The 57,671-nt window shown below is 40.8% G+C and carries 54 protein-coding genes, 4 pseudogenes and 1 riboswitch (2 of these 59 cut by a window edge); of the genes and pseudogenes, 45 read left to right on the plus strand and 13 right to left on the minus strand.

Translation table 11 applies throughout. The features are described 5' to 3' along the window. From paaD to ACW2QC_RS06685, 19 genes and pseudogenes are all read left to right on the plus strand, one after another. Nucleotides 1-146 carry the final stretch of a 1,2-phenylacetyl-CoA epoxidase subunit PaaD gene (gene paaD / locus ACW2QC_RS06595; RefSeq protein WP_457543187.1) on the plus strand. Its footprint begins 358 nt before the window's first position, so only the last 146 of its 504 coding nucleotides appear in the window; its start codon lies off the left edge, out of view; its stop codon occupies nucleotides 144-146. A 106-nt stretch (nucleotides 147-252) separates the two neighbouring features. Then, nucleotides 253-558 carry an EthD family reductase gene (locus ACW2QC_RS06600; RefSeq protein ID WP_457543188.1) on the plus strand — a complete coding sequence of 102 codons (306 nt, stop codon included), beginning with the start codon at nucleotides 253-255 and terminating at the stop codon, nucleotides 556-558. Then, entirely contained in the window at nucleotides 551-1,327 is a 777-nt protein-coding gene (locus ACW2QC_RS06605; RefSeq protein WP_457543189.1) for an enoyl-CoA hydratase/isomerase family protein, read from the plus strand. Before ACW2QC_RS06600 ends, ACW2QC_RS06605 begins: the two co-directional genes overlap by 8 nt. A gap of 4 nt (nucleotides 1,328-1,331) precedes the next feature. Further along, on the plus strand, nucleotides 1,332-2,117 hold the full coding sequence (locus tag ACW2QC_RS06610; protein WP_457543190.1) for an enoyl-CoA hydratase/isomerase family protein: 786 nt from the start codon (nucleotides 1,332-1,334) through the stop codon (nucleotides 2,115-2,117). Nucleotides 2,118-2,297: 180 nt separating this feature from the next. After that, nucleotides 2,298-3,821 carry an aldehyde dehydrogenase family protein gene (locus ACW2QC_RS06615; protein WP_457543191.1) on the plus strand — a complete coding sequence of 508 codons (1,524 nt, stop codon included), beginning with the start codon at nucleotides 2,298-2,300 and terminating at the stop codon, nucleotides 3,819-3,821. A gap of 149 nt (nucleotides 3,822-3,970) precedes the next feature. Further along, entirely contained in the window at nucleotides 3,971-4,846 is an 876-nt protein-coding gene (locus ACW2QC_RS06620) for a 3-hydroxyacyl-CoA dehydrogenase (protein ID WP_457543192.1), read from the plus strand. Further along, a complete protein-coding gene (locus ACW2QC_RS06625; RefSeq protein ID WP_457543193.1) occupies nucleotides 4,843-6,048 on the plus strand; it encodes an acetyl-CoA C-acyltransferase in 1,206 nt (401 codons plus the stop codon). Before ACW2QC_RS06620 ends, ACW2QC_RS06625 begins: the two co-directional genes overlap by 4 nt. Before the next feature lie 143 nt (nucleotides 6,049-6,191). Beyond that, nucleotides 6,192-6,968, plus strand: coding sequence for an enoyl-CoA hydratase-related protein (locus tag ACW2QC_RS06630; RefSeq protein WP_457543194.1), 777 nt, complete (start codon nucleotides 6,192-6,194; stop codon nucleotides 6,966-6,968). 138 nt (nucleotides 6,969-7,106) lie between these two features. Continuing rightward, nucleotides 7,107-8,075: an NAD(P)H-dependent flavin oxidoreductase gene (locus tag ACW2QC_RS06635; protein ID WP_457543195.1), complete on the plus strand. Its 969-nt coding sequence runs from the start codon at nucleotides 7,107-7,109 to the stop codon at nucleotides 8,073-8,075. A 266-nt stretch (nucleotides 8,076-8,341) separates the two neighbouring features. Continuing rightward, nucleotides 8,342-9,484 (plus strand): Glu/Leu/Phe/Val family dehydrogenase, encoded by a 1,143-nt coding sequence (locus tag ACW2QC_RS06640; protein ID WP_457543196.1) that lies wholly within the window; start codon nucleotides 8,342-8,344, stop codon nucleotides 9,482-9,484. A gap of 15 nt (nucleotides 9,485-9,499) precedes the next feature. Continuing rightward, entirely contained in the window at nucleotides 9,500-10,555 is a 1,056-nt protein-coding gene (pdhA, locus tag ACW2QC_RS06645; RefSeq protein ID WP_457543197.1) for a pyruvate dehydrogenase (acetyl-transferring) E1 component subunit alpha, read from the plus strand. Nucleotides 10,556-10,591: 36 nt separating this feature from the next. Next, complete coding sequence (locus ACW2QC_RS06650; protein ID WP_457543239.1) at nucleotides 10,592-11,605, plus strand: alpha-ketoacid dehydrogenase subunit beta; 1,014 nt, start codon at nucleotides 10,592-10,594, stop codon at nucleotides 11,603-11,605. A gap of 292 nt (nucleotides 11,606-11,897) precedes the next feature. Then, entirely contained in the window at nucleotides 11,898-12,935 is a 1,038-nt protein-coding gene (locus ACW2QC_RS06655; protein ID WP_457543198.1) for an ABC transporter substrate binding protein, read from the plus strand. A gap of 145 nt (nucleotides 12,936-13,080) precedes the next feature. After that, nucleotides 13,081-14,067 carry an ABC transporter permease gene (locus tag ACW2QC_RS06660; protein WP_457543199.1) on the plus strand — a complete coding sequence of 329 codons (987 nt, stop codon included), beginning with the start codon at nucleotides 13,081-13,083 and terminating at the stop codon, nucleotides 14,065-14,067. 12 nt (nucleotides 14,068-14,079) lie between these two features. Continuing rightward, complete coding sequence (locus ACW2QC_RS06665; protein WP_457543240.1) at nucleotides 14,080-14,865, plus strand: ABC transporter ATP-binding protein; 786 nt, start codon at nucleotides 14,080-14,082, stop codon at nucleotides 14,863-14,865. 185 nt (nucleotides 14,866-15,050) lie between these two features. Continuing rightward, a riboswitch (Lysine riboswitch) is annotated at nucleotides 15,051-15,229 on the plus strand. A gap of 115 nt (nucleotides 15,230-15,344) precedes the next feature. Continuing rightward, nucleotides 15,345-16,208, plus strand: coding sequence for a 4-hydroxy-tetrahydrodipicolinate synthase (gene dapA, locus ACW2QC_RS06670; protein ID WP_457543200.1), 864 nt, complete (start codon nucleotides 15,345-15,347; stop codon nucleotides 16,206-16,208). 148 nt (nucleotides 16,209-16,356) lie between these two features. Next, nucleotides 16,357-16,653, plus strand: coding sequence for a hypothetical protein (locus ACW2QC_RS06675; protein WP_457543201.1), 297 nt, complete (start codon nucleotides 16,357-16,359; stop codon nucleotides 16,651-16,653). After that, nucleotides 16,647-17,075: a hypothetical protein gene (locus ACW2QC_RS06680; protein WP_457543202.1), complete on the plus strand. Its 429-nt coding sequence runs from the start codon at nucleotides 16,647-16,649 to the stop codon at nucleotides 17,073-17,075. The genes ACW2QC_RS06675 and ACW2QC_RS06680 overlap by 7 nt, the downstream gene beginning before the upstream one ends. 161 nt (nucleotides 17,076-17,236) lie before the next feature. Next, nucleotides 17,237-17,657, plus strand: a pseudogene (locus ACW2QC_RS06685) (PTS sugar transporter subunit IIA). Between the two features lie 54 nt (nucleotides 17,658-17,711). Here ACW2QC_RS06685 and ACW2QC_RS06690 read toward each other — a convergent pair. Continuing rightward, nucleotides 17,712-18,251, minus strand: a complete 540-nt coding sequence (locus tag ACW2QC_RS06690) for a GNAT family N-acetyltransferase (RefSeq protein WP_457543203.1) — start codon at nucleotides 18,249-18,251, stop codon at nucleotides 17,712-17,714. 203 nt (nucleotides 18,252-18,454) lie between these two features. On the opposite strand from ACW2QC_RS06690, the gene manA reads away from it, so the two are divergent. The 9 genes from manA to ACW2QC_RS06735 all read left to right on the plus strand — a co-directional run bounded on the left by manA (nucleotide 18,455) and on the right by ACW2QC_RS06735 (nucleotide 29,742). Continuing rightward, nucleotides 18,455-19,411: a mannose-6-phosphate isomerase, class I gene (gene manA, locus ACW2QC_RS06695; RefSeq protein WP_457543204.1), complete on the plus strand. Its 957-nt coding sequence runs from the start codon at nucleotides 18,455-18,457 to the stop codon at nucleotides 19,409-19,411. 352 nt (nucleotides 19,412-19,763) lie between these two features. Then, entirely contained in the window at nucleotides 19,764-20,072 is a 309-nt protein-coding gene (locus tag ACW2QC_RS06700) for a lactose/cellobiose PTS transporter subunit IIB (protein ID WP_457543205.1), read from the plus strand. A 21-nt stretch (nucleotides 20,073-20,093) separates the two neighbouring features. Next, nucleotides 20,094-21,377 carry a PTS cellobiose transporter subunit IIC gene (celB, locus tag ACW2QC_RS06705; protein WP_457543206.1) on the plus strand — a complete coding sequence of 428 codons (1,284 nt, stop codon included), beginning with the start codon at nucleotides 20,094-20,096 and terminating at the stop codon, nucleotides 21,375-21,377. 89 nt (nucleotides 21,378-21,466) lie between these two features. Next, a complete protein-coding gene (locus tag ACW2QC_RS06710) occupies nucleotides 21,467-21,763 on the plus strand; it encodes a PTS lactose/cellobiose transporter subunit IIA (RefSeq protein ID WP_457543241.1) in 297 nt (98 codons plus the stop codon). 33 nt (nucleotides 21,764-21,796) lie between these two features. After that, on the plus strand, nucleotides 21,797-23,185 hold the full coding sequence (locus tag ACW2QC_RS06715) for a glycoside hydrolase family 1 protein (protein ID WP_457543207.1): 1,389 nt from the start codon (nucleotides 21,797-21,799) through the stop codon (nucleotides 23,183-23,185). Between the two features lie 42 nt (nucleotides 23,186-23,227). Further along, nucleotides 23,228-24,547: a 6-phospho-beta-glucosidase gene (locus ACW2QC_RS06720; protein WP_457543208.1), complete on the plus strand. Its 1,320-nt coding sequence runs from the start codon at nucleotides 23,228-23,230 to the stop codon at nucleotides 24,545-24,547. A 230-nt stretch (nucleotides 24,548-24,777) separates the two neighbouring features. Next, nucleotides 24,778-26,712 (plus strand): BglG family transcription antiterminator, encoded by a 1,935-nt coding sequence (locus ACW2QC_RS06725; protein WP_457543209.1) that lies wholly within the window; start codon nucleotides 24,778-24,780, stop codon nucleotides 26,710-26,712. 149 nt (nucleotides 26,713-26,861) lie between these two features. Continuing rightward, nucleotides 26,862-27,716, plus strand: coding sequence for an ROK family protein (locus tag ACW2QC_RS06730; RefSeq protein ID WP_457543242.1), 855 nt, complete (start codon nucleotides 26,862-26,864; stop codon nucleotides 27,714-27,716). A 235-nt stretch (nucleotides 27,717-27,951) separates the two neighbouring features. Then, nucleotides 27,952-29,742, plus strand: coding sequence for a cation:proton antiporter (locus ACW2QC_RS06735; protein ID WP_457543210.1), 1,791 nt, complete (start codon nucleotides 27,952-27,954; stop codon nucleotides 29,740-29,742). 68 nt (nucleotides 29,743-29,810) lie between these two features. Here ACW2QC_RS06735 and ACW2QC_RS06740 read toward each other — a convergent pair whose 3' ends face one another. Together ACW2QC_RS06740 and ACW2QC_RS06745 are read right to left on the minus strand one after the other, a co-directional pair. Then, complete coding sequence (locus tag ACW2QC_RS06740; protein WP_457543211.1) at nucleotides 29,811-30,164, minus strand: hypothetical protein; 354 nt, start codon at nucleotides 30,162-30,164, stop codon at nucleotides 29,811-29,813. A gap of 35 nt (nucleotides 30,165-30,199) precedes the next feature. Then, nucleotides 30,200-30,673 (minus strand): hypothetical protein, encoded by a 474-nt coding sequence (locus tag ACW2QC_RS06745; RefSeq protein ID WP_457543212.1) that lies wholly within the window; start codon nucleotides 30,671-30,673, stop codon nucleotides 30,200-30,202. Nucleotides 30,674-30,889: 216 nt separating this feature from the next. On the opposite strand from ACW2QC_RS06745, the gene cax reads away from it, so the two are divergent. Further along, nucleotides 30,890-31,948 carry a calcium/proton exchanger gene (cax, locus tag ACW2QC_RS06750; RefSeq protein WP_457543213.1) on the plus strand — a complete coding sequence of 353 codons (1,059 nt, stop codon included), beginning with the start codon at nucleotides 30,890-30,892 and terminating at the stop codon, nucleotides 31,946-31,948. Between the two features lie 160 nt (nucleotides 31,949-32,108). Here the strand turns inward: cax and ACW2QC_RS06755 are convergent, their stop codons facing one another. From ACW2QC_RS06755 to ACW2QC_RS06780, 6 genes are all read right to left on the minus strand, one after another. Beyond that, entirely contained in the window at nucleotides 32,109-33,581 is a 1,473-nt protein-coding gene (locus ACW2QC_RS06755) for a PH domain-containing protein (protein ID WP_457543214.1), read from the minus strand. Then, a complete protein-coding gene (locus ACW2QC_RS06760) occupies nucleotides 33,581-34,078 on the minus strand; it encodes a PH domain-containing protein (RefSeq protein WP_457543215.1) in 498 nt (165 codons plus the stop codon). The genes ACW2QC_RS06755 and ACW2QC_RS06760 overlap by 1 nt, the downstream gene beginning before the upstream one ends. A gap of 260 nt (nucleotides 34,079-34,338) precedes the next feature. Beyond that, nucleotides 34,339-35,673 carry a short-chain fatty acid transporter gene (locus ACW2QC_RS06765; protein WP_457543216.1) on the minus strand — a complete coding sequence of 445 codons (1,335 nt, stop codon included), beginning with the start codon at nucleotides 35,671-35,673 and terminating at the stop codon, nucleotides 34,339-34,341. A gap of 240 nt (nucleotides 35,674-35,913) precedes the next feature. After that, the gene (locus ACW2QC_RS06770) at nucleotides 35,914-36,171 is read right to left on the minus strand and encodes a hypothetical protein (RefSeq protein WP_457543217.1); all 258 of its coding nucleotides are present in this window, start codon (nucleotides 36,169-36,171) and stop codon (nucleotides 35,914-35,916) included. Then, nucleotides 36,159-36,674, minus strand: coding sequence for a hypothetical protein (locus ACW2QC_RS06775; RefSeq protein ID WP_457543218.1), 516 nt, complete (start codon nucleotides 36,672-36,674; stop codon nucleotides 36,159-36,161). The genes ACW2QC_RS06770 and ACW2QC_RS06775 overlap by 13 nt, the downstream gene beginning before the upstream one ends. Nucleotides 36,675-37,024: 350 nt before the next feature. Continuing rightward, nucleotides 37,025-38,188, minus strand: a complete 1,164-nt coding sequence (locus tag ACW2QC_RS06780) for a YecA family protein (protein ID WP_457543219.1) — start codon at nucleotides 38,186-38,188, stop codon at nucleotides 37,025-37,027. 130 nt (nucleotides 38,189-38,318) lie between these two features. On the opposite strand from ACW2QC_RS06780, the gene ACW2QC_RS06785 reads away from it, so the two are divergent. The 6 genes and pseudogenes from ACW2QC_RS06785 (at nucleotide 38,319) to ACW2QC_RS06810 (ending at nucleotide 42,499) form a co-directional block, all read left to right on the plus strand. Beyond that, the gene (locus tag ACW2QC_RS06785) at nucleotides 38,319-38,510 is read left to right on the plus strand and encodes a carbon storage regulator (RefSeq protein WP_457543220.1); all 192 of its coding nucleotides are present in this window, start codon (nucleotides 38,319-38,321) and stop codon (nucleotides 38,508-38,510) included. Nucleotides 38,511-38,582: 72 nt separating this feature from the next. Then, nucleotides 38,583-38,789: pseudogene (locus ACW2QC_RS06790) on the plus strand (flagellin N-terminal helical domain-containing protein); the annotation flags it as partial. Nucleotides 38,790-39,072: 283 nt separating this feature from the next. Next, a complete protein-coding gene (locus ACW2QC_RS06795; RefSeq protein ID WP_457543243.1) occupies nucleotides 39,073-40,401 on the plus strand; it encodes a flagellin N-terminal helical domain-containing protein in 1,329 nt (442 codons plus the stop codon). A gap of 341 nt (nucleotides 40,402-40,742) precedes the next feature. Continuing rightward, a pseudogene (locus ACW2QC_RS06800) lies at nucleotides 40,743-40,859 on the plus strand (flagellin); the annotation flags it as partial. A 450-nt stretch (nucleotides 40,860-41,309) separates the two neighbouring features. Further along, nucleotides 41,310-42,020, plus strand: coding sequence for a hypothetical protein (locus ACW2QC_RS06805; protein WP_457543221.1), 711 nt, complete (start codon nucleotides 41,310-41,312; stop codon nucleotides 42,018-42,020). Between the two features lie 239 nt (nucleotides 42,021-42,259). Continuing rightward, nucleotides 42,260-42,499: a hypothetical protein gene (locus ACW2QC_RS06810; protein ID WP_457543222.1), complete on the plus strand. Its 240-nt coding sequence runs from the start codon at nucleotides 42,260-42,262 to the stop codon at nucleotides 42,497-42,499. 45 nt (nucleotides 42,500-42,544) lie between these two features. Here the strand turns inward: ACW2QC_RS06810 and ACW2QC_RS06815 are convergent, their stop codons facing one another. The 4 genes and pseudogenes from ACW2QC_RS06815 to ACW2QC_RS06830 all read right to left on the minus strand — a co-directional run bounded on the left by ACW2QC_RS06815 (nucleotide 42,545) and on the right by ACW2QC_RS06830 (nucleotide 44,483). After that, nucleotides 42,545-42,955: a transposase gene (locus ACW2QC_RS06815; RefSeq protein WP_457543244.1), complete on the minus strand. Its 411-nt coding sequence runs from the start codon at nucleotides 42,953-42,955 to the stop codon at nucleotides 42,545-42,547. Between the two features lie 202 nt (nucleotides 42,956-43,157). After that, complete coding sequence (locus ACW2QC_RS06820; RefSeq protein WP_457543245.1) at nucleotides 43,158-43,580, minus strand: group II intron maturase-specific domain-containing protein; 423 nt, start codon at nucleotides 43,578-43,580, stop codon at nucleotides 43,158-43,160. A 12-nt stretch (nucleotides 43,581-43,592) separates the two neighbouring features. Continuing rightward, nucleotides 43,593-44,201, minus strand: a pseudogene (locus ACW2QC_RS06825) (reverse transcriptase domain-containing protein); the annotation flags it as partial. A gap of 60 nt (nucleotides 44,202-44,261) precedes the next feature. Next, nucleotides 44,262-44,483, minus strand: coding sequence for a transposase (locus tag ACW2QC_RS06830; RefSeq protein WP_457543223.1), 222 nt, complete (start codon nucleotides 44,481-44,483; stop codon nucleotides 44,262-44,264). A 503-nt stretch (nucleotides 44,484-44,986) separates the two neighbouring features. Between ACW2QC_RS06830 and ACW2QC_RS06835 the strand changes: the two genes are divergently transcribed. The 10 genes from ACW2QC_RS06835 to ACW2QC_RS06880 all read left to right on the plus strand — a co-directional run. After that, nucleotides 44,987-46,585, plus strand: coding sequence for a hypothetical protein (locus ACW2QC_RS06835; RefSeq protein WP_457543224.1), 1,599 nt, complete (start codon nucleotides 44,987-44,989; stop codon nucleotides 46,583-46,585). 52 nt (nucleotides 46,586-46,637) lie between these two features. Continuing rightward, entirely contained in the window at nucleotides 46,638-46,904 is a 267-nt protein-coding gene (locus ACW2QC_RS06840) for a hypothetical protein (RefSeq protein ID WP_457543225.1), read from the plus strand. A 216-nt stretch (nucleotides 46,905-47,120) separates the two neighbouring features. After that, the gene (locus ACW2QC_RS06845) at nucleotides 47,121-47,747 is read left to right on the plus strand and encodes a hypothetical protein (protein WP_457543226.1); all 627 of its coding nucleotides are present in this window, start codon (nucleotides 47,121-47,123) and stop codon (nucleotides 47,745-47,747) included. An 18-nt stretch (nucleotides 47,748-47,765) separates the two neighbouring features. Next, nucleotides 47,766-48,383, plus strand: coding sequence for a transposase (locus ACW2QC_RS06850; protein ID WP_457543246.1), 618 nt, complete (start codon nucleotides 47,766-47,768; stop codon nucleotides 48,381-48,383). A 261-nt stretch (nucleotides 48,384-48,644) separates the two neighbouring features. Next, the gene (locus tag ACW2QC_RS06855) at nucleotides 48,645-49,607 is read left to right on the plus strand and encodes an Abi family protein (protein ID WP_457543227.1); all 963 of its coding nucleotides are present in this window, start codon (nucleotides 48,645-48,647) and stop codon (nucleotides 49,605-49,607) included. Between the two features lie 623 nt (nucleotides 49,608-50,230). Then, nucleotides 50,231-50,719 carry an RNA polymerase sigma factor gene (locus ACW2QC_RS06860; RefSeq protein ID WP_457543228.1) on the plus strand — a complete coding sequence of 163 codons (489 nt, stop codon included), beginning with the start codon at nucleotides 50,231-50,233 and terminating at the stop codon, nucleotides 50,717-50,719. A gap of 30 nt (nucleotides 50,720-50,749) precedes the next feature. Then, nucleotides 50,750-51,637 carry a DUF3298 domain-containing protein gene (locus ACW2QC_RS06865; protein WP_457543229.1) on the plus strand — a complete coding sequence of 296 codons (888 nt, stop codon included), beginning with the start codon at nucleotides 50,750-50,752 and terminating at the stop codon, nucleotides 51,635-51,637. A 127-nt stretch (nucleotides 51,638-51,764) separates the two neighbouring features. After that, complete coding sequence (locus ACW2QC_RS06870) at nucleotides 51,765-52,679, plus strand: polysaccharide deacetylase family protein (protein ID WP_457543230.1); 915 nt, start codon at nucleotides 51,765-51,767, stop codon at nucleotides 52,677-52,679. A 299-nt stretch (nucleotides 52,680-52,978) separates the two neighbouring features. Further along, nucleotides 52,979-56,935 (plus strand): S8 family serine peptidase, encoded by a 3,957-nt coding sequence (locus ACW2QC_RS06875; protein WP_457543231.1) that lies wholly within the window; start codon nucleotides 52,979-52,981, stop codon nucleotides 56,933-56,935. A gap of 90 nt (nucleotides 56,936-57,025) precedes the next feature. After that, a protein-coding gene (locus tag ACW2QC_RS06880; protein WP_457543232.1) for a SipW-dependent-type signal peptide-containing protein crosses the window boundary here: on the plus strand, nucleotides 57,026-57,671 show its 5' portion. 56 nt of this gene lie beyond the right edge of the window; 646 of the gene's 702 nt are visible here — the first part of the coding sequence; it begins with the start codon at nucleotides 57,026-57,028; the stop codon falls past the right edge of the window.

Consider the following 57,671-nt stretch of genomic DNA (forward strand, 5'->3'; position numbering starts at 1 on the left):
TGAATTGCCCGTATTGTGCTTCAGCATACACATCAATGGAAAATGTGTTTGGCCCAACCGCCTGCCGCAGCATTTTATATTGCATGGCATGTAGGAATCCATTTGAGGCAATGAAGCCAGTTGTTAAGCATTCGACTATATCATAAGGGACGTTTTTATTTTAAATTGAAACCGCATTCATTAAAGGAGAATCCAGTGTTTAGTTCAGCTAGATTAGTTGAATATCGAAAATAAAAGGAGAGGATTTTTACAATGGCTAAATTAATAGCTTTATACAAACAACCGGAGGATCAGGCGAAATTTGATGAACATTACTACAATGTGCACACACCAATTACAAAAGAAATACCAGGATTAAGGGAAATGAACGTCACGAAAATCGTTGGATCGCCAATGGGGAAAAGTGAGTATTATTTGCTTTGCGAAATGATTTACGATGACCAAGAGTCACTGCAAAAAGCGATGAAGACAGATGAAGGAAAGGCCTCGGGAAAAGATGTTATGCAATTCGCCGGTGATATTGTCACATTGATGATTGGTGAGGAAGTCGATGGCTGATCGTTCCTATATTAAGGTTTTTGTTGAGGATGGTGTAGGGGTGATTCAGCTTGATCGTCCTCAAGTGGCCAATGCGTTGAACCGGGAAATGGTTGACGAAATTGTCGAGGAAACAGAAGCACTTGACCGGGATGAATCTGTTCGGGTCATTGTGATAAAAGGCAATGACAAGGCATTTGCTGCTGGGGCGGATATTGAGGAAATGCTGGAAGATACCCCATTATCCATGGAGTTGTTAGATCCGTTCGCAGTGTGGGATCGGCTGACGAGGATCAAAAAACCACTCATTGCTGCGGTAAATGGATTTGCGTTGGGTGGCGGATTTGAGTTGGCACTTCATTGTGACTTGATTATTGCCGGTGAAACAGCCCAGTTTGGTTTTCCCGAAGTAAAGCTAGGTGTCATGCCTGGTGCTGGCGGAACACAGCTTTTAACAAAGGCAATGGGAAAGCGAAAAGCATTGGAATGGATCTGGTTTGGAGCATCCATGGCTGCAAAGGAAGCCATGAATAACGGTGTCATCAATCGTGTTGTCGCGCCGGAAATACTTGAGGAAGAGACGATGAACATGGCGAAACAGTTGGCAAACCAAGCACCGATTTCCGTTCGTCTTATAAAGGAAGCAGCCGGTAAAGCTGAGGAATTATCATTGCTCGATGGAATGAAACTGGAGCGGAAAAATTTTTACTTAACGTTTGACTCACAAGATCAAACAGAAGGCATGCAAGCGTTTATGGAAAAACGATCCCCTTCTTTCAAAGGAGTGTGAGCAAATGGGAGCGCGTAATTTTCAAACCATTATGTATCAGCAAGAAGATGGTATCGCAACCATCATGCTAAATCGTCCGTCAGCCTTTAATGCTTTTACAGCTGAAATGAACAAGGAAATTATCCAGGCTTTGAAAATAGCTAGCAAGGATGATGCTGTTAGGTGCATTGTTTTTACTGGAAAAGGCAAGGCATTCTGTGCGGGGGAGGACCTTGGTGGCGTGGATGAACACACGAATCATGCCACTTTTCTTAGGGAACGTTACCATCCGATGATGAAGGCAATTAAAAATGTGCCAAAGCCTATTGTAGCAGCGGTTAATGGTACTGCTGCAGGTGCAGGGATGAGTTTAGCATTAGCAGCTGACTTCCGACTTGTTCAACCGAGGACCAAATTTGTCAGTGCGTTTATGAATATCGGCCTGTTACCTGATTCAGGGTTTATGTATGTTTTGCCCCGTTTAATCGGGTATGCAAAAGCACTTGAAATAGCTGTATTAGGAAAACCAATTACAGGGGAAGAAGCGGCTGAACTTGGGCTGGCAACAGAAGTGATTGATGTGGATGATTGGGAAGAAAAAGTTCATGCATTCGCAACGACAATGGCTGGATTGCCGACAAAAGCCTTTTCACTAATCAAGCGTTACATGATGGATGGCGTGCACCTTTCATTTGAAGAAGCGCTAGAGCAAGAAGCACAGGCACAGCGCATTGCGGGAATGTGCCATGATCATCAGGAGGGATTAAAGGCGTTTAAAGAAAAGCGCAGGCCAAATTTTACCGGGAAATAAGTGAGTATTTTGTAAAGGCTGTTTTCCAAAAAGGTTATAACTTTTGAAGAAAAAATGTATGTAGAATCCTTTTCAAGCAGACCGCAGTAATCGAAATGTAACAGGCTGCTGGGCAAATAGCAACAATCCATACGAAAAGTAGCTTTGCAAAAAATAAACCAATACAAGGAGGAATCGGTAATGACACAAACAATCAATAAGGAAACAATTACAGAAGTAGGCGAAATGAAACGTGATCATTATGCAATGATTATTAATGGCGAGCGTGTGGAAAGTAGTTCGGGTGATACGCTTCAAACATTTAACCCAGCAAAAGGGGAAATATTGGCGAGCGTAGCCAAGGCGAACGAAGAAGACGCGGAAAAGGCAGTACAAGCGGCAAGAAATGCTTTTGATCATGGGAAGTGGCGTAAATACCCTGTCGGAAAACGTTCTCGGGTGTTAAATAAAATCGCTCAAATCATGCGGGATCGTTTTAAAGAAATAGTGGAAATGGAAGTGCTGAATAGCGGAAAATCGATCAATGCTGCTCAGACACAGGTCGGCCAAGCGATCGAGGATTTTGAATTTTATGCGGGGGCAATCGTTGGGCACCGTGGAACAGTGAACAATATGCCATATGGCTTTTTTAACTACACACATAAAGAACCTGTTGGGGTGTGTGCGCAAATTATTCCATGGAACTATCCGATGATGATGGCAGCATGGAAAATAGCACCGGCGATTGCTGCAGGTTGTTCGGTTGTTATTAAACCAGCAAGTCTTACACCGGTTACAGCAATTCTATTGAACGAAATCTGTCATGAAGCGGGTGTACCAGCGGGAGTTGTCAACACAATCCCAGGATCTGGCCGAGTTGTTGGTGATTTTCTAGTTAAACATGAAGACATCAATAAAGTTGCGTTTACCGGTTCCACACCAGTGGGTAAAGATATTATGGGAAAAGCTTCGGAAACATTGAAGCGAATCACACTTGAGCTTGGCGGGAAGTCCCCGAACATCGTTTTTGATGATGCAGATATCGATGCTGCTGTTGCAGGCTCATTATTTGGTATTTATTTTAATACCGGCCAATCCTGTGAAGCGCGGTCACGCATGTTCGTGCATGAATCGATCTATGACGAGTTTATGGAACAATTTATTGCCAAAACGGAAAAACTACAGTCTGGAGATCCGTTTGATAAAGGAACACACTTAGGCTCGATCATTAGTCAAGAGCAAGTGGAAGTGATTGATGGTTATGTCCAATCTGCCAAAGCGGATGGGGCTACAATTGCTACAGGTGGAAACGTGATGCAACCAGAAGGCTTTGAAAATGGGCATTGGTATGCACCGACCGTTATTACGGATGTTACGCCTGACATGAAAGCAGTTAAAGAAGAGATTTTCGGCCCAGTTGTTGTTGTGGAAAAGTTTACTGATGAAAAAGATGTCGTCAAGCGTGCCAATGATACAAAATATGGATTGGGATCGGCAATCTGGACAACAAACCAGGCGAAAGCAACCCGTGTCGCCCATCAAATTCAAGCAGGGATTGTCATGGTAAATAGCCCATTCTCCGCATTCCCAGGAACACCATTTGGCGGCTATAAAGAATCCGGTTTTGGTAGAGAGCTAGCAGTAGAATCACTTGATCTTTATATGGAAGATAAAAGTGTACTTTCTTATTATGGAGCAAAACCGTTGAATCCATTTGGCGTGTAAGCGCTGGCGGTGGGACATGGGGACAGGTTCCTTGTCCCAGCTCAAGCGAAGTCTCGAGGAGTGTCCGTGACGGGCACTTAGGCGGATTGAGGAGGTGGGACGCGGGACCTGTCCCCACGTCCCATATTTAATAGAAAGGGTGGTAAGCTGTGACAATTCGGAATGTTACTGTTGTGGGTGCCGGCGTAATGGGGCGCGGGATTGCGTATGTTTCCGCGCTAGCCGGTTTTTCTACGATGTTAGTAGATGTAGCGGAAGACAAGTTGCATGAAGCATATGAGTCTATTAAACAGACAGCGAAAAAAGGAATGGACCGTGGCAAGGTGACAAGTGAACAAGCAGATAATCTAGTGGCAAACTTAAACACGACAATATCACTTGAAGCGGCCGTTATACATACAGATCTCGTAATCGAAGCAGTACCGGAGAAACTAGCTTTGAAGAAACATATTATGGAAATAGCTGAGGCACACGCCCCTAGTCATACAATTTTTACCTCCAACACATCGACAATCAGTCCAACTGAGCTTGCATCATATACCAAACGACCCGAGCAATTTGCGGTGATGCACTTCTTTAATCCAGTTCACCGGATGCACCTTGTGGAAATGGTCAGAGGATTAGATACGACAGATGAAACGATTGCTGTCATACGTAGTGCTGCAGAGCAAATGGGCAAGGAAACCGTGGAAGTGAATGAGTTTCCGGGGTTTGTAACAAGCCGCATCAGTGCACTAGTTGGTAATGAAGCATTTCATATGTTGCAAGAAGGTGTTGCAACAGCTGCGGATATTGATAAAGCGATTCGTTTAGGGTTGAATTATCCAATGGGCCCGCTAGAACTTTGTGATCTTGTCGGGTTGGATGCACGGCTAAATAATTTAAACTATTTACATAAAACCCTTGGGGAAAAATATCGCCCTGCACCACTTTTAGAACAATATGTGAAGGCAGGACGGCTCGGTCGAAAAACGGGCAAAGGGATTTACGACTATACAAATACGAGTGAGTTGATGAAAAAATGAAGGAAGTCGTGATTGTTGATGCTGTTCGTACACCAATTGGCAGATATAGAGGAGTATTAAAGGATATCCGCCCTGATGACCTTGGCGCGGTTGTTATTAAAGCATTACTTGACAGAAATCCGAACCTTCCAGCTGAAGCGATTGAAGACGTGGTACTTGGCAATGCCAATCAAGCCGGAGAGGATAACCGTAATGTTGCGCGCATGTCTGGGTTGCTAGCCGGATTGCCTGTACAAGTTGGGGGAACGACGATTAATCGGCTTTGTGGATCCGGGCTTGATGCAGTGATGTATGCAGCCCGAGCAATTGCTGTTGGGGAAGGCGATATTTTTATTGCTGGTGGTACGGAAAGCATGACGCGTGCACCATTGGTCATGGCAAAAGCTGACAAAGCGTTTCCGCGTGGCAATAATCAGCTTTATGATACAACGATTGGCTGGCGTTTCACGAATCCACAGCTTGAAAATGAATATGGCGCAGATTCCATGCCACAAACGGCGGAGAATGTTGCGGTTGATTATGACATTTCTCGGGAAGCACAGGATAATTTTGCGTATGAAAGTCAAATGAAGGCAAAAAAAGCGATGGAAGCGAATCGTTTTGCCGAAGAAATCGTTCCCGTCATTTATCATGACCGAAAAGGCAATCAAATCACCGTTGCAACCGATGAACATCCGCGTCCAGAAACATCATTGGCAAAACTCGGTAAACTGAAATCAATTTTTGACGCTGGAACGATTACGGCCGGAAATGCATCGGGCGTCAACGATGGTGCGTCTGCATTATTGGTTATGAGTGCTGACAAAGCTAAAGAATTGAACCTAAAGCCATTGGTGAAATATAAAGCTGGTGCTACAGCTGGATTAGAACCACGAGTAATGGGGCTTGGACCAATTGAAGCAACACGAAAAGCGCTTGAGCGAACAAATATGAGTGTTGCTGAATTGGATCTTGTGGAGTTGAACGAGGCATTTGCTTCTCAATCAATCGAATGCATTCGTCAACTAGAGCTTGAGCCAACAAAAGTCAATGTCAACGGTGGAGCCATTGCTTTCGGTCATCCACTAGGCGCAAGTGGAGCACGTATTTTAACAACACTAATCCATGAACTAAAAAAACAGCACAAACAATTTGGCCTAGCAACAATGTGCGTTGGAGTCGGCCAAGGAATCGCAGCAATTATTGAGAATATCGAAGCATGATGTGGGAGGGGGGACATGGGGACAGGTCCCTTGTCCCGGTCCGGGCGATGGCGGGCGCAGTATCCATGCCGCACTCTCAGGCCAATTGGTGAAGTGGGACGCGGGACCTGTCCCCATGTCCCAGCCAAAAAGGAGCGTGTGATATGTCGAGTGTTTTGCTAGAGAAGGATAACGGTATTGCGTATGTAACGATTAATCGGCCGGAGGTTTTGAATTGTTTTGATTATCAAACGCTTTGCCGGCTTCAGGAGGTGACGGATGAAGTTCATCTAGATCCTAACGTGAAAGTTGTTATTTTTACCGGTGCAGGGGATAAAGCCTTTAGCGCAGGAGCGGATTTGAAGGAAAGAAAAACATTGGGTGAAACAGAAGTCCGAAGAAATGTAAAAGCAATTCGGGATGCTTTCCATCGGATCTCATCATTGCCACAGCCAACAATTGCTGCAGTCAACGGGTATGCTTTTGGAGGAGGATTCGAGTTAATGCTCGCGTGTGATTTTTCCATTGCTGCTCGTGGCGTGAAAATGGGGCTTACCGAAACAAGTTGGGCCATTATTCCAGGTGCTGGTGGTACACAGCGTCTAGCCCGGTTAATTGGTGAAATGAAAGCAAAGGAACTTATTTTCACGGCAAAAAAATGTACCGCTGAAGAGGCGCTCGATTTAGGAATTGTTACACGAGTTGTGGATAAAGCTGAACTTCTCGCTTCCTGTCAACAATTTGCCGCGGACATTATGAAGAATGGACCCGTCGCAATTAAACAGGCTAAATATGCGATAACACAAGGGATGAACACCGATATCCAAACAGGTCTAGAAATCGAAGCAAAAGCATATGAATTAACGATTCCAACCGAAGATCGCCTAGAAGCATTACAAGCATTCAATGAAAAACGAACCCCGAATTTCACAGGAAAATAGACTGGGACATGGGGACAGGTCCCTTGTCCCAGTCCAGGCGATGGTGGGTGCGGCAGCTATAACGCGCTCTTAAGCCAATCAACACGGTGGGACGCGGGACCTGTCCCCATGTCCCACATCATTCAAAGGAGGAAAAAAATGAATCCTATTTGTGGGTTGCTAAACATTACATATCCGATTATTCAGGGTGGCATGGGAAATATCAGCAATGCCCCGCTAGCAGCTGCTGTTTCTGAGGCTGGTGGGCTGGGAACGATTGGCTGCGGTACAATGCCACCTAACGAAGTTGAAGAAATTATTCTTGAAACAAAAACACTTACGAACAAGCCGTTTGCACTTAATATTGCGATTAATGTAACGCCATTTATCAATCAATTAATTGAATTGGTGTTGAAACATCAGATCCCTGTTGTAACATTGTCCGCCGGCAATCCTGCAACCTACATACCGATTTTCCATGAGCATGATGTGACAGTGCTGACGGTAGTAGCGTCTGTTAAACATGCGAAAAAAGCAGAAGCAGCTGGTGCAGATGCTATTGTCGCAGAAGGGTTTGAAGCGGCCGGTATTAATTCAAACTACGAATTAACCACGTTTACATTGATTCCTCAAATTTCCCAGCATGTTACAATTCCAGTCCTTGCTGCTGGAGGTATTGGGGATGGAAAAGGTCTGGCAGCAGCTCTTATGCTCGGGGCAAGTGGTGTACAGCTTGGAACCCGTCTGATTGCAACGAAAGAATCTCCTTTTCACGATGTTTATAAGCAACAGTTAATTGAATCAGAAGGAACGCAAACAGCCATTATTGGGCGTTCACTTGGCCAAATGCGCCGTGTATTGAACACGACCTACGCCAAAAAAATACATGACCTTGAGAAAAGTGGGATAACATTGGAGGAATATCGTACCTTAACATCGGAAACCCATCATCGAAAAGGGGCACTCAGTGGTGACTTGGTGGATGGTTTTCTGAATGCGGGTCAAGTGACAGGATTAATTACGAATGTTGCCAGTGTTAAAGATCTCCTTGATGGAATGATCCACGATGCGAACGAGCAAATACAACGTTCAGCAGGGTTATTAGGGGCACAATCCAGCCCCACCTAAGTTGATAAATCCTATATTTACAATAAGTAAACTTTTCAAAAAATATTGACCATGTTATAACAAAGTGATATAATAACGTATAAATAACGTCATGTCACAAATTGGAATGCAAATACTTTAGGGACGTGGGGATAGGGACGTGGGGACAGGTTAAGTGTCCCAATAGCTTTCTCAACGGGGGCATAGGATGGTGCGTGGGACACTTAACCTGTCCCCATGTCCCAGCAAATGAAAGCGCTTTATTTTATTTTTGCAGGAGGATGGTTATGGGGTTCGTTCAGGAATCAACAATTACAGAGGATTTTGCGTTGCTTGAAAAGATGGTAGATCATGAACAAGTTGTATTTTGCAATGATCCAACTAGTGGCTTACGAGCAATTATTGCAATACATAATACAACACTCGGACCTGCACTTGGTGGGTGCCGGATGCGACCTTATGCGAATCTTGATGAAGCACTAGATGATGTGTTACGTCTAGCAAAAGGCATGACATACAAATGTGCCGCAGCGGATGTTGATTTTGGCGGTGGGAAGGCGGTTATCATTGGCGATCCACATACAGACAAGACACCAGAACTTTTCCGTGCTTTTGGTCAATTTGTTGATTCGCTTGGAGGTCGTTTTTACACGGGAACAGACATGGGAACAACGATGGATGATTTTGTCTATGCCAAAAAAGAAACAAATAATGTCGTTGGCATACCGGAAGCATATGGCGGTGGGGGCGATTCCTCCATTCCAACGGCCAAAGGTGTTTTATACGGCATCAGGGCCACGAATAAGATGCTGTTTGGAAAAGAAGAGCTAGGCAATGCAACTTATGCTGTCCAAGGACTCGGCAAAGTGGGATTCAAAGTTGCGGAAGGTCTACTCCAAGCAGGAGCTAATATTTATGTAACGGATATTGATGAGGATAACGTTGCCGGAATTTTAGAAAAGGCAAAAACAACAATGGGGTCAGCCCAATTCGTGCCAAGTGAGGAAATTTATATACAGGATGTTGATGTCTTCGTACCGTGTGCGTTTGGTGGGGTAATTAATGATGATACACTGCAAAAACTAAACGTGAGAGCAATAGCGGGGTCAGCAAACAACCAATTACTGACAAATCAACATGGGATAGAATTGGCAGAAAAAGGGGTCCTTTATGCTCCAGATTATATTATTAACGCTGGTGGGCTGATTCAGGTTGCTGATGAATTGTATGGTGCGAATAAAGAGCGGGTACTGCTGAAAACGAAAGAAATTTACAATGTGCTTCTCAATGTGTATCAGCAAGCAACAAAGCAAAACCAATCAACAATGGAAGCTGCCAATCATATTTGTGAAAAAGTGCTCGCAATTCGTGAAAAACGCAACAGCTTTTATACATCTTCCACCAAACCGAATTGGGATATACAAAAATAAAAGGGAGGGGAGCAGATGGAAGTAAATTATCCAATTAAACAAATCATGGACGACAAGGGAAATTTCATTGATGATTCGTACAATGTGCAAATCGATGCCCGACTTGTGGAAACGATGTATTACCATATGTACCGGATCCAGACTTTTGATCAAAAAGCGATCAGTTTACAACGTCAGGGGCGGATTGGAACGTATCCACCATTTGCCGGTCAAGAGGCAGCCCAGGTTGGCAGTGCCTTAGCGCTTGGAGAGGGGGATTGGATTTTTCCAACGTATCGTGATCATGGTGCAACCTTAACATATGGTACCGACATGACGCGGATGTTTCTTTACTGGAATGGTCAGTTGGAAGGATGTATCCCGCCGAAAGGAAAGAATATTTTTCCTGCTGCGGTACCAATTGCCTCACAAATTCCGCACGCGGTTGGTGCATCATGGGCTGAAAAAAGGAAAGGAACTGATCGGATCGCCCTTGCTTACTTTGGAGATGGCGCAACGTCGGAAGGTGATTTTCATGAAGGCCTCAATTTTGCAAGTGTCTTTAAAACACCAACTGTATTTTTTAATCAAAATAATGGTTATGCGATTTCTGTTCCAACCGAAAAGCAAATGAACTCAAAAACAGTGGCACAAAAGGCCTTAGCTTATGACATGCGAAGTGTTCGGGTTGATGGCAATGATTGCTTTAGCGTTTATTTTGCAACGAAAAAGGCGATTGATTTGGCCCGTGCTGGCGAAGGACCAACATTGATTGAAGCTGTCACATGGCGGGCAGGAGCACACACGACAGCGGATGATCCAGATAAATATCGCTCAGCTGAAAAAGGCAAGGACATTGTGGAGCCACTTATACGCTTAGAACAATTCATGAAAACAAATGGCTTTTGGCAGGAAGCGAAAATTTCTGAAATGCAAGCCACTGTGAAGGCGGAAGTTGACACAGCAGTGGAAGCAATGGAAAATCACCCGGGAGCAAAGGTGGAAGATTTGTTTGATCATGTATTTGCGGAACTTCCGGAGCAGCTTGTGACGCAGAAGGAATCTTATTTAGCACTTTTGAAGGATGGGTGATACAAGGCTTTCAAAGGAGGGATGATGAACGTGGCAATGGAAATGAAACAAAAAGAAAAAAAGAATGTGAAGACAAAAACGTTAACAATGATCCAGGCCATTAATGATGGCATAAAAACCATGCTGGAAACGGATGATACGACAATCGTTTTAGGAGAAGATGTTGGGAAAAACGGTGGTGTATTCCGAGCAACAGAAGGGCTGCAGGAACAATTTGGCGAAGAACGGGTTGTTGATACGCCACTTTCAGAATCTGGTATTATTGGTACCTCAGTTGGTCTTGCGGTTAATGGATTTAAACCAATTGCTGAGATTCAATTTATGGGCTTTATTTACCCAGCTTACAACCAGATTATGACACATGTATCTAGGTTGCGCATGAAAACAATGGGACACTTTTCGGTACCGATGGTGATTCGTGCTCCATATGGTGCAGGAATTCGAGCACCAGAAGTGCATTCGGACAGTACAGAGGCAATTTTTACGCATATGCCTGGGTTAAAAGTAGTCTGTCCATCTTCACCTTCTCAAGCAAAAGGATTGCTTATTTCCGCTATTAAGGACCCTGATCCGGTACTATTCTTAGAACCAATGCACAATTATCGTGCTGGTCGTGAGGAAGTTCCGACTGGAAAATATACAGTCGAGATCGGCAAGGGAAGAAGGCTACATGAGGGCACAGATGTAAGTATCATCGCCTGGGGTGCAATGATTCCGGTTGCGGAGAGGGCGAGGGAACAAGCTGAGAAAAAGGGTATTTCTTGTGACCTTATTGATTTGCAAACATTATATCCACTTGATCGCACTTTAATTGCTGAATCGGTACAAAAAACAGGAAGAGCAGTCATTGTTCATGAAGCACAAGCGACAGGTGGGCTTGGTAATGACATTGTTTCAACAATCAATGATACAGCTTTTTTATATTTACGTGCTCCGATCGAACGGGTGACTGGTTTTGATGTTCCTGTGCCGTTCTTTGGCTTGGAAGATCACTATCTCCCCACAGCTAAACGTGTTTTGAAGAGTGTTGAGAAGGTTGTTAATTTTTAAGATTCCTACTTATCCAATGTAATCAGAACCATCAAGCTGATTCTAACCAGACAAAACTAGGAATAATTGAACCAATCTCATTTGTACGTCCACATCCAGATAAAAACTCTATTCTAAGGCATGACAAAAGGCTATCACAAGCACGTTCATCACGTATTCACATAAAAGCACAATTGCAACTGAAAAGTTTAGAATATAAATTATTTGGCTAATAATCCGTTTTATATACAAATAGTCAAAAAGTTGTGTTATAATTTTTCAAACTTTTAAAATAATAAGAGGGGGAATACGTATGAAAAGATGGTTGTTCATAATGGTTGCAATACTGGGTATAGTCGTACTAGCTGCTTGCGGTTCAGATGAATCTTCTGATGCTAAGGGTTCCAGTGATGATGGCGAGCAAACGGAGGGTACAGAAGAAAATACGGATGAGTCAGAAGATAAGACCTATCACATTGGGGCTACCCAGATTTTGGAGCATCCATCACTTGATGCTGCTTATGAAGGCTTTAAGACAGCGCTGGATGATGCGGGATTAAATGTAGAATATGATTTCCAAAGTGCACAAAATGATCAAAATAATGTCAGCACAATTAGCAATAAATTTGTTTCTGATGGTGTCGATTTGATTTTTGCCAATTCTACACCTAGTGCACTTGGGGCTTTGCAGGCAACAAGCGATATTCCAATCTTGTTTACATCTGTAACAGATCCAGTTGAAGCAGGGTTGGTGGAATCGATGGATAAGCCAGGGGAAAATATTACTGGGGTAACAGACCTTCATCCAGACGCGATTAAGAACACAGTCGAGTTTATCGATAAGTATTTTGAAGGTGCTTCCGTCGGGTTGATTTATAATGCGGGGGAACAAAATTCTGTATCGCAAATTGAATCGGTTAAAGAAGCTGCAGATGGGACGAGTTTGAGTTTCGTTGAACGAACGGTTGCTAATTCTGCCGAGGTTCAGCAAGCAGCAAGCACAATTGTTAGTGAAGCGGATGTCATCTACATTGTAACAGATAATACAGTTGTATCCGCATTGGAAACCGTTGTCGGTGTTACCAATGAACAAGATATTCCATTGATTGTTGGGGAGCCAGATTCATTGGCAAAAGGTGGATTTGCCACATATGGAATCGACTACAACACAATCGGTTATCGAACAGGGGAAATGGCTGCGGAAATTTTAACAGGGGAAAAAACGACCGCGGATATTCCGGTTGAGTATCCACCAGAAATTCAATTATTCATTAATAAACAAGCAGCGGAAGAGCAAGGTATCGAATGGAATAGTGACTGGGACGAGGCAAAATTTGTAGAGCAAGAATAGTAAAGGATCAGGGGGTTTTTAAAAAAATAAAGGCTGTTTCATCAAGGTCTGAATTCCTTATGAGGCAGCCGTTTGTTTCTTTTTTTAGCGTGGTAGAATAAGTGGAAGTATTTGTCTTTTAAAGCTGCGAGAAGGAGGGAAAAACATGCTTTTATCTTTATTTAATGCAATCGAACTAGGTGTAATCTATGCACTAATGGCATTAGGAGTCTACTTATCTTTTCGCGTCTTGGATTTCCCCGATTTAACTGTTGATGGAAGTTTTGTAACAGGCGCGGCAGTTGCTGCGATTTCGATTATGAATGGTGTGCCACCGATTATTGCAAGTCTTTTGGCAGCCTTAGCTGGGTTTTTAGCAGGCTGTGTTACAGGGGTGCTACATACGAAAGGGAAAATTAACGCGCTATTGTCAGGGATTCTGATGATGATTGCCCTTTATTCTATTAATCTCAGAATCATGGGACAGCCGACATTGTCCCTTTTAAATGGAACAACTATTTTCAAACAGCTTGAATCGGTTTGGGCAGCAACTGGGTTGGATCAGTTATTAAATGGTGTGTTAACGTTCTTCGGTGCGGATCGTGTACCACCAACTTGGAGTATTGTCATTGTAATGATTTTCATAACACTCGGTTTCAAGTTATTGACGGACTACTATTTGAAAACAGAGGTTGGCCTGGCATTAAGGGCTACTGGAGATAACCAGGTGATGATTCGAAGCCTTTCCGCAAATACGGACTGGTTAATCATTGTTGGTATTGGTTTTTCTAACGGACTTGTTGCGTTATCAGGTGGTTTGATTGCACAACATGGAGGATTCGCTGATGTAAACATGGGGATCGGCATGATTATTATTGGCTTAGCTTCCGTTATTATTGGAGAGGCACTATTTGGTACCAAGACAATTGCTAGGGCAACATTAGCTGTTGTTGGTGGTGCAATTATTTACCGAATTGTCGTTGCGATGGCACTGCGGGTTGAATTTTTGGAAACAGGCGATATGAAATTGATCACTGCATTGCTCGTAATCGCCGCATTGGTGACACCAAAAGTTTTAGCGGCAAGGAAAGAGAAAAAGCGCCGTTTGGAAAAGCGTGCCAGCCTTAGCCAGGAAAAAGTAAGGGAGGTGTAAATTTTGCTTCAAATGAAAAATATCTCAATTACATTTAATGAAGGAACACCAGATGAAAAGAAAGCATTACAGGGCGTAGATTTGGAACTAAAGGAAGGCGAATTCGTTACCGTAATTGGCAGTAATGGGGCAGGTAAGTCGACACTAATGAATGTTGTCTCTGGAAATTTAATCCCGGATGTTGGCGATGTGCTTATCAATGACAAGCAGGTTGTTCATTTACCGGAGTACAAACGCTCGGCCTATATTGGTCGTGTTTTCCAGGATCCAATGGCCGGCACAGCACCATCCATGACCATTGAGGAAAATCTAGCGATGGCATATGCGCGTAATAAGAAAAGGAAATTGAAACCAGGTGTTACGAAAAAACGGAAGGAAATGTTTAGGAAAACTTTGGCATCGTTAAATCTGAACTTGGAAGATCGGTTAAACGCCAAAGTCGGCTTTCTTTCCGGTGGGGAACGGCAGGCGCTATCATTATTGATGGCTACTTTTACTGAACCAAACATTTTGCTGCTTGATGAGCACACAGCAGCATTGGATCCTTCCCGTGCAGAATTAATCACCAAACTAACCGATGATGTCATCAGCAAATTTAACTTAACAACATTAATGGTTACCCACAACATGCAGCAAGCACTCGATTTAGGCAATCGGCTGATTATGATGGATAAAGGCCAAATTATCCTAGATGTAAACGGAGAAGAAAAACAAAAATTAACCATTGAAGACCTACTAAAAGAATTCCAACGCATACGAGGCACCAAATTCGAAAGCGACCGCGCAGTATTAGGCTGAACGGGATATGGTTGGCCGCGCGGCGGGACATGGGGACAGGTTAGTTGTCCCAGTCCGATTTGCAGGCGTGGTGCGGGATAGAGGGTGGGACAACTAACCTGTCCCCACGTCCCAGCTCTTGAAATCATGAGGTTTGTGTGTTACGTTAAAGTTTAATTAAATATTTCTTGTTTCAATATGTTTGAAGTGAGGATAGAGGCGCAAGGGCCATCAGTACACAATGTGAGGAAAATGGGTTCCAATGACGATTGTGGAAAGGGGTGATTTGCCGAAGCGGAGAGAATCTCATGTTCTTGAAGCTGGGACTGTGTTGAATAAATACAGGACTGTCATATAGGTGACTATATGAAGGGCTATCTTACGCAGGAAGCGATCGTTTCTACTGCAACAGCGAAGCCCTCGTTGTTGCTTTTTTTGCGTTTGCTTTGCGATACCCTTACTACCTTACTTACTAAAAAATATGTAAAGGGTGTGTCGTCATGGATTTTGGTAAAGTTTTAACTGCAATGGTTACCCCATTTGATCAAAATGGAGAGATTGATTTTGACGCTACAAGTAAATTAGTGAATCATTTAATTACAAATGGTTCTGATGGACTAGTGATTGCCGGAACAACTGGGGAAAGTCCTACACTAACAACCGATGAAAAAGCGGAATTGTTCACCTATGTTGTTAAGGTTGTCAACGGTAGAATACCTGTTGTCGCTGGGACCGGATCGAATAGCACGAAAGCTTCTATCGATTTAACAAAAAAGGCGGAAGAAGCGGGCGTCGACGGTGTAATGCTTGTCGCACCTTATTACAACAAACCATCACAAGAAGGATTGTTTCAACATTTTAAAGCTATCGCAACGTCCACATCACTACCAGTTATGCTTTATAATGTACCTGGCCGAAGCGTTGTTGCGATAGCGGTAGGGACAGTTGTTCGATTAGCAGAGATTGAAAATATCGTGGCTATAAAGGATGCGAGCGGTAATTTGGATGCAATGGCGAAAGTGATTAGCCAAACCCCTAATGATTTTACACTATACAGTGGAGATGATAGTTTGACATTACCAGTTATGTCCATCGGTGGAGCAGGCGTTGTCTCTGTTGCTGCCCATGTCGTGGGGAATGAAATGCAGGAAATGATCAGCCATTTTAACAATGGTGATACACAAGCGGCGGCTTTGATGCATCGAACGCTTCTCCCAGTGATGAAGGCATTATTTGCCCAACCAAGCCCATCACCTACTAAAGAAGCACTAAACCAAAAAGGCATCCGCGTTGGAAATGTTCGATTGCCAATGGTACCTTTAACAGAAGAAGAAAAAAGGGGATTACAAGCGATTCTGAGATAGATTGGGACAACGGGCTGTTGGCAGGTGGGACATGGGGACAGGTTCCTTGTCCCACCCTCTAACCCGCGCCACTCCGCCAAATCAGACTGGGACAACAAACCTGTCCCCACGTCCCCCAAAAGTCTGGCTGTAAAGTAGGTGTTGTTAGATGAATGGTAGGCAAAAGGATTTGTTGCGTGTTTTGTTAATGAATTCTGAGATTTTTTTACATATTGATAGTCTTGCTGAGGATCTTCATTGTTTGGAAAAAACGGTGAGGAATGATCTTAATCTGATTGAAACATTTTTGCGAACCTATCCAAGTGCAAATCTTGTGCGTAAACCTAGAGTGGGATTGAACTTGGAAATAGATGAGGATGAACGGGCTCAAATATTTCAAAGCCTCTTTCAGACAAATTCTAAATCAGAGGAAGAACGTATCATTAAAATCGCCTATCGTTGTTGATTCGTGATAAACCGATTACGCCCAAATGGTTGGCAGAACAGCATTTTACAATTAAGGCAACGATCAAGAAGGATTTGCAGAAAATTTCCGAGTGGATGCAGGAGTTTGAACTTTCGCTTGTTTCCAAACAGAGGATTGGTAGTATTGTAACAGGTTCCGAACTTAAAAAGCGAAATGCCTTGGCACATTTATCGGAGCTCATGTCTTCTGTCACCGAGAGGAATTATGTGCTTGATTTATTTCCACCCTATGAAATCACAACGGTGAGAAAGGTTCTAAAGGATTTACAGACTCAATACGGGGTGATTTTTATCGCTGGTGGATTTGAAAGCATGCTCATTCATACCTTCATTATGATCAGAAGGACAAGACAGCAATCAAGGGTAGTCATCGGCATTGGGCGTTCTTGGTTAATCTATTGAAAAAGGATATTCATGTAGACGATATTCAAACTGTTGACCTTGAGGAAGATGATGAGGATGCAAAGGCTGAACAAGGGGTTACGGAATATGGTGCATCCGAAGCATCTGAAGCGGTGAATGTTGAAATAAACAAACCAACTGATATCATGAATATGGATTTAATGGAGACTAAATTATCCGGAATAACGCAGGAAGCTGTTATCAATGAACTCATTCAGAAATTGGAAGCTGCGGACAGAATAAGCTCAAGCGAAACATTTAAGCAGGCTATTTTAGCACGGGAACAGGAAAGTACAACAGGTCTAGGTATGAATATTGCCATTCCACATGGTAAATCTTCCGCTGTCAAACGCCCATCTGTTGTATTTGGAATTAACCGTGATGGAGTCGACTGGAAAAGCATGGATGGTAGATGCGCGATTAATCTTCATGATTGCTGTGCCAGAAGAGAGTGCTAAGGATGCCCATCTGAAAATCTTACAAATGCTTTCCCGCAAATTGATGGACGAGACATTCAGGGAAAAGCTGTTGAACGTAACGACTAAGGAAGAAGCATACGAACTGTTGGGTATGATTCAGTAAGGTTGGTTGTGTAATGGACTGAAATTTGGCCGGGGATGTGGAAAAAGAGAGCAGTTACGCTCTCTTTTTCAATATCTCGAAAACATGATCCCAAGTAGCCTGCTCCGCTTCTGTGTTGTAAACGGGCTTGAAGCCAAATTGACAGTAAATGTGGATGGCGGCTTGACTAGATGCTTGTGTTTTTAAGTAAGCTTTTTGATGATACTTGGAAAGGAATTTCATTGCTTCGGCTATTAATGGTCTCCCGAGTTTTTTACCTTGAAATTCAGGTATGATTTCAATCCAATGTAATCGGCCGATCGTCTCTTTGTTCCATTCACCAAACCAAGCAGTCGCTGTTCCGATTGTTTGTCCATCGATTGTTTCAAGGAAGATGATGCGTCTTTTCACGTCGGCCGGGTAGGTACTGAATTCATGATTGAAACGTTGTAAAGCATTATGTTTGCTTGAAAATTCATTCGTTGCAGTTGCAATTTTTGCCCATGTTTCATGATCATCTTCCCGATTATACAGGCGGAATTGAAAGCCACCTGGAAGCGGATAGTTTGGTATGTCGTTCAAATCGTGTAACATATATAAAGCAGTCTCCGTCATAATTTAGCCTCACTTTGTTTAGGGGTTGTGATGGTTTCATTATATCATGCCTATGTCGGGAATGTGGGACATGGGGACAGGTCCCTTGTCCCACCTCCAATCCCGCGTCACTCCGGCAAATTGGACTGGGACAATAAACCTGTCCCCACGTCCCAAACTTGATAGACTAGATCGAAAAAGATTTTTATTGGAGGGAAAGAGAGATGTATCAGGAGCCTATTTTTTTAGAGTCAACTTTTCATGAACGTATTTGGGGTGGACAGAAACTCCATACGTTATATGGGTACAATATTCCTTATGATAAAACGGGTGAGGCTTGGGTTATATCTGCACATCCGAACGGTCCAAGCACGATTACGAATGGTCCTTTAGCAGGGAAAACATTAGCGGATGCCTGGAAGGAACATGGAGAATTATTTAATAAACAGGATGATCATAACGAGGCGTATCCATTGCTGATAAAAATTTTGGATGCAAATGATGATTTATCTGTACAGGTACATCCGGACGATACGTTTGCTCAAGAAGTGGAAGGACAACCGTATGGAAAAACGGAATGTTGGTATGTGCTTAGCGCTGAGCCGGGTGCCGAAATTGTGTTGGGACACCACGCCAACACAAAGGAAGAGTTGGAACGGATGATGGATAACGAAGAATGGGACAAGCTGTTGAAGCATGTCAGCGTTAAGGCTGGTGACTTCATTTATGTTCCAAGCGGTACGATCCACGCTATTGGTAAGGGCATTGTCATTTTAGAAACACAGCAAAGTTCTGATATCACCTATCGTGTGTATGATTATGATCGAGTTGGCGCGACTGGTCAGAAGCGGGAATTGCACTTGGAACAGGCAAAAGAAGTAACAACTGTCCCACATCAACAAACGGCTGTTGATCAACGCGAAGAACATGTTAATGAGTTAACCATCAAGCAGCTGGTGGAAGCGCAGTATTTCAGTGTGTACCGTTGGGAGTTAAATGGGACAGCTGTTCGAAAGCTGGATCAAGACTTTTTACAAGTTAGTGTGATTGATGGAAACGCAACTATCGTCATTGACGGAAAAACCTTTGATGTCGGAAAAGGGGATCATTTTATTTTACCTTCCACAATTGAGGAATATGAGCTTCACGGGCACGCAACAATAGTTGTTTCCCATACGTGATTGACATAACAGAGTAATAAAAAAGGGATCTATTAGCGACGTTTTTCAACCGTTAATAGATCCTTTTTTAGCGGGACATGGGGACAGGTCCCTCGTCCCACCCTCGATCCCGCACCACTCCAGGAAAAATCAATGGGACAACAAACCTGTCCCCGCGTCCCACTCTCAATCCCGCGCCACTCCGCGAAACTAGACTGGGACAACAAACCTGTCCCCATGTCCCTACCTAAAATGTAAGCGTTTAACTATTTCCTTTATGAACCGGAAAAACAATGTGTGTAGATGAAAACGCTTTTAATTTATACTAATAGTACAGTAAAAGTTATCAATTCAACCTCAGGAGGAATTATAAATGAAAAATATTTTATTAGCATGTTCATCAGGAATGTCAACTAGTTTATTAGTTTCCAAAATGAAGGAAGCTGCTGAAGAAAAGGGGATTGAAGTAACCGTTTGGGCGGTTGCGCAGGACAAGGCCGCGAAGGAAATGGAGAAGGCAGATGTGCTTTTAATTGGCCCGCAAATGCGGTTTATGAAAAAGAAATTGTCGAAAAATGCGGAGGAAGCGGGTATTCCTTTGGATGTCATTGACCCAGTAGCGTATGGCAGAGTAGACGGAAAATCCGTGTTAGAAAAAGCCTTGGAGTTAATAGGCGAATAATCAGGAACAGGGGGAGAAGATATGAATAAGTTCATGGAATTCCTGGAAAATATCTTGTTGCCAATAGCCGATAAATTAAACAATAATCGCTATTTAACGGCACTTCGGGATGGATTTATGGTTGCCTTGCCGTTGATTATATTTGGTTCTATCTTTGTTGTTATTGCTAATTTTCCTTTCCTTGATGAGTTTATCGGGGAAGAGGCTTTCGCAACGTATCAGGATGCATTAGGGCCTGCATCGGCAGCGACATTAAGCATTATGGGGATCTTTGTTATTGTTGGTATTGGGTATAAATTAACTGAACATTATGGGCTCGAAGCTATTTATGGTGGTGTTGTCGCATTAGCAGCATTCCTTATTTTAACACCACAAGTACTGGAAGATGTGTCTGGTGTTATTCCAACATCAAGCTTAGGTGCGGAAGGAATGTTCTTGGGGATATTCACTGCTTTCGTTTCTGCAGAACTATACCGATTCTTTGTGCAAAAGGATTGGACGATTAAAATGCCATCTGGTGTTCCGGGGGCAGTTTCGAAATCATTTAGTTCCTTAATTCCAATCACGTTAACACTTGCTGTATTTTTAATCGTTCGAATTATCTTTAGTTATACACCATTTGATACGGTACAAAACTTCATTTATACCGTCATTCAAGAACCACTGACAGTTTTGGGTAGTGGATTACCTGCAACAATCGTAGCCGTATTATTGATTCAGATTTTCTGGTTCTTTGGTTTGCACGGCCAAATTATTGTGAACTCGGTATTTGACCCAATTTGGTATTCATTAAATGATCAGAACTTAGAAGCTTTCCAGGCAGGTTCGGAACTGCCAAATATTATTACCAAGCAATTTGTTGACTCTTTCCTAGTTGGCATGGGTGGATCAGGGATGACGTTAGCTGTTGTTATTCTGATTTTCTTAATCGGTCGAAGCAGGCAACTGAAAGAATTAGGTAAATTAGGTGGACCTGCTGGTATCTTTAATGTAAACGAACCAATCATTTTTGGATTGCCAATTATTATGAATCCATTGGTAATCATTCCATGGTTGCTAGCACCAGTTATTATAACCATCATCACCTATGTTGCGATGGCGACTGGACTGGTTCCGCCACCAGCAGGAATTATTGTTCCGTGGACAACGCCACCAATTTTGAATGGGTTCCTGGCAACGGGTAATGCATGGCAAGGCGGTGTGTTACAAGCCTTTAACCTCGTTATCGTTATATTGATCTGGTGGCCATTCTTGAAATTATTGGACAAAAACTATTATGAATCCGAAAAAAAAGCTGAAAAATAGATTCCTAGACTTGTGGATATAGTTCCGATGATTCGGAGCTGTATCCGCTTAAATTAGAAAACATCAGGAGTGAGTAAATCGTGGAAAATATGACGGAAATCGCTTTTCAAATTATTTTATTTGCCGGGAATGGTAAATCCAATGCAATGGAAGCAATTCAGGAGGCAAAAGAAGGCAATTTCGATCAAGCGGATCATCTAATTGAAGAAGCTGGAATAGAGTTAGGAAAGGCACATGACTATCAGACAAAACTTCTGCACCGGGAAGCAAATGGCGAGGAAAATTCGGTTAATGTGCTGCTTGTTCATTCACAGGACCATTTGATGACGTCAATGACAGTACGGGATTTGGCTGTTGAAATTGTGGAACTTTATCGTAATAAATAATCGTAACAATTTTTTAAAAAAGGAGGGGCTTTCATGACAATTAACTACAAGTTTCCAGAGGGTTTCTGGTGGGGAAGTGCAACATCCGCGACACAAATAGAAGGAGCCGCAAATGAAGGCGGAAAGGGTAAAAACATTTGGGATCACTGGTACGAAACAGAGCCAAATCGCTTCTTTGAAAATGTCGGACCGGAAACAACGTCTGACTTCTACCATAAATACAAAGAGGATATCCAATTAATGAAAGAAATTGGCCACAATACATTTCGGTTATCCATTTCTTGGGCAAGGTTGATTCCTGGTGGCAGGGGTGAAGTAAACCAAGAAGCGGTAACCTTTTACAACAATGTCATCAACGAATTAATTGCCAATGATATTGAACCATTTGTGAACCTGTTCCATTTCGATATGCCATTGGAACTGCAAAATGAAGGTGGCTGGGAAAATAGAGAAGTGGTAGAAGCATATGTTGACTATGCAAAAGCATGTTTCCGCTTATTTGGTGATCGCGTGGCAAAGTGGTTTACTTTTAATGAACCAATCGTACCTGTCGAAGGTGGCTATTTATACGACTTTCATTATCCAAATGTTGTGGATGGTAGTCGAGCAGCACAAGTAGCTTACCATACGATGATTGCCCATGCCAAAGCAGTAGAAGCATTCCGCACGTTTACGATTAACGATGGAAAAATTGGGATTATCCTGAATCTGACTCCATCCTATCCACGTAGTCAGAATCCAGCAGACTTAAGAGCATCAAGGATTGCCGATTTATTTTTCAATCGCAGCTTTTTAGATCCAGCTGTACTTGGCGAGTATCCACAAGAATTGATCGACATTTTGGCAGAACATGGTCAACTGCCGGTTTCCCAAGCAGGGGATCGTGACTTGTTAAAGGCAAATACTGCAGACATACTCGGGGTTAACTATTACCAACCACGTCGGGTAAAAGCGAAAGAACATTTGCCAAACCCATATGGACCATTTATGCCTGATTGGTTCTTTGATAATTACGAAATGCCTGGTCGGAAAATGAATAAATATCGTGGCTGGGAAATCTATGAAAAAGGCATCTATGACATTATGATTAATTTAAAGGAAAACTACGGAAACATTGAATCATTTATTTCTGAAAATGGAATGGGTGTCCAGGATGAGGAGCGATTTATCGAAGACGGTGAGATTCAAGATGATTACCGGATTGAATTCATTGCCGAGCATTTGAAATGGCTGCATCAAGCAATTCAAGAAGGGTGCAATGCTAAGGGGTACCATTTGTGGTCATTCATGGATAACTGGTCATGGATGAATGCGTATAAAAATCGTTATGGTTTCTTTTCTGTTGATATTGAGACGAAACAACGGACACCGAAGAAAAGTGCACATTGGATTAAAAAAGTTTCAGAGAATAATGGATTTTAGAGGTTGTTCAAAAAGTCACCAAATGATTACGGGGTGAGCGAAATGGAAGGTTTAAAGATTGTAACGATTGGTGGGGGATCAAGTTATACGCCAGAGTTGATTGAGGGATTCATTAATCGGTATGATGAATTGCCAATTCGTGAATTATGGCTTGTCGATATCCCTGAAGGAAAGGAAAAATTAGAAACGATTGGTGCGCTGGCAAAACGAATGGTCGAAAAAGCCGGCGTTCCGATTGATATTCATCTAACTTTGGATCGCAAAGAGGCATTACCTGGTGCTGATTTTGTAACAACTCAGATTCGCGTGGGCCAATTAGCTGCGCGTGCCAAAGATGAAGCAATACCATTAAAATATGGTGTGATTGGACAAGAAACCAATGGGCCAGGTGGATTGTTTAAAGGACTGCGAACTATTCCCGTTATATTGGATATTTGTAAAGATATTGAGCAGCTTTGCCCAAATGCATGGCTCATTAATTTTTCGAATCCAGCAGGCATGGTAACGGAAGCAGTATTGCGCTATAGTAACATTACGAGAACGGTAGGTTTGTGTAATGTACCGATCGGGATGCGGATGGGTGTCACAGAAATGCTTGATATTGATTCAAGTCGGGTACAAATCGATTTTGCCGGGTTGAATCATATGGTTTATGGTTTGGAAGTATACGTGGATGGAAAAATTGTAACAAAAAAAGTCCTAGAGATGCTTTGTAATGGTGCTGGAATGACGATGAAAAATATCGTTGATTTGGGCTGGGAACCAGATTTCATTAAGGGATTAGGAGTGTTGCCATGTCCGTATCATCGTTATTATTATCAAACTAGTAAAATGCTTGAAGAGGAACAAAAAGACGATGCAGAAAAAGGGACGCGTGCTCAAGTAGTGCAACAATTGGAAAAGGATTTATTTCAATTGTATCGCGATCCGAACCTGGCAATTAAACCACCACAATTGGAAGAAAGAGGTGGAGCATATTACAGTGATGCTGCCTGCAGTCTAATTAATTCCATTTATAATGATAAACATGATATTCAACCGGTTAATACGAGAAACAATGGTGCAATTGCTAGTATACCGAACGATTCTGCAGTGGAAATTAGCTGTGTGATTACAAAAGAAGGGCCAAAACCAATTAGTGTTGGGGATCTGCCGGTTCCAGTCAGAGGGCTTGTGCAGCAAATTAAATCATTTGAACGCGTTAGTACCGAAGCAGCGGTGACTGGTGATTATCATAAGGCATTACTTGCTATGACGATTAACCCTTTAGTTCCATCTGATACGATTGCGAAGAAGCTGTTGGATGAAATGCTAGAAGCGCATCAAGATTATTTGCCGCAATTTTTTACCCATGCGAGATAATACGATCATGAAGGAAGTTCTGATTTTTCGATCAGGACTTTTTTACACGTAAATGAAAACTTATGAGATGAATGCTGGGTTTTTTATTGTTTATTTAAACCGCAGCCGAAAATTGCTGCTCAGTGCTTCTGAAATGTTTTCCATCTAAGCTCAAAAGCAACAAACTTTGAAAACAAGTATTACGCAAAAAGAGCAAAAATTTCAAGCTGTTTATAAGGAGAAAAATCGATATGTTAAACTCCAGATTACGAATCATTCTACAAGAATTAATGGCCGCGAAAATCCCCATAACAGGAGGATATTTAGCAAACTTGAACCAGGTCACACCCAGGACGACAAGAGCGGATGTGAAACAACTGGATTCATTTCTATCCAACAATGGTGCCTTGATTGATTCAGTGCGCGGAAAGGGATATAAATTGGAAATAACGGATGAAACATTATTTCGTGCGTACCTCCAGACTATCTCAACGGACGAAATGACGGATCATTCATTTGTTCCCGAATCTCAGGAAGCACGTACAGCATTTTTAATTAAACGTCTATTATTAAGTGGGGATTATGTGAAATTGGATGATTTAGCAGATGAACTGTATGTCAGCAAATCAACAATTCAAAATTATTTAAAACAGGTGAAAGCGATTTTTGCTGAATATGGTATACATCTTGAATCTCGGCCGAATTATGGTTTGAAAGCAATTGGAAATGAATTGAAGCTACGTTTTTGTTTGGCAGAATATTTGTTTGATCACCGCTGTAGACGGGATAAACAAGTATTTGGTTCTCATTTATCATCGTTTGCCCCAGAAGATTTGACTCGTATTTCCGATATTATTATGGAGGAAATCCAACATCATCAGATCATTTTATCCGATATTGCCATGAATAACTTGCTTATTCATATAGCTATCGCTTATAAACGTATTAAAAGCGGCTATCACGTCACATTGCATGACACTGATTTAAAAGATATTTTACAACAAAAGGAATATCTGGTTGCAACAGAAATTGTTCAAAAGGTGGAGCATACGTTTAATGTTGCGTTCCCACAGTCTGAGGTTGCCTATATTGCCATCCATTTATTAGGAACCAAACTACTAACGAAAACAAATACGGGGGACAAGCTTGTTAAACAAGTAATGGATGAGGAAATTGTCCATTTGGTGAATTTGGCGCTTGATAAAATAGAAGCGGAATTAAACTTGGGAATAAAAGACGATAAAGAATTAAAGATCGGCTTAAGTTTGCACCTAAAACCTGCTATCAATCGGTATAAATATGGCATGAATGTACGTAACCCGATGCTTGCTGATATTAAAACGAACTATCCATTGGCATTTGAGGCAGGTATTTTAGCAGGACTAGCCATCAAGGATGAAACTGGGATTGAAATAAATGAAAATGAAGTAGGATATCTTGCACTTCATATTGGTGCAGCGATAGAAAGGAGGAAAATGGATTCTGGTCCAAAACGATGCCTGATTGTTTGCGCCTCTGGTTTAGGAACGGCACAATTGATCTTTTATAAATTAAAAAACTACTTCGGCAAAAGTCTTGATGTAGTAGGAACAACTGAATATTATCAGCTCATAAATTACCAGTTGCAGGATGTCGATTTTATTGTCAGTTCCATCCCTATTGAACACGAGCTTTCTGTACCAGTTGTGGAAGTAAATGCGATTTTGGGTGAACATGATTTGGAAAAAATCGAAAGGGTCGTAGTCGATCAGAATCAAGGTTCACCTAGCTATTTTCAAAAAGAGCTGATGTTTTTACGGAGACAATTTGATTCAAAGGAAGCGGTTTTACAGTTTTTTCAAACAGAGTTATTGGATAAAGGCTTGGTAGATTCCACGTTGCTTGAAGCGGTTTATGAAAGGGAAAAAGTCGCCCCAACATCTTTTGGCAATTTAGTTGCTGTTCCACATCCAATTACGCCTAAATCTAACCAAACTTTTCTAGCAGTTTGTACATTGGAAAAGGCAATCATGTGGAATAATAAACCAGTCCAATTCATTTGTTTGCTGTGTGTCAAAAAAGATAGCATGGAGGATTTGCAGTCCATGTATGATATGCTTGGAAATATAATTGATCAGCCTGAGATTGTACAACATTTAGTGAAAGCAAAAACATATGAAGAATTTATACACATTTTAGCGGATTGACGTGGGTGGGACGCGGGAAGGTGGGACGTGGGGACAGGTCCCTTGTCCCACCCATAATCCCGCGCCACTCCGGGAAAAATCAGTGGGACAAGAAACCTGACCCCGTGTCCCACACCTCGTCCCGCGGAAGATAAAAAGGGGGAAACATGATGCTCATAGGCGGAATAGAAGCTGGTGGAACGAAATTTGTCTGTGCTGTTGGCGAAGAGTCGGGAGAGATCGTTGCAAAAACAAGTTTTCCGACTGAAGAACCAGCGGAAACATTCCAGGAAGTTAAGCGATTTTTTCATGCGCATAAAGTGGAAGCAATTGGAATAGGCTGCTTTGGACCAGTTGATTTGGATAAAAAGAGTGCTACATATGGGACGATTTTAAATACACCTAAAACAAAATGGAAACAGTATGATGTACTTACGAAATTAAAATCGGATTTGAAGGTGCCCGTTTATATTGATACAGATGTGAATGCAGCGGCACTTGCTGAGTACAAATATGGTGCTGGAAAAGATGTGAACAGCTGCATGTATATCACCGTCGGGACGGGTATCGGTGCGGGATATGTTCAAGACGGGGAAACATACGTCGGAAAAAGTCATCCAGAAATGGGACACATCCTAATACCGCAGCACAAGGATGATTCATTTTCGGGATGCTGTCCATATCATGGGAATTGCTTGGAAGGACTTGCCTCAGGTCCAGCGATTGAAAAACGGTACGGGAAAAAGGGTACACAATTGGCTGCAGATCGAAACGTATGGGAACTGGAGGCCTATTATCTGGCACAAGCAATCATGAATTATGTCCTTGTCCTGTCACCGGAGCGAATTATTTTGGGTGGCGGAGTCATGAAACAAAAGCAATTATACCCACTCATTCGGGAAAAAGTGCTGGATTTGGTAAATGACTATGTCGGAATTGACAACGTGGATACGTTTATCGTTGCGCCAAAGCTCCATGATGAACAAGGAGTAAGAGGTGCAATGGCGCTCGTATCGTCTGATTAAGAGGCCGGGACATGGGGGACAGGCGGGGGACATGGGGACAGGTCCCTTGTCCCGCCCTTAATCCCGCGCCACTCCGGGAAAAATTAGTGGGACAACGAACCTGTCCCTGCGTCCCACTCTCAAACCCGCACCACTCCGCCAAATCAAACTGGGACAACGAACCTGTCCCCATGTCCCACTAGTTGACGTTGAAATGACTTTTCTATAAACTTACCCATTAAAGAGGGTGAACAACATGAATACGGCTTTAATGAGTATTGTGGTTATCATTGCGCTTGGGATTTTTTCGCAGTGGTTGGCTTGGAGGATTCAATGGCCTTCAATCGTGATTATGTCAGTTGCTGGGCTTATTATTGGTCCGGTAGCTGGATTGATTAACCCGGAACAGGCTTTGGGGGATATATATAGTCCGCTAATTTCGCTTGCTGTTGCGGTGATTTTGTTTGAAGGCAGCTCTAGTCTTGACGTCCGTGAAATCAAGGACGTTTCCAAATCAGTATTAAGGATTATAACAATTGGTCTTTTTATTACGTGGATTGGTGGATCGCTTGCGGCTCATTATATTGCAGGGCTGCAACTAGAGATTGCTTTTATGATTGGTGGACTTTTTGTCGTGACAGGTCCAACCGTTATCATTCCGTTGCTCCGCCAGGCAAAATTAAAACCACGAGTAGCTGCGGTGCTAAAATGGGAAGGAATTATTATCGATCCAATTGGGCCACTGCTCGCATTATTTTCATATGAAATTTTCAAAGTTATCAGCAGTGATGCCTTTACTGGTACTGATTTATTTCAATTCTTACTCGGTGCCCTTCTAGCAATGGTTATCGGGTTTATTGTTGGAATGATTGTGAGTATTTCCGTGAGCAAAGGCTGGTTCCCGGAATATCTCAAATCAGCCATTTTGCTTTCATTCGTTTTGCTCAGTTTTGCGATTGCCGAAAGTCTGATGCATGAAACGGGCATGCTCGCCGTGACCATTATGGGATTGACAGTGGCCCGAAGCAAAAAATATGTATCATCGATTGGCAGTATTGGGCACATTGTGGAAAATATCTCGGTGATTTTGACATCGACAGTGTTTATTTTGCTGGCCGCTTCCTTGACAAGAGAAACACTTGGACAAATATTTACGTGGTCGATCATTTTCTTCGTCCTGATCATGCTTTTCATCATCCGCCCGCTTTCCATATGGATTTCAACAATCGGGACGGAATTACGGTTAGCGGAAAAAACCCTGATTAGCTGGATTGCGCCGAGAGGGATCGTTGCTTTAACTGTGTCTGGTTATTTTACCTCACTACTCATGGACGATGGGTATGCAGATGCTTCCATTCTGACGGCTTTGACATTCGCGCTTGTATTCATAACGGTTTGCGCACATGGATTTTCTATTGGCCCAGTAGCAAAAAAACTTGGACTGGCTAGTGATGAGCCACCTGGAATACTCCTTGTAGGCGCAAGCAGTTTCGCGATTGCACTTGCCAATCATTTGAAAGAAATGGGCACGCCGGTTCTTCTTAGCGACACATCGGGTGAACGACTTTTCCGGGCGAGAGAACTTGGAATTGAGACCTATCAAGGTGAAATCCTGTTAGAACATGCGGAATTCGAGGTCGACCTAACCCCATATAACAACATTCTGGCAATGACAGGAGATGCTGCCTATAATGCACTTATCTGTCAGTCTTACGTACCAGAATTCGGGTATAACAATACATTTGCGCTGACTGTTGATTCGGGTACGGGAAAAGATTTAGATCATAGCGGGCTTCCACCTGCACTCAAAGCGAACTTGCTTTTTGGAAAAGGGGAGACATTTAAGGAACTCAACCGAAAAATAAACACCGATTACAAACTGAAAACCATTGACATCAACGAGAAAAAGACATTGAAAAAAGAAGAACTGCAAACAGACGGAGTGGCGCTTTGCATCAAGAAAAAGAACGACAACATCGACTTCGTAACACTAAAAGAAAAATTCCAAATCGACGAAGGAGACCAACTTATCGTCCTAACAAAATAGGCGGGAAGCGGGTTCCGGGGGACATGGGGACAGGTTAGTTGTCCCACCCTCCAACCCGCGCCACTCCGCTAAACCAGACTGGGACAACAAACCTGTCCCCACGTCCCAGATTCCAAGTCCATCCACCTCTGATAAACTTCATTTTGTTTATCTGTTTCATTAAACATATTTAATTCTTTCTTCGCGCGGAAGATTAAATATTCTTTATCGAATTTATCTGTGAAATTAAATACTTTCCATATTTCCTGGTTTTTTTTATGAAATTTATGGATTAACTCGGTTAGATCATCATATGGCAATTTTCCTGATTTCCAATGTTTAAAATGCTCATACAGGGGGTCCAGCTCTTTTTCGGTTAAATATTTGTGGTACATGCCCAGTATTTCGCGATCACGCTTACGCTCAGCTTTTGATTTCTTCATGTTTATAAAACCTTATAAAACCCCTTTATGCTTCCTCAAAAAGGTAAATCCTCATCATCGATATCGATCTCAATTGGTGCATTTCTAAGTCTCGGATTTTCCTGGCTATCTTCTTGGTAATCTTCTTGCTGCTCCCATTCCTCCCATGTGATACCGTACGGAGCACCGCCTTCTGTATAACCGGCAATGAAGGCGAATGTCTCATCACTATCATCGTCCCAAAAGGTGTTTTCCATTTCTTTGGCTGCTTTTCGTTTTTCTGCGGCACGTTGCTTCTGAATTTGTTCGTCTTTTAATTGTTGCTTATAGTTTTCGCTAAATGTATAACCTAACATTTCTAGTTCAGCAACAGCACATAGTTTGTCTACTCCAAAATGTTTGCCGTAGCCTTTTACAAGGTTTTTCCCAACATACTTGGGAATCCAATGTTTGGCGGCCTGAAGTCGTCCTTTACGGTTAAGTCGTTTATGCCTTGGCGCTTTTGCTTTATTTTTCTTGCGTTTTCCCATTCAATTCACCTCTCACATTATACTAAACCTGTTTTTATCTACGTACAATCGTTTGAAACATGCTGGGACATGGGGACAGGTCCCTCGTCCCAACCTCCATCCCGCGCCACTCCGCCAAACCGGGCTGGGACAACAAACCTGTCCCCGTGTCCCAAATAAAATCAAATAATACGGGTACACTATTTGCAACTGGAATAAAAAGGCGGTATTGGTAGGATGAATAAAGTTTTTACTATTCTTGTGTTTATTGGTGTACCAGTTTCGGTTATTGGGTCTTTGCTTGATTGGTCCGCTGTGCTCATGTTTATCATATATTGTTTGACGATTATCGCTTTGGCCAGTTTTATTGGCAGGGCGACGGAGAGTTTGGCAATTGTGATGGGGCCTAGGATCGGCGGTCTGCTTAATGCTACGTTCGGCAATGCAGTGGAACTTATTATTTCTATTTTCTCCCTGAAAGCAGGCCTGATTAGTATTGTTTTGGCTTCGTTAACCGGTTCGGTAATCGGAAATTTATTGCTTGTTGCGGGACTTTCCTTTTTTGTTGGTGGTTTAAAATATAAACGCCAGTCTTTTGACGTTAATGAAGCACGGCATAATGCAGGACTTCTGATGTTTGCTGTCATTGTCGCATTTGTTATTCCCGAAGTATTTACTCATAAGATGGATGATCAAGCTACGATGGCGCTCAGTATCGGGATTTCAATTATTTTAATCTTGTTATATATCGCGGCATTAGTGTTTAAGCTCGTGACCCATCGTGGCGTTTATCAGAGCGATGAAAATTCAAAGCAAACCGAACAGGAAGAGGAACCTGAATGGAGCAAATTGAAAGCAATAATCGTGCTTGCGATTGCGACCATTGCGGTTGCCTATGTCTCGGAAAATTTAGTTGATACGTTCGGTGTGGTTGGGGATACATTCGGTTGGACGGAATTATTTATCGGTGTGATCATTGTTGCAATCGTGGGAAATGCCGCAGAACACGCATCCGCAGTCATGATGGCTTATAAGGATAAAATGGATACGGCTGTCGAAATTGCCGTCGGGTCAACACTTCAAGTGGCGATGTTTGTGCTTCCGGTTCTTGTCTTGCTTTCCTTATTTTTCACCACATCGATGCCGCTAATTTTTACGTGGCCAGAATTAATCAGTATGGTGACAGCAGTATTATTGATGATCATGCTTTCCATTGACGGAGATTCAAACTGGTTTGACGGCCTGATTTTATTAGCCGCCTATGTCATTATGGGAATCGGCTTTTATTTGGTCTGAGGGACTGGGACGTGGGGACAGGTTCCTTGTCCCACGCTCTAACCAGCGCTACTATGGGATATCAGGCTGGGACAACAAACCTGTCCCTGCGTCCCAGCCTCCAACCCGCGCCACTCCGTCAATCAAGACTGGGACAACAAACCTGTCCCCTTGTCCCACTTTATTGTCCTTCTCGCTCGCTATACCACACAAAGGCTTCTTCTGCCATGTCGGATGTGATGTCTGCTAGTGTCTGGACGTGTACTGGTTTGGCGCGGTTGGTTGTTTCTATCGTTGCTAGGCCAAACCGTTTTTTCAATCGTGATTGTTTTAATTCGAATTCGATCACTTTGTTCCTTGTTGTGATGAATGTCGTAGCGGAAAAACCGCCTGACCGGAACTGGATGAATTTCCCGTGGGTCAAAAATCGTGTGACGTTATAATCCATGATTCGATAGAAAATTGTCAGCGCCAATAACACCAAGGATAAAAACCACAACTCCGGTTTGAAAAAGATTAATAATCCTGTCCCGATCAGCCAAACCCATGGAATGCGGATGAAGCGCGCAACGAGTGATTTTCTCGGCAAGCGTTCCATGTCGGTTTTTACTTCAAACCCTGGCAGCAATTCCTCAATCAACGTATACGCACGATCTGCCGGTAAAAATGGGTATAGGGAGTTAATTTCTTCTCCGGAAAAATCCAGGCTGCCTGCACTAACTAGCTTCACTTCTGCCAGCTTCAGCATCCGTTTTAAAAGTGACTGCTCGATTTTGACCGCCTGAACATTTTGTTTGCGGATGGAAAAATACTGTTCATTCAGCACACCGCTTCGAATATAGATTCGCTCATCGTCGGAGGAAATCTCGTATTTTCCGTATTTTAAATATGTTCGAATCAAACCAAATGAAACAGCGATCAGGATGAATACCACAACGACCCCTAAGATGAGATACCAAGAGCTAACGAGAAAATCATATGCATCTTCCGCCATCGTGGAAACATCATATACTTCATCGATATTTTGAAAAATCGACAATAACACTGGGATCAATAATACGTAGCTAAACGAAAGTACGGAAGCTTTTAAAATGTCCTTTCTCGTTGGCTTAAAATGGATCGTTTTTTCATGATGAATGGGTACATCTTGGCTGACTTCTGCTTGTTCATCAACCTCGTATTCCACCGTTTCCATCTGTGTTGTCCTATTTCGATATGCGTCCAACGTTTCCTCAATGCGTTTTGCTTCTTCCACTTTCAAAGCAGCAAACGTGAGGGAGGACTCATCGCCTTCAGCTCCTGTTTCCAGTGTAAGTGATGTCAATCCAAATGGTTGCAAATAAAAAGGTGTTTTCGACTGCACATTTTGCACACGCTGATAGGGGATGCTTCGGTGCTTCCTTGTGAAAACACCTTGATCAAGTTCAACTGCTTCTTCACCCAGTACATAGCGGGTCCTCATCCATTCCAGTACGACCGCAAACAGGCGATAAACGAGATAAGCGATGAACAGGACCCTGCCAATTTCCACCCACCAGGCCTCGGAAGCGATATTCACGATAAATAATAAAATAAACAGGAAAAAGACCTCTTTTACCGTTTTGATATAAGCAGCAATCATTGCCATCGGGTGCATGCGTTTTCCGTTCTGCATCAGTCTTCCACTTCCTTCACTTTAGCAAGAGTGGCGATTTCATCTCGCAGTGCCAAGGCCTCTTCCTTTGGGATTGCCGGAATATCGTGTTTCGAGCCCATCGTACCAATGGAGAGTGTATACAGGTCAAATCTACGAAAAAGCGGCCCTTGCTTCAGTCCGACATATTGCACCTTTGTCATCGGAATAAGCTGATGATGGGCAATCCATCTGCCATGCCGTAATTTGACAAACTCCTCATCAATGCCGTAGCGCCAATATTTCTGAATGAGAACTGGCTCGATCCCAACCGACCAGATAGCGGAGATCCAGTCTACACCTAAGCAAATCCATAAAACATAGGAAACCCAATTATACCAATCTAGTTTATAATCAAGCACAAGTAAAACAGCGATAACAATAAGGACAAGCAAATGCCCGAGCAAATTAGCCAACCGCCAAACACTAATCGCATCCCTCGCAATCCGCCTATCCGGTTCCTTGATATTATCATACATAATAACTTCACCTTTCTAAAAATACTTGAATGGGACATGGGGAGAGTGGGACATGGGGACAGGTTAGGTGTCCCAGCCGCCAAACGCGCCACATCGCCAATCTCGTGTGGGACAAGAAACCTGTCCCCATGTCCCAGTTATTGTACGGATTGGGTTGGGGTTGGGTTTCATGTTTTTTTGGTTCCTATATATGATGATTATGTCCTACATTAAAACAAAAAAACCCCGCCCAAACAAGACGGGATTTTCTTCTCTTTCCATTAAAAAAACAACAACCCAATAGCAATTGGGATAAAGCTCCATAGTAGAATCATCACACAGAATCCCATGATGTCTCGTACTTTTAACCCTGCAATCGCCAACAGCGGGAGTGCCCAGAAAGGTTGAATCATATTTGTCCATGCATCCCCCCATGCTACGGCCATGGCTGTTTTGGCGGTGTCTGCACCAATTTCCAATGCTGCTGGGATCATGATCGGACCTTGAACCGCCCACTGTCCGCCGCCAGAAGGTACAAAGAAGTTAACGATACCAGCACTAATAAATGAGAACAATGGCAGTGTAAATTCAGTTGAAATATCGACGAACCACATGGACATTTGCTGTGATAAGCCAGATGCAACCATCATTCCCATAATCCCAGCATAAAAGGGAAATTGAATGATGATGCCGCCAACATTTTTAACCGCTCCATTTACTGTGTTTAAATAGCGTCGTGGCGTTTTGTGCAACAGTATGCCAAGGAAAAGCATGATGAAGTTCACGATATTAATATTTAAATCAAATCCGTTTTCGACAAAATGATAAACAATAAATGCAAGCCCTAATATACCAATGATTAATGATATGATCCGACTGTTTTCTATCTTGTCAGCCGGTGTCATGTCTGCTTTTGCTTGTACTTCCTCATGAAGCTCAGGCTCAGCGGTAGTCGCTATGGCAGAGGCCGAATTTCCATCAAGCGGATCCCTTGTCTTCATTAAATACCAGTTTAATAATGGAAGTGTAATCAGTAAAACAACGACAATAAAAATATTAGCGCTACTAAAAAGTGTTTCCGTAACAGGAATCGTTCCCATTGTATCTTCTAAAAAATGCCCAGGAGTCGCAATGGTTAATGGGATGGATCCAGAAAACCCTCCATGCCACAGTAAAAAACCACTATATGCACTGGCCACCAATAACCTGTAATCAACATTTGGCACGCGTTTTACTACATGGACCGCAAGCAGTGCACCGACAACAAGTCCAAACCCATAGTTGATAAGACAAGCGATTGCAGCGACAAACGTTACAAGTAAAATTGCCTGTCCTGGAGTGTTTGCCAATGTACTGATTTTCGATAATATTTTTTTCACGAATGGTGTATTTGCAAGTATGTAACCAGTCACAACGATGAGTGACATCTGCATAGCAAACGCCAATAAATCCCAAAACCCGGTTCCCCAATGTTCGACCATTTGAACGGCCGAGCTATCCGTAAAAGTAATACCTAATACAAAAACGACGAACGTTAAAATGATCGCAAATAGAAACGCATCAGGTAAGAAGCGCTGAACCATTCGATCGAAAAAGTTTGTTAAAGATTTGAACATAAACATTTCTCCCCATTTACTTATAAAAGTATGTAAATTTTAAGTTTGGTGGGACATGGGGACAGGTTAGGTGTCCCACTGGCTTATTCAACGGGGGTAAGGGTTTGCGCTTGGGACAAGAAACCTGTCCCCATGTCCCATTTCCCCATGTCCCATTTAAACAATAAAAGAAGTAACAACCGTAATGGGTAGTTACTTCTTTTATTGAGCATTTTCGTTAATAAAGCCAGTATTTCCACATTATTTAACTCTAAATTGCTCAAGCTCTTCTTTCGTCAGTGTTTCCGGATTTTTGCCATTTTCTTGACACCACTCATGCATATCACGAAATCGTAAGTTAGGAACTTTGCCGTTAGGAGTTGTGAAAATACCACTTGGAAAAGCTTCATCCATGTCATCAATAAATTTCTTTTTGCTGTTCATTAGGTTTACACCTCGCCTAGATGCTCGAATTCCTGTTGTTGTTGATTCAAAAGCAAATTCTTTCAGCCGTGACACCAGCGAACACCTCCTGGCAAATAATTTTTAATTAATTTTGCAGATTTATCTGTCGGAAAGTAATAATACGGTGGTATGCTATACATTGATTGAATCGCTCCAAGTTTACGATAATATTCCTCATTTTTATTTTTTTTAGCAAACAAACCAATATAGCCATCGTAATTACATTGAAAACTTAAGTCAATTGCAAAACATAAAAGGTTTTTGCCTATACCTGCGTATACTTGGTTTGGATTGGAACTTTTATTTTGAGGTGCCGTCTCCATAAGTTCAATATGAATAAGCTGATTTTCCCAATGTTCCTGAATTGCAATTATCCCTTGAATTTCATTATTCCCAGCAATGAACATCCCAAACAGTTTATTTTCCCTGCTAGCGAACACATCGCCCCATTTAAACCAACCATTTTTCTTGTATAAACCGTAATTTCGAATATCACCTTTTCTTAATTCTTTAAAACATATATTAACCTTATTTCCAGAGGATACTTTTACTATCATTTTTTTCTAACTCTTCCTATATTTTTAATTATTATAACATATATTCATGAAGAATTGTTGATTATGATACGATAATTAATAATGAGTAAATTGAGGAAGTGTAGTAAAGGGATTTGAGAGTAATTTTTTCTAATGCAACTTATTAGGCCACTCTTATCGTTAAATTCATATTTTGTTCGTTTGTTCGATTTTGTCGACCGCGCTAAGATTATTATACTACTAAATTTAAGGGAGTGGACTAGATGAAAATTATCATGGATGTCCTGGGATGTCTTGTTTACTGCTTTTCTGTCCAGTCAAGGTGTATAGCCCATCTACACTTTCTAAAAAAAGCTTGGAAAGACGAAACCTCAATCCCCACAACACTTCTTAAACTTCCTACCACTCCCACAAAGACAAGGGTCATTCCGTCCGATCCCTTTCTCTTTTGCTTCTTTTTTAATCATTTCCTTCTTATAGTTCTCCCAATAAGCATCCGCTTCAAGGAGTTGCTGCTCACATTGTTCAAGTTTCGGATGATCGACACCATTGACCATACAATTCGCATACAACACTTCCACAAGGTCAAGCATTCTATTATTATAGCCTTCCTCAATCAGGCTCTCAACTTTTGGAATGGAGGCAACAGAAAGCTGCAGGCATAAAGCTTCAGCAATGAGTGTTTTGGTTGTTAGGTCTGTTGTTTTTTCAAAATGATCTAGCAGAATTTGCTCCGCAGCCGGGTGCTTAATAGCGCCGATGATTTCTGCTGCTGCAATTGCTGTATCCTCATGTTGAAGATATTTGTCTACCTCATGCAACACATCTTCCGTACCGATTTTGATCAACGCGGCTGTTACTTCTTCCAATAACATGTCCTCTTCCACTCTTGGTAAAAGACCAGCAAGATTTGGAATGAGGGAAGTTACACGCTGCTCACCTGCAAGAAAAACATTGTAAATTCCATCCATGGAGACATACTCATTTAAAGTTTCATTCCTAATCACATTTTCGATTTCCCAGAAGTTCCCCTCATTGTACTCACCACGTTTGATCAATTCCCGAAAAACACGTTTCCCGAAGTTGAAAACATTACTGTTAAACCCTTCCCTATCGATGGCATGCATCACTCCAGCAGCCTCTTCAAATAAGGATTCAGTATCAAGCGAAAGCAACCGGATAGTATAATGCAGTGCCTCGCTATTGAAAAACTCCTCCAGTTGATCTTTATATTTTTCAAGAAGCTTCGTTGGGCAATTTTCCAAAATAGACGCATACCAAGCTAAATTTGCATCTCTCTTTCGCATGCGCTTGATTACTTCTATTAAAACATTTTCCGTAACAGGGCAATTCCTAGTATGCGGTATGATCGGATTCGTCCTGGCATTCGCAGGCAACTTGTCTAGCGCCTCTAATGCAAGAAAAAAGGTGTGCTCTGACCCCAAATGACTACTCTCAATCGCATCCAACACAAAATCTCTTAAAAATTTATCATCACTTACTATATAAGGTTCCACTTTTTCCCGAAAAGACATGAATTTGTTCATCCTTTCAACATTTGTAGTGCTATTGTAACAAACTTTGCTAAAAAATTTATAAAAAGTATTAAACAACGAATAAATCCAGCCGATATATATAATGAATCATCAAGGAGGATGATCTGCCATGGCGTTAACGTTAGGAAGAAAACCCGGTGAAAAGCTATACATCACCGATGAACATGGAAGAGAAATTGAGATTGAAGTAGTAAAAGCAGATGCAAAGTTAAGTAACTATCTGCAACTACGAATCAACGCACCACAAGCATTTAACATTGTGCGTGGTGAGGTGTACAAGGGTAATAACTCTACTAGTTAGAGATATTATATAAAAGCAAGGCAAATGGATGTGGCTTGCTTAAAAAAACAAAAACATGGAGGTAGATTAATTATGAGAATTAATCACAATATTGCGGCACTTAACACGTATCGTCAGTTGGGGGCAGCAAACAGTGCACAACAAAATTCAATGCAAAAACTATCGTCAGGTCTTCGTATTAATAGTGCTGCCGATGATGCAGCTGGTCTAGCAATTTCCGAAAAAATGCGTGGGCAAATTCGTGGTTTGGAGCAAGCACAAACGAATGCTCAAGACGGTAAACTAGAAATGCCGCTCTAAGCAGTAATGTTTAGATGAAAATTCCGTGAATTCGGTGGAACCCCAAACCAGCTAAAAAGCGGATGGTGGGCAATACCGAGCCAAGTCTAATGAATCGGAGATCAGTAGTTAGGAAGGTGTGACGGTCAGGTGGTGAGGATCCGTACCGATAACCCACCCACGAGCGCGGGGCATCCTACATGGATGAAGATATGACCTGAACTTTATGGAAACATAAAGAAGCAACGGATAAAAAACCATTGCGATAACATATTTGATTTCAATGATTCAAACTGCTGAAGGTGCATTAAACGAAACACACAGTATTCTACAGCGTATGCGTGAACTAGCTACTCAAGCAGCAAACGATACGAATACTACTGATGATCGTAAAGAAATTCAAAAAGAGATGAATCAATTAACTTCGGAAGTCAACCGTATTGGTAACACTACGGAGTTCAATACTCAAAAATTAATTAACGGGGATAAAGTTGCTACAACTAGTCTTTCAACACCTTCATCCACAGCAGCAAACGCAACATTGCTAAGTGGAACTGATGCAGGTACAACCCCTGCAACTCAAGCATCAGGAGAAATTGCATCAAGCGGTATTACAATTTCAGCCGTATCTGATGGTACTTATGATGGCACGGCAGGTAATATTGATGTTGAGATTTCAGCATCATCGGGAGCTAGTGCTGGTGCTTCATATTCAGGTGGAACTTTAACAATTACATTAGATTCTAATAACGCAATGGATGAATCAGCGATCAACGCTGCATTACAAGCAGATGGGTTAGATTCAGAGTTTTCAATATCTGGTAGTGGTACTGTTAGTGATGCAGACTCAGTTACATTATCAGGAGGGGCTGCTGCTGGTACTTCTTCCGCTACTGCTGCTACGGGTTCATTCACAATCAGTAGTGCCGCTGAAGGCGAAAAATTAACAATTGGAAACAAGACGGTTGCATTCTTTGACAGTACTTCCAATAATTATTCAAATGCTTCAGACGCAGCAACAAAAATGAGTGCAGATGTTGCAGTAGATATTAACGGATTAGCAGATGCAGATGTTGCTGATGCTGTAAGAGATGCTTTCTCTGGATTATCTAGTAGAGATGTTAACCTGGCTGGTGGCGATTCAAGAGGATCAGCAACTATTAATCTAGAAGCTGCAGTTGCTGGTACAACAGGTAATAGTATTGAAACATCAGTAAGCGGTGTATCAACTACAACTGGTGGTGTTAATTTACAAATTGGTGCAAATGAAAATCAAAGCCTAACCCTAGACATTGGTGATATGCGAGCAAAAGCACTTGGTATTACTGGTAATGCAGGGGATACAGGATTTACAAGCAGTAACACTGTAACTGATGGTACCAATAATGCCAGTGTTGAAGCTGCATTGGATGTTACAAGCCATGAAAGTGCTTCAGCAGCGATTACAATTCTTGATGAAGCAATTAATAGCGTATCAGCTGAGCGTTCTAAATTAGGTGCATATCAAAATCGACTAGATCATACAATTAATAACTTAGGTACATCAGGAGAAAACCTAACTGCTGCGGAATCTCGTATCCGTGACGTAGATTATGCTTTAGCTGCTGCATAAGCAGTAACAAGCACAGTCGTCCTAGCTGGTAACGGCTAGAGAGTATAATCGGGTGAATTGCTGGAAACCCCTGAAAGCTTTTCTTACCACAACGTAGTTGGAAACGACAAGCGTGATGGTTTGAAAAAAGAAAAGATTGGGCAATCAGCAGCCAAGCTCCTGTGAGGAAATTCTGGAGAAGGTTCAACGACTAGGATAAACCATCTAAGGCGAAAACTATGGTGATGAAATCCATAGGTGAAACAATGTACATCAGCATTGTGAATCCGAAGTTCCCGACCCCTACTAGATCACTAGAGGGTGAAGATATAGTCTGGTCATTTATGAAAGTAAATGTTCGCACGATGGCGAAAGAAATGATGAACCAAACTAAGAACTCAATTCTTAGTCAAGCAGCACAAGCAATGTTGGCTCAATCTCAGCAATTACCACAGGGTGTTTTACAACTCTTACGGTAATGTTGAAAGGGCGTCTAGCTTGGTAACGAGCTAGAGGATAACTAGGTGAATTGCTGGAACTTCCTAAAGCTTCATCAACCACAACGTAATTGGAAACGGTATGCGTGAAGGTCTGAAAATGATGAAGATAAAGCAATGGATAATCAGCAGCCAAGCTCCTGTGAGGAAACTCTGGAGAAGGTCCAACGACTAGAGAACACGGTCTAAGGCAAAAGCTATGACCATGAATCTCGTAGGACAGCATAAACTGTTCGAAGTGCCTAGCCCCACACATAATGGTGGGTGAAGATATAGTCTATTCTATGATCGAAAGACATAGTGGCAAAGCAAGCCAACCAACAACCACAAGGAGTATTACAACTTCTTCGTTAATTTTAGATTATTTGGAAAGGACTCTAGTTTTGCTAGAGTTTCTTTCTATTATTTATTTTTTTATGTTGGAGTGATAATATGCTTATAAAGTTTTTTAGACCTGAACATGTGAAAGATTTTATGAAGGGGAAATTATTTTTTAAGAATACGGGTTATTTTATTGACCTTGAAAATGAACAAGGAGAAAAGGGAATTGGGGATAAGTACGAGGGAGCTATGTTTAGATCCTTTAATCCATCGAGAGAGGATATTTACTTAAAGTTACCTAACGGGAAAAGAATTAAATTAAATGTTGAAAGAGCTTATTTTACTGAAAGATATGAAGCAGCAAGACAGTTCCAATTAACTTGTTTTACAGGATTTACTTATGAGGATTTTATGATAGATGAAAGTGAGAACACGATAAAATTAAAGGAAAAGTTGATTGAAGAACTAAAAGGAGAGTTTCCAAATAGGGTGCCAATATTAATAACTGATGAAGAAGCCTTTTTTTCAAGAGTTTCACAAAGGTTATCTGATAAAGATATTGCTTCATTGCATGGTTATGTAAAATACTTTAATGAATATTCTGGTTTTCCACTAAAACATGAAATATATGAGGAAGATATTACAAATGCTTTTTTCTACAAGAGAGAATTTTTTAAATCACAAAAGGAATATAGGATTATTACACGTCACCCCGTTGAAGGAGACTCACTTACTTTAGAATTGGGTGATATAACTGACATTATATATAACTTAGGAAATATTGATAATGTATCAAGTGTAAAGTACGAAATGAAAAAATAAGTCAGTTGCCTCTAATGCTAACAATGGAAACACGGGGACGGTTCGTGCGTTTCATTAATAAAAAGAAAAGCATTGTGTGTCCCTTGGGTAGATCCCAAATCAAAGGAAGATAGCCAAATTTTGGTGCCTCCCCCAACTGCTTTAAAGAGTTAAAGTTTGAGTGCTGGATCGATGAAATTCATAGTTAAAACAATATTAAACAGTATTAGATAATTTGATGATAACTTGAAAGGAATTATATGGATAAGGATAAACAAAATCACAAAAATTTTCTTGAAGAGCAACTCCAATGGTGTAAGCAGCAAGACCGTATCCTAGAAGCAATAGAGATAAGGCTTCATGAAATGAAAAGAATAGCGGAATACTCACTTCAATATGAGCTTACATCGATAGAAATTGAAGTGTTGAATGATCAACTGAATAAATTGAAACAAGAAGTCCACTCTCTTGAAAAACAGTTGCATCCTGTTGTCCATTAGAAATGTGAAGCCAAACTCTAGGAAATGATGTCCTAGCGCTGGATTTCATGCACTTTTTTCTTCAATTTTTGGTTCAGGCTGTACATAAGGCTCTTTCTTCTTCATAATACTAAAGACAATATTCACTAACCTCCGCTCCACATACACCATTGCTTGTTTCTTCTTTCGCCCTTCTTTGATTTTCTTCTGATAGTATTCATACATAATAGGATTGATTTCTTTTCTAATTTGGGTTAAAGCTAGTGAATAAAATGCTTTATTTAATTCCCTATTCCCAAGTTTATTAGCATACTGGTTAGTACTTTCACCTGAACTATTTTCAAGTGGGGCAATACCAGAAATTCTAGCTAATTTACTACTTTTCGAGAAACGATTAATATCACCAATATTAGCAACGAAAGTGGCAGCTAACACTGTATCAACACCCGGAATACCTTTAAGTGGATACCCTGTTATCGTTAACCGGTCAGTATTTAAATTCTAAGTTAATAAAAAGTTAGCTTGATAAATCTCAGATTAATATTGGATTGTAGCTCGCTTTATCTTGTGAACCGTTTTAGTTTAGTATAATCGAGTAGGCATAGCCATTACTGACTATGCCTCTCACAGAACCACACGTGCGGATCTTCGCATGCGGCCCCTCCCGATGGTATCCCTTCTAGAGATAAAGTTCATCATAAACAGATGTTAAACTTACGAGATTTGCTTTGGCGAAGAACTCATTATCCAAGGCTGCATGCACCATGGGGCTTAATGAACTTCTCCATGCAAACATGCGAATACCTCGCAAGTTTTCTTCTTTCCATCCCTTTTTCCTTAATTCTCGGTGAAGGTTTTTCACGTATCGCCAGCTTCTCAGTTGTATCATTCGTAACCTTCTTCTAATCCATTTATCCCATGCCTTGAACTTGGTCTTCACATTTCCATGTCGGAAATAGTTTGCCCAACCTCTAATATATGGGTTCAATTTTTCCACAATAAGGGTTTGGATTTCTACCGTTTGATTACGTCTCGTAATTTCTTTAATTCGTTTCTTGAATTTCGCTTCCTTCTTTGGGTCTATCCTGCGTATATCCCCAATAAACTCATATCCTAAAAATGTAAATGGTTCATACCTTGCATGTACCACTCTAGTTTTTGTTGGATGTACGGTTAGTCCCAAATCCATTTCCAAATACTTCGTTACACTCTTCATCACACGGTCTGCGCCTTTTTGACTTTTACACAGTATGATAAAATCATCAGCGAATCGGACAATGTGGTGTCCTCGTTTTGTCATTAATTGATCAAGCTGGTGTAAATAGATATTTGATAAGAGTGGACTTAAGACACCACCTTGAGGCGTGTCTTCGTATAACTACCCTTCCATTACACCTGCCTTCAAAAATTGGTTGATCAACCGAATAACGGACCCGTCCACCACTCGTTTACGTATTTGTCCTTCCAGCTTATCGTGCGGGATTGTATCAAAGTAGGATTGTAGGTCAGCATCAATGACGTATTCATATCCGTTACGTAGATGTTCTGTTACCTTATCTAGTGCCATATGAGCACTTATATTCGGTCGAAATCCATAACTACTTGGTAGAAAGTCTTCCTCGAATATAGGTTCTAGGATGTTTCGTATAGCCGCCTGCACTATGCGGTCTTCAACCGTGGGGATCCCTAATGGACGTATTTTCCCGTTCTCTTTTTCGATCATCTTTCTTCTCAGAGGTTTGGGTCGATATATCTTGTCTTTTAACTTCTGTTGAAGCACTCCTTAGATTGTCCTCCAACTCCTATTTAACTCTCCGTCCCCAAGTTTATCTGTATATTGCTTCGATTCTCCCGAGCTATTTTCAACGGTTGAAATCCTAGCAATTTTTGCTATCTGGAAAATTTTAGAAAACCGATTAATATCACCAATATGGAAATTGAGTGTTGCAGCTAAAATTATATTGACGCCCGGAATCGTTTTAAGTGGATAACCTATTTCGTTCAATTAGTTCATTAATTTGCTCTTCTAATTTTTCAATTGTATATAGCAATTGAAATTTGAGCCACATGACAACTTGAAATTGAGCCACCATAAGTTTGTGAATTTTATTTTCCTCATAACTCAATTGGATTTATATGGAGAGGCGGGCATGATACCCTGATGGGGGTGCGGAATCCTTCCCATCCGCACGCTTTCGCAAAGAAGTCATGCCCGTAGAGGCTCCATGTCAATCCTACGCAGTAATAAAATATTTTATCTAAGTTTGTGAATACCTCTAATTTTAGGTGGCTCAAAATTAGTTGCGAAATGGCTCAAATTTCAATTGCGAAATACATCAATAGTTCCCTCAGCACGATTCAAGTCTGATAGATAGTTTTTGATTAAGTCATTTCTGTGTTTACTAATGTTCCTGTTCCCATCAGAGTTTTGAGAAAATATAAGAATAATTTTTATTTTACTAGAACAATTGTTCCTATTGTGTGGTATAATCAAGAGGGGCGATATTAATGGGCGATTTTGAACGTTACAATACCATGTCTCATGATCAATTAAAAAAGCAAAAAATAGTAACTACATATAGACAAGTTTTATCCGGAAAGAAAAAGGTGCTACCTAGAGGCACTTGGGGAGAAGGCAAAAATGTTGTCATTCTAGTTCGATATGTACTAGAAATAATTCTTAAGCTGGAAAGTAAGCAAATCCCAAAAATCACAAGAAGTGTTATTGCAACGTACAATTTGTGGGGAGCCTTAAATCGTTTTAAGTCAATCCGTAAATTAATTAACTTCGTATATCCGGGAAAATATACAGAATTTGATTTTACAAGGGTGCCAAAAGGGCATTGGGATAACCTTGAAAATATCAAGATTCGTTTAGAGCAGTGTCTGGATAGAGAAGGTATTAAAACATCTGATATTCCAAAGGTGGTTACATATGATTGGCTTGTCAGGAAGGGTTTTTCTGCACCATTAAAACAATTTAATCATTCTCCATTCAAATTAATCGATGCTATATACCAAGGTAATTTTAAGGAGCAAGATTACAAAAGTGTTCCTCAACGTTATTGGAACGATAGGAATACTATATTGAGGAAATTTAATGAAATGCTTCTGGAAGAGAATATTGAGTCGCGTGATGCTCCGATGAAAGTTACGCAGGGTATGTTGATAAAGCACAAATTGGGTACGGCTTTAAAACGCCATAATGGTTCACCATCAAAATTCATTCTTTCCCTATATCCTGAAATATTTAGTATTAAAGATTTTCCTACACCAAATGGGCACTGGAAAAATATTAATATAGTAAGAAGCACGATTGAAGATTTAATTTTGAAGAATAAAATACATATGAGTGAAATTCCGATATATTTTACAAAGGGATTTTTTAAGAGTAATGGATTAGATGGTTTGCTACAAGAATTCAACGGGTCCCCGATGGAATTAATTAATACAATATATCCAGGCAAATTTAATATAATGCAATTTAAAAGGGTACCGAATAAATATTGGAAAAATAAAGAACACCGTATTGAAGCAATGAGAACGTTTTGCTCCAATAATAATATTGGGAGAAAAGAGTTACCTAGATTAACAAGAGCGTACTTTCTTAAAAAGTTACCCAGGTTTGTCAGTATAGTCGACCGTCATTATGAAAGTAAATTTTATTTGTGGATCATGGAAGCATATCCAGAGTACACATTTGAAGCTGCAGAATTTGATTTACTTATTGGCAGAGATGGACAAGTATGTGATTCTAAAGAGGAGTTAGAGATTCATAATTTTCTGCTTGAGACTTTGAAAGGAGCCAAGATTATTCGGGAAGGAAGACGTTTTACAAATAGTGTAAACAAAGAAACCTACATTCCTGACTGGATTGTTTATCAAGGAGAGAATAAGTTTATTATCGAATACTTTGGTCTTTATGAAAGCTCCAGATACAAGGGGTATACAGAAAGAGCAAATAGGAAAATCCAATACTTTAATAACTTGAGCAATTATACTTTTGTGCCAATTATGCCAGTGGACTATCGGGGACGTGATTTTCAAAAGTTAGGAACTATCCTGACGAAAATGGGCTTATGTATTGAGATTCCGGTTCATGAATGAAGTATTATGGAAGCACACATAAATAAACAAACCCGTAAAGAGGATGGACAAAATGAACATGGACAATCATAATCAAAAGAAATTCTTAGAGCAACAACTTCAGTGGACTAGGGAGCAAATGCTTATTCTAGATGAAATTAATTTAATACTCCATGAAATGAAGGAAATTGCTCTATATACGCTTGAGCATGAAGTCACTAGTGAAGAAATGGTGCAGCTAAATGATCGGTTAAACGAATTGAAGGAGACAGTACACGATCTGGAGAAACAGAAACAGTTACGCTTGGAGGATCAAGTATTAGCCCCTTACATTATCTAGCATATTTGAGTTTACCCAAAAATAAAGATTGACTTATTTAAAAAAATAGGCATTGAAAAAGTCCGGTGATAAACCGGACTTTTTGATGCCTATTTTGATCATTTTTGGACTAAATCAATCTTAATTTATTGAAAATTAAAGGAAAGAGCCCTCTTGAATGTGTTAAAATTTAAGTTGATCAAAACAAAAACAAAACACAAAAAGGAGACTCTTTCTATGACAAATGATAACACATTTAGGCAAGCTATTTATACCACAAAACGTTCCATTTTTAATTTTGCTTCCAAATTAGGTAAAGGGATGCAAAAACCAAATAGAAATTTTATCATGGATATTTTATTTGGTTTGGTCAAAGGTAAAACCGTTTTACTGTCTAACATCGCACGCGCCCTCGATGAACCCATAGACCTAATTCAAACAATTAAACGGTTATCCAGTCGCATGGATGAATTTCATGAAGAGGACAAGTTGCTGGAAAATTATGAGGCAATTATCAAACCATACTTGAAAGAGGAAGATCCTCTCATTCTGGTTGATAATTCCGAGGTTGTGAAATCTACGGCCAGTAAAATGGAAGCACTTGGCAAGGTGCGAGACGGATCTACAGGGAATATAGGAAATGGATATTGGACGACGAACATGATTGCCGTCGCCCCTAAGACAAAACATCCAATTTCCGTTTATTCTCATCTGTATTCTTCTAGTGAAGAAGGATTCATCAGTGAGAATGAAGAAACGTATAAAGGGTTCCGTCATGTGGATCGACTGTTGGAGGGAAGGAAAGTGACGTTCGTCATGGATCGTGAATATGACAATATAGAAGTCATGAAAAAGGTTCTGTGACAAGAGGATGACTTTATCATACGATTAAAGAAAAACCGGCATTTATTATACCAAAATAAGAAACTAACGGTACATCAATTAGCTGTAAGAAGGAAAGGAAAAATCAATTTCCGATCCGAAATAAAAGGGTCCGTGTACGATTTGAAAGTCTCTCATATCGCGGTTGAAATCCCTTGCCTTAAGGGTAAAAAACTTACGATGGTGGTCGTGTATGGGTACGGTAAAGAACCCATGGTGCTTCTGACAAATAAGCAGGTAAAGAAAAAGGCCGAAGTACTTTCCATTTTAAAAGCTTATATTACCAGATGGCGCATCGAAGAAATGTTTCGGGTTCAAAAGCAAGAATTTCAACTAGAAGACAATCGAATGCGCACTTTAACAAGGTTGAAAAGGATGTTTGTGCTGTTATCGATTACGATTACATTTATGACTTTGAAAATTGAAAAGCAAAATGGATTTTTTTATACTGTCATTGAACAAGCAAAGGCTATTAAAGACAAGGATCAGATCAAAATGTTCCTTTATCGTTTTTCGGCAGGAATGAAAGCGATACTGGAAAAGGATAGGCAAGGCATCCAGCATTTCAAATACATAGAAAAGCCAAAAAGTTTCCGACAGCTTGTATTGGATCTATGAATAGGGTAACTGAATAGCTTTAAAAAACGTGCTTTCTTGGACGTTTATTTGTGACGGGAAAATTAACTTGGTCAGGCCAAAATCGAAAAAACCTTGATTAATTATAGAGGACTATCTGTAAATTCCTTTTTATAAGAGGAAAATCGGTAAACTTAAAAAAATATGTATATTGACTAGCATCTAGGAATAGAATATAATGATCCTAAGTGATCAGGCCCATGTTCCTTACGAGGACTGGGCTATTTTTATGGAGTGAAAATAATGAAACCATTTAAACCCCATCGGCAACAACTTACTATCTTACGTACCAGAGGACTTACCATACCAAATGGCTCTAAGGCAATGAGGATTTTAGAAAGAGAAAATTATTACTCCTTGGTTAATGGCTATAAAGATCTCTTCCTTGAAGTAAATGAAAACGGAGAGTATCAGAATCCAGATAAGTACAAAAATGGTGCTACCTTTGATGAAATTTATAAATTATTTAGTTTTGACAGGGATCTTAGAAATACATTGCTAGAATATCTCTTAATCTTTGAAAGCAATATTAAATCAAAAATATCTTATCGCTTCTCGGAAAAATATAAAGAACCTCATGCATACCTTGTTATGAAAAATTATTCACGCGATCCCAAACTATTAAAAGATGTCCTGAATTTAATAGCAACGATTTCAAATATTATATCTACAAGAGGTAAGAAAAAAACATCGATAAGGCATTATTTGGATAAACATGATGGTGTTCCACTTTGGGTTTTAATTGGATATTTTACTATGGGTAATGTGAACTACTTCTATAAATGTCTCTCTCCAAAGTTACAAAATACAATTGCAAAAGATTTAGCTATTGATTTTAACCGTGATTATAATACGTCGATTCAATTTACTTCTGGGATGTTAGAAGAAATACTAAAAACAGTAAATCATTTTAGAAATGTGTGTGCACACGAGGAGCGATTATATAACTTTAATATACATAAACCATCTAAAAGTTCAAATATTTCCCGAATTCTAAACATATCTATAACTGATTTAAATAATGGCAACTTTTTTACGATTGTTTGCTTCTTAAAAATGGTTATATCAAAAAAAGACCATAAAGCTTTGGTTAGAAAATTAGAGAATCTTTTTGCTAAATATGAAAGTGATTTCTCGTCTGTCAGTTTCCGAGAAATTTTACAAGTTATGGGCTTTCAGGTGAATTGGAGAAATTTATTACCTTGACGTATAAAATGGTGTATAAGTATAGCTCCTTCTTTAATAGAAGGAGCTAATTTAGGCTCCAGCCTATATATTTACTAGAAAATCGATTTGCGTTTGGTTGAGTTAAAGTCATCCCACTCAAAGCCTTGGGAACAAATATATTAACTAATGATTTTTTATTTGAAAATGCAATAGTAGATGTCGAATTTATTGTGGGTGAAAAAATGTATAATAAGCGAAAGTGCAAGATTTCTTATAATTATAACTATTACACGGACAAGCCTAATATTTTGTACTGAAATAGAATGACATTAGCAATACTGACCTCAGCAACGTCACATTACTAGAAACGGAATTTTTCATGTTCGAGTATTATATATTCCTTTCCAAAGCCTTCCTCCCGTTGATTACGGAAAACTCCAACTTCCTTCCTACTAAACAAAACGTCAAAGAGCGGGACATGGGGACAGGTTAACTGTCCCGGTTGGAATCCCCCAAAGCACGGGGTTTTTAACTGGGACGAGGGACCTGTCCCCATGTCCCGTGGAATTTTCCTTTGCAATTATACAACTTTTCTTCTAGGCTATGCGTCTATTAGATGTGACACCTGGGAGGTAGTATTGGATTAAAGGAGCTCTCTCTTCATGAAGAAAAACAGATCAGAGGATAAGGTTATTGCATTTATCATAGAGAATCAGGAAAATTTTTATCGGTTGGCGTTTAGTTATGTAAAGAATGCTGCGGATGCACTGGATATTGTTCAAGAATCGATTGAAAAGGCAATTTTGAAAAGAGAGTCTTTGAGGGATGCCCAATCCGTGAAAAGTTGGTTTTATAAAATAGTTGTGCATTCTTCTTTGGATTTTTTGCGGAAGAAGAAAATGTCGTTGATCGATGAGGAATCATTGGAATATTATCTTTCTGGTCAAAATGATAGTTATCAAGATTTAGATTTAAAACGATCGTTGGATCAACTGCCAATCAAATTTAAAAATGTTATTATATTACGGTTTTTTGAGGACCTGAAGATTGATGAAGTAGCGGAAGTTTTGAATGAAAATAAAAACACGATAAAAACTCGATTATATAGAGCGCTTGAACTGCTGCGTGTGGAAATGGATGAAAAGTACTGAATCATGATATGACTTTGGAGGCTGGATGTAGTGAATAAAAAATTAGAAGAGTTGAAAAAGGAGTATGAGGATACACCGATTCCAAAAGATCTGGATAAGGTGGTACAAAAAGCAATAAAACGAAAAAGAAAAAAACCGCTCCGTCCTAATCCTAAATGGGTAATTGGCTTAGCTGCCGCGGTGATGATTTTTATGGTAAGTATAAATACGAGCCCAACATTCGCGAAGAGTTTATCTTCAATACCAGTTGTTGGACCTATCATAGAGGTATTAACGGTCATGGAGATCCAGGTGAATGAAGATAATTACGACGCAGATATAAAGGTTCCACAGGTTAATAATTTGGAAGATAAAGACCTCGAAAATAGCCTTAACCAAAAATATTTGGATGAAAGTCAACAATTATATGAAACGTTTTCTAAAAGGATGAAGGATATGGAAGAAAAGGGTGAGGGCCATTTAGGTGTTGATTCTGGCTATGAAGTGGTGACAGATGATGATCTTATCTTTTCAATCAAACGAATTGTCGTAGAAACAGAAGCATCTTCCTATACGACTGTTACATACGACACGATCGACAAGCAAAAGCAAATTGTGCTGACTTTACCAATTTTATTTAAAAACGACCAGTATATTGACACAATCAGCGAAATCATTAAAGATCAAATGAGAAATCAAATGAAAAAAGATCCGAATAAAATATATTGGGTTGGCAATTCGGGTATAGAAGAATTACCAGAGGATGCTCTATTTGATCAGATAGCTGCTAATCAAAGCTTTTATATTAATAAAGACCATAAATTGGTAATTGCGTTTGATGAATATGAAGTTGCACCTGGTTATATGGGAGCAGTAGAATTTGTTATCCCAACGGAGGAGATTTCAAATGATTTAGTAGGGGATGAATATATTGAATAGCTAGGTTTTAATGAAAGAATAAACTTTATCCCCCACTTTTCCTGGTCTGGGGGATTACTCTTGTACATATTTTATTTTTCTTTATCCAAAACAACATTGATTTTTACAACATCTGGGGGAAATTATTATGAAAAAAAGAAGACACTTAAATCATAGGGGAAAAATGCTGGTATTGGTTCTCTCGGTATTATCTTTATTTTTTCTTGTTGGGTTAATAAACCATGCGAAAAAAGCTGACCAAACAGTGGAATCAATTCCATCTAAATCAGCGGAACAATCAATGTCTGCGATTGGTCCAAAAACGTTTACCGATTCCAAACTTAATCAATCTATTCACGAGAAAGAAATAGAAAAAAAGTTGCAAAAACATCAGGAAAAAATAGCAGAGAAACGGGAACACCAACGCACAAAAGACCAAAAAAGCAAGGCTATCTATTTAACATTCGATGATGGGCCGACGACGCATACAAGTCAATTGCTAGATGTGCTTGAACACTATAACGCCCAAGCGACTTTCTTTATGATTGGACCTAGAATAGAAAACAATCCGGAAGTTGTGAAACGAATGGCGGAATTGGGATTAGGGTTAGGGCTGCATGGTATATCCCATAGTGTTGAACAAATATACAGTTCCCAAACAGCGCCATTGAAAGAGATGACAGAAGATCAACGTATAGTAGAAGAAGTTACAGGCAATCACACCCAACTTGTGCGACTTCCTTATGGCAGTGTACCGTATTTAACAGAGGATATGCGGTATTTACTATATCAAAACGGGTTTCATATATGGGATTGGAATGTCGACAGCAGAGATTGGGAATTAGGGGATGGTCGATTTGTAAACAAGACCATTCAAGAAATTGAGAAGGTTGAGCAACTAGGAGAAACTCCAGTTGTACTCATGCATGATCAACCAGAGACGATACGCCATCTACCAAAATTATTAAGCTATCTACAGAAAAAAGGCTATCAAACGAAAAAAATAACAAAAGATGTACCAGCACTTACCTTCACATGTAACGGACGCTGTTACGCCATTTAATGGAAAGTGGGACATGGGGACAGGTTAACTGTCCCGGCTGAAATCCCTTATAACTTGGGGTTTTTGACTGGGACAAGAAACCTGTCCCCATGTCCCAACCCCCCCATGTCCCACCCCTAACAACGGACTTTTTACTCATATAAGATTCTATTTTTCTACTATATTTAAGACTATTTACACTAGTATATTTATTCACACATATATTATCGTTGTATATAACAGAAAATTAGGACACATAGAGATGAATAACAAAAGGAGGTAGCGTGGGACGAGTAAATAAGAAAACAAGGGGGAGACATATGCCAAAACGAATGGCGGTATTTGTTTTAGTAGTTTTGCTGGCTTTTAGTAATTACTTCTCTGTAAGTGCAGCTGAAATTACGGGGAAAACACTTCAACAGAAAACGGAAAAGAAAGGCAATCCTGATTCTAAAAAGTTAAAGGAAACAAAAGATCCTAACAAAGAAGTTCGTGTAATAGTCGAAATGGAAGAGGAAGCACCAATTGAAAAGGCGACAAAAAAAGGTGTTACGTACCACAGTTTGACTGAAACGAAAAAGGATCAGCTTGAACAAGCAGCTAAGGCGGAACAAAAAACAGTAAAAGACAAAATGAAAACCAAAAAAGTGGAGGCAACGTACCTGCAAGCGTTCACAGCGGTTGTGAACGGTTTTAGCGCTGAGGTGAAGCAAGGGAATATTGACCGAATTAAGGAGATTCCTAATGTAAAAACGGTACATATCGTTAATGAATATAAACGACCACAAGTAAAACCGCAGATGAAATACAGCAAAGAATTGGTAGAGGCACAGCAAACTTGGCGTGACTATGGCTATAAAGGAGAAGGAATGACGGTTGGGATTATCGATACTGGGATTGATCCGACACACCGTGACATGGTACTTTCCGATGACACAAAGCCAGCACACACCAAAAAATCTGTTGAGCAAACCATAGAAGATCAGGGATTGCCTGGGAAATTTTATACGGAAAAGGTTCCTTATGGCTATAATTATATGGATGAAAATGATGACATAATTGATAATGCCGCTGGAGCATCAATGCACGGGATGCATGTATCGGGCATAGTTGGTGCAAATGGGGATGAGGAAAATGGCGGTATTATGGGGATTGCCCCGGAAGCACAACTGTTAGCATTAAAGGTTTTTGGAAATGACCCGGAAATGGGATCAACCTATGGCGATATTTATATTAAAGCGATTGATGATTCTATTAAACTAGGTGTAGATGTACTGAACTTGAGTCTCGGTTCGCCTTCTGGATATGTGGATGAGGACTCCCCTGAACAGCAAGCAGTGAAACGGGCTGTTGATAATGGTGTACTTGTATCGATCTCTGCTGGGAACTCAAACATGTTTGCGGAGGGTTTCTATTATCCGCTAACATCCAATCCGGACTATGGTGTAAGTGGTTCTCCAGGCGTGGCGAAAGATTCCTTGCAAGTAGCTTCCTTTGAAAATACGAAAATGGAAGTAGATGCAGTGGAGTATACGATTGATGGGAAAAAAGATAGTGCACCATTCCTGTCAGCAGGAAACACCAAGCCATCGGATTATGTGAAGACATCATTCGAGGTTGTTGAGGCAGGACTCGGCACGCCGGAAGATTTTGCGGGAAAAGATGTAAAAGGAAAATATGCACTGATTCAGCGCGGTGAAATTGCCTTTACCGATAAGACCCTTCATGCGCAGAAAGCAGGAGCTGAAGGGGTAATTATTTACAACAATACAGATGGTATCGTGAACATGGCGACAGATGACGCAATTGATATTCCCCAACTGTTTATGTTGAAAAATGATGGGGACAAGCTTGCGGCAGCTCTGAGGGATGGAAAAGAAGTTACCGTGAAATTTGCAGGTGAATCAGCAACGATTGACAATCCAGATGCTGGAAAAATGAGTGCCTTTACATCATGGGGACTTACACCGGATTTGGATTTTAAACCGGAGATAACAGCACCAGGTGGACAAATTTTATCCACATTGAATGATGATAAATATGGACTGATGAGTGGTACATCGATGGCCGCACCACATGTATCTGGGGGCGGGGCACTCGTCTTGGAACGGGTGGATGAAAAATTTGGAATGGAAAATGCTGCTCGGGTTACCATGGCAAAAAAAATGATGATGAACACGTCAAAACCTGTTGAATTAGACGGGGAATATGTCTCGCCACGTCGTCAAGGTGCTGGATTAATGCAACTCCATGCTGCATTGTCAACTCCTATAATCGTTACAGAATCAAAGACAAATGAAGCGAAAGTAGCGTTAAAGCAAATAACTAATAATCAAGTGACATTTGAACTGACGGCAGAAAACGTAACAGATGAAACAGTCACATATGATGTAGCAGCAAATGCCCAGACAGATCAGCCTGTCCAAAATGGTGACGACACATTAGTTTTACCGAACCAATTCGCTGCAATGGAACTTGACGGCGTCGCAACGGTTAACGGGGAGGCGGTCGATCAAATAGAAGTTCCTGCAAACGGTGAAACAACTGTTACAGTTTCAATCGATGTAAGTGACGTGGATCACGAATTAACTGACTATTTTAAAAATGGGTACTGGTTAGAAGGATTTGTTACCTTAACAGACCCAGCGGATATAAATCCAAAAGTTTCTGTACCATATGTCGGCTTTAAAGGCGAGTGGGATGATGCGCCGGTCATGGACAAACCGATGTGGGATGATGATTCTTATTACGAAATGACTGGTGTCGTTACATCGGAAGGAAAAAAGGAAGCAGGCGAAGAACAATTTGATTTCCTAGGAGAAGATTTGCAAACAGGTGAAATAGATCCCGAAAAAATTGCCTTCTCACCAAATGGAGATGGTGTTCAGGATGATGCACTCGCCGTCTTATCGTTCTTAAGAAATGCGAAAGAAGTGAAATTTAACGTACTGAACAAAAATAAGGAAAAGATCCGCACCATTACGACAGAATCGTATGTGGCAAAAAATTACTATGATGGTGGACAAGGACCGATGTATTCCCTATCTTCATCAAGGATATGGGATGGGAAAATCGATGGTAAAGAAGCACCTGAAGGAAAATATTATTTACAGGTCGAGGCGGTAATTGACTTTGACAATGCGGATTGGCAATCACTCGAAATTCCAGTCGTACTAGATACATCGGCGCCAGAGGTAGATGTAGAATTTGATCAAGATACTCAGAAAATCAAGGTGGATGCAGAAGATAATCCAGACGGAATCGGCCTTGCATACTGGGATGTACGGATCGATGGCAAATCTATCCTTGATGAACCGTATGTTGACGGAGAAACAGCGCATCAACTAATTAAAAAATTGAAACCGGAGCAAACACTGACCGTTGTGGCGGTTGATTATGCCGGAAATAAAACAAAACAAGAAGCAGTAGAAGCAACAGACACGACAATGCCGGATATTCATTTGTTAACACCAGAATTCCTTGGTGTAGAAACAACTAGAGAAGTAGAATTTTCGGGATATGTAACAGATAAATCTGGCATAGAAGAAGTTTCTGTAGATGGTGAAAAAGCAAAACTTGTTTACAACAAAAAAGAGGATCGATATGACTTTTCTTTAACAGTAAAGCATGATAAGGACGGCTACATTTTCCACCATATTAAAGCGGTAGACAAAGCTGGCAATGAGGCGGAAATTGGTCGCAGATATTTTATCGATACCGAACAGCCAGAATTGAGCGTGAAAGCTGATGAGAAAACGAATGCTGATACCCTCAAGGTTGCAGCAACAGTCACAGACAATTTTGACGACATTCGGTTGTATGTCAATGGAAGTGAAGTCTATAAACATGACATCTCGGAACCATATGGCATGAATGGCTTTGACAAGACGATTGATGACATTGAATTAGAGCTAGAAAATGGCGAAAACGAATTCGAATTTAAAGTCGTTGATTTCGGCGGACATGTTACGAAAAAGAAAATCATGATTGAGAAGGAAGACCAAATAGAAGAATCAAGCGTGGATCATATGCAGACGCTTGTTAAACAATTCAAGGAAAATGGGCAAATTTTTCATCAAAATGCAGCACATATGTTACAGATGCAATTAATTGCAGTGGGTCATTATGCAGACAAAGGCGATCTGGAAAAGGCTGTTAAACATATGAACGGCTTTAAACAACTGCTTCAGCTTCAGCAGGACAATAAGCTGATAGATAAGAAAGCGGCCAAAACGCTTGAAACACATGCAACTAATTTGATTAAAAAGTGGCAATAAAAACCAGAATCGTGTTCATAACAAACCCCTGTGGCAGTGGTGATCTGTCGTAGGGAGTTATTTACCCTGATGCTGGAAGGAGTATGACACTTGAAAGACACACAAGGAAAAAAGCATCAACACGTTAAAAGACGTATCTTGTATAAATCAACCGTCATGCTATATCTACTATTTTTCATCGTATCACAGGCGACATCACCAACAACGGCATATTTTACAGATACGGAAACAATTGGCGGTAATCTTTCCAATGCAAGTACGTTTGTGGAAAAAAAGAAACAGGAAAATAAGCAGGATAGTAAGGGGAACCAGGGGGATCTGCAAACCGATTCAGATAACATTGACCGGGAAAATGGTGATGATACGGATGAAAAGTATGGCCATAAACAGGATGAAAACAACGCTGAAGGTCAGGATCAAAACCGGGATCAGAGCCAGGATCAAAAGGAAGATCAAACCCAGGACCAGAGCGAGGATCAAAATACGGATCAAAGCCAGAACCAAAACCGGGATCAAAATCCAGACCAAAACCACGTTCAAAGCCATGATCAAAACCATGATGAAGAAAAAGAACCTGGATCAAGTTCGGACTCTGAAGTTGAAGATAAGCAGAGGCCAGCTGAATCAGCGGAAAGTAACCGATCGTACCCAGAGCATGAATCATCTAGTCTCGATGAAAAATTGGACAGTGGGGAAAAGAAGGGAAAAGACAGGAAAGTGCGTTCGACAAAACAGA

This window comes from Virgibacillus sp. FSP13 (assembly GCF_054048505.1).

Coding starts and splice junctions, on each gene's coding strand:
- ACW2QC_RS06730 (WP_457543242.1), top strand. CDS start 26,862: ATGCTCATAGGCGGAATAGAAGCTGGTGGAACGAAATTTGTCTGTGCT.
- ACW2QC_RS06845 (WP_457543226.1), top strand. CDS start 47,121: ATGACAAATGATAACACATTTAGGCAAGCTATTTATACCACAAAACGT.
- ACW2QC_RS06610 (WP_457543190.1), top strand. CDS start 1,332: ATGGGAGCGCGTAATTTTCAAACCATTATGTATCAGCAAGAAGATGGT.
- ACW2QC_RS06605 (WP_457543189.1), top strand. CDS start 551: ATGGCTGATCGTTCCTATATTAAGGTTTTTGTTGAGGATGGTGTAGGG.
- ACW2QC_RS06805 (WP_457543221.1), top strand. CDS start 41,310: ATGCTTATAAAGTTTTTTAGACCTGAACATGTGAAAGATTTTATGAAG.
- ACW2QC_RS06700 (WP_457543205.1), top strand. CDS start 19,764: ATGAAAAATATTTTATTAGCATGTTCATCAGGAATGTCAACTAGTTTA.
- ACW2QC_RS06785 (WP_457543220.1), top strand. CDS start 38,319: ATGGCGTTAACGTTAGGAAGAAAACCCGGTGAAAAGCTATACATCACC.
- ACW2QC_RS06780 (WP_457543219.1), bottom strand. CDS start 38,188: ATGTCTTTTCGGGAAAAAGTGGAACCTTATATAGTAAGTGATGATAAA.
- ACW2QC_RS06765 (WP_457543216.1), bottom strand. CDS start 35,673: ATGTTCAAATCTTTAACAAACTTTTTCGATCGAATGGTTCAGCGCTTC.
- ACW2QC_RS06760 (WP_457543215.1), bottom strand. CDS start 34,078: ATGTATGATAATATCAAGGAACCGGATAGGCGGATTGCGAGGGATGCG.
- ACW2QC_RS06715 (WP_457543207.1), top strand. CDS start 21,797: ATGACAATTAACTACAAGTTTCCAGAGGGTTTCTGGTGGGGAAGTGCA.
- ACW2QC_RS06710 (WP_457543241.1), top strand. CDS start 21,467: ATGACGGAAATCGCTTTTCAAATTATTTTATTTGCCGGGAATGGTAAA.
- ACW2QC_RS06635 (WP_457543195.1), top strand. CDS start 7,107: ATGAATCCTATTTGTGGGTTGCTAAACATTACATATCCGATTATTCAG.
- manA (WP_457543204.1), top strand. CDS start 18,455: ATGTATCAGGAGCCTATTTTTTTAGAGTCAACTTTTCATGAACGTATT.
- ACW2QC_RS06690 (WP_457543203.1), bottom strand. CDS start 18,251: ATGACGGAGACTGCTTTATATATGTTACACGATTTGAACGACATACCA.
- ACW2QC_RS06630 (WP_457543194.1), top strand. CDS start 6,192: ATGTCGAGTGTTTTGCTAGAGAAGGATAACGGTATTGCGTATGTAACG.
- celB (WP_457543206.1), top strand. CDS start 20,094: ATGAATAAGTTCATGGAATTCCTGGAAAATATCTTGTTGCCAATAGCC.
- ACW2QC_RS06725 (WP_457543209.1), top strand. CDS start 24,778: ATGTTAAACTCCAGATTACGAATCATTCTACAAGAATTAATGGCCGCG.
- ACW2QC_RS06665 (WP_457543240.1), top strand. CDS start 14,080: ATGAAAAATATCTCAATTACATTTAATGAAGGAACACCAGATGAAAAG.
- ACW2QC_RS06615 (WP_457543191.1), top strand. CDS start 2,298: ATGACACAAACAATCAATAAGGAAACAATTACAGAAGTAGGCGAAATG.
- ACW2QC_RS06735 (WP_457543210.1), top strand. CDS start 27,952: ATGAATACGGCTTTAATGAGTATTGTGGTTATCATTGCGCTTGGGATT.
- ACW2QC_RS06755 (WP_457543214.1), bottom strand. CDS start 33,581: ATGCAGAACGGAAAACGCATGCACCCGATGGCAATGATTGCTGCTTAT.
- ACW2QC_RS06840 (WP_457543225.1), top strand. CDS start 46,638: ATGAACATGGACAATCATAATCAAAAGAAATTCTTAGAGCAACAACTT.
- pdhA (WP_457543197.1), top strand. CDS start 9,500: ATGGAAGTAAATTATCCAATTAAACAAATCATGGACGACAAGGGAAAT.
- ACW2QC_RS06745 (WP_457543212.1), bottom strand. CDS start 30,673: ATGGGAAAACGCAAGAAAAATAAAGCAAAAGCGCCAAGGCATAAACGA.
- ACW2QC_RS06855 (WP_457543227.1), top strand. CDS start 48,645: ATGAAACCATTTAAACCCCATCGGCAACAACTTACTATCTTACGTACC.
- ACW2QC_RS06775 (WP_457543218.1), bottom strand. CDS start 36,674: ATGATAGTAAAAGTATCCTCTGGAAATAAGGTTAATATATGTTTTAAA.
- cax (WP_457543213.1), top strand. CDS start 30,890: ATGAATAAAGTTTTTACTATTCTTGTGTTTATTGGTGTACCAGTTTCG.
- ACW2QC_RS06600 (WP_457543188.1), top strand. CDS start 253: ATGGCTAAATTAATAGCTTTATACAAACAACCGGAGGATCAGGCGAAA.
- ACW2QC_RS06870 (WP_457543230.1), top strand. CDS start 51,765: ATGAAAAAAAGAAGACACTTAAATCATAGGGGAAAAATGCTGGTATTG.
- ACW2QC_RS06875 (WP_457543231.1), top strand. CDS start 52,979: ATGCCAAAACGAATGGCGGTATTTGTTTTAGTAGTTTTGCTGGCTTTT.
- ACW2QC_RS06640 (WP_457543196.1), top strand. CDS start 8,342: ATGGGGTTCGTTCAGGAATCAACAATTACAGAGGATTTTGCGTTGCTT.
- ACW2QC_RS06740 (WP_457543211.1), bottom strand. CDS start 30,164: ATGAAGAAATCAAAAGCTGAGCGTAAGCGTGATCGCGAAATACTGGGC.
- ACW2QC_RS06675 (WP_457543201.1), top strand. CDS start 16,357: ATGAATGGTAGGCAAAAGGATTTGTTGCGTGTTTTGTTAATGAATTCT.
- ACW2QC_RS06720 (WP_457543208.1), top strand. CDS start 23,228: ATGGAAGGTTTAAAGATTGTAACGATTGGTGGGGGATCAAGTTATACG.
- ACW2QC_RS06860 (WP_457543228.1), top strand. CDS start 50,231: ATGAAGAAAAACAGATCAGAGGATAAGGTTATTGCATTTATCATAGAG.
- ACW2QC_RS06795 (WP_457543243.1), top strand. CDS start 39,073: ATGATTCAAACTGCTGAAGGTGCATTAAACGAAACACACAGTATTCTA.
- ACW2QC_RS06660 (WP_457543199.1), top strand. CDS start 13,081: ATGCTTTTATCTTTATTTAATGCAATCGAACTAGGTGTAATCTATGCA.
- ACW2QC_RS06835 (WP_457543224.1), top strand. CDS start 44,987: ATGGGCGATTTTGAACGTTACAATACCATGTCTCATGATCAATTAAAA.
- ACW2QC_RS06810 (WP_457543222.1), top strand. CDS start 42,260: ATGGATAAGGATAAACAAAATCACAAAAATTTTCTTGAAGAGCAACTC.
- dapA (WP_457543200.1), top strand. CDS start 15,345: ATGGATTTTGGTAAAGTTTTAACTGCAATGGTTACCCCATTTGATCAA.
- ACW2QC_RS06655 (WP_457543198.1), top strand. CDS start 11,898: ATGAAAAGATGGTTGTTCATAATGGTTGCAATACTGGGTATAGTCGTA.
- ACW2QC_RS06650 (WP_457543239.1), top strand. CDS start 10,592: ATGGAAATGAAACAAAAAGAAAAAAAGAATGTGAAGACAAAAACGTTA.
- ACW2QC_RS06625 (WP_457543193.1), top strand. CDS start 4,843: ATGAAGGAAGTCGTGATTGTTGATGCTGTTCGTACACCAATTGGCAGA.